Raw genomic sequence first — 55,207 nt, 5'->3', positions numbered from 1 at the left:
CTTACCGGGGCCAGCAGTGCTGCACCGTTCGGTGGTGTCGGCGCCAGCGGTAACCATCGTGCCAGTGCCTATTACGCGGCCGATTACTGCGCCTGGCCGATGGCCTCTCTGGAAGCCGGCAAGAGTGAGCTGCCGGATAGCCTGGCCCCGGGCCTGAACTTTGACTGACAGGAACAGCTGCCATGGTTAAACATGCGGTAGAAGCAAACTTCGATGGCCTGGTGGGTCCGACCCATAACTACGCCGGGCTGTCATGGGGCAATGTGGCCTCAAAATCCAACGTCAATGCGGTGGCCAACCCCAGAGAGGCGGCACTCCAGGGACTCGAGAAGATGAAGCGGCTGGCGGACCGGGGCTATGTGCAGGGCATTCTGCCACCCCACGAGCGCCCGCACATTCCCACCCTCCGTGCGCTGGGCTTTGAGGGCAACGAGCGTCAGATTCTGGAAGCCGTAGCCAAGGCAGATCCCGCCATTCTGGCGGCGGTGTCGTCGGCGTCCTGCATGTGGACAGCGAACGCGGCTACCGTCTCTCCCAGTGCCGACACAGCCGATCACCGGGTGCACTTCACCCCGGCCAATCTCAGTGCCAAGTTCCACCGCTCCATTGAACACCAGGTCACGGGTCGTTCGCTGAAAGCGATTTTTGGTGACGAAAGCTACTTTGCCCATCATCCGGCGCTGCCGTCGGTCAGTCATTTTGGCGATGAGGGGGCGGCTAATCACACCCGCTTGTGCAGTCGCTACGGGGAGCCGGGCGTTGAGCTGTTTGTGTATGGCCAGGTCGCGTTCAATGAATCCGCTCCGGCGCCAGGCAAGTACCCGGCGCGCCAGACCCTCGAAGCGTCACGCGCCATTGCCCGCCTGCATGGCCTGACCGATCGCCGTGCCGTGTTTGCCCAGCAGAATCCGGCGGCTATCGATGCCGGCGTGTTTCACAACGATGTGATTGCGGTCGGTAATGGCAAATGCCTGTTCTATCACGAGCAGGCTTTTCTTGATGAAGCCCGGGTACTGGCAGACATTCAGGAGCGCCTGACCGGTGCCGAGCTGGAAGCCGTGCGTGTTTCATCAGCGCAGGTGCCCATCGAAGATGCGGTGGCTTCCTATCTGTTCAACAGCCAGCTTCTGAATACCGCAGACGGCATGCTGCTGGCGGTACCCGGTGAGTGCCGGGAAGTGGCCTCGGTCAGCCGCTATCTGGATGAACTGGTGAAAGCCGATACGCCCATCACCGCAGTAGAAGTGTTTGATGTAAAACAATCCATGCGCAATGGTGGCGGGCCTGCGTGTCTGCGCTTACGGGTGGTGCTCAACGACGACGAGCTGCACGCTATCAACCGGGGTGTGATCCTGACCGATGCGCTCTATGAGCGACTGACCTCCTGGGTTGAAGCCCACTACCGCGACCAGCTCAGCCAGCAGGATCTGGCCGACCCGATGTTGCTGGAGGAAGTGCGAAAAGCGCTGGATGAGCTGACCGGTATTCTTGGTCTCGGCAGCATCTACGATTTTCAGCTGTAGGGCTTACCGGTTCAGTGTACCGGCTGGCTGGAGATAGAGCGGGTCAGCATATCCATGGTGTGGCGAATCAGTGCTTCGGAAGGAAACTCCTGAGCCTGGGTTGACTCTGCCTGGCACAGCATGATCACTCCATGGAGGGCACCGCGCAGGTAAAGTGCGGTTTGCGCCGGCGACTGTATGCGGTCGCGGCTGATGGTGCCGTCTTCAAGGCCGAGATGAATCGCCGCTTCCATCAGCACCATCAGTTCGTTCTTTGAACACAGCATCTCCCTGGCCTGGTCTTCTTCCGCATCAGCGATGGCGGTGGAAGCCTTGGTCAGGGCAGTGAAGTAGTCCGGAGCTTCCACAAAGAAACGATAGTAAGCCTCACCCATGGCCCGGATTTTCCCCAGCCCGGTATCGGTTGCCTGCATGGCACGCTCAAACCGGGTCACCAGATCCTGCCCCGCCCGTAGCATGATGCCTCGCTGGATGGCGGCCTTATCCTTGAAGTAGACATACAGCAGGGCGCGGCTCAGGCTTGCGGTGCGCGCAATGTCGTCCATGGAGGTACGATCGTAGCCCTTTTCTGAGAACACCCGTTCGGCGGCGTCCAGAATGGCGTCGTACCTGGCCTGTTTTTCCCGTTCCCGTCGTGACTTCAGCGGTTCATTCATTGTGATCCCGAGCTTTCCGGCTTTGGCTGCATGATAACTGAAAACCGATGAAAGCCGATTATTGACAATTTGTCAAAGAGTGACATGATGTCCGAAACAATGGGCAACCTCCGATGGACCGGAGGTCACAATCAACCTGTTCAGGGAAAGGGGCTGGAACACTATGTCTCTCACACTACGTCACTCTCCGTTTGTTCTGGCCAGTGCGCTGCTGGCCGTGCTGTCTGTTGCCGGCTGCCGCGGTGGCGGTACCGAATCCGGCGAAAACGCTGAAAATACTCCGGTCTCCGTGCGGGTATCCGCTGTCACCGGTGGCCAGATGGAAGAAATTCCTATGCGGTTTTCCGGCATTGTACGAGCAGCCCAGCGGGCAACCCTCACATTTCAGGTCAGCGGGACGCTGAAGGAACGCCCGGTTGAGCTGGGGCAGACGGTAAAGCCCGGTGATGTGCTGGCGCGTCTGTACAATCCGGCGCTGGAACCGGCGCGGGATTCCGCAGCTGCCCGCCTGGATGAGCTGAGAACCCAGTTTGAACAGGCCCAGCGGGAGTGGGAACGCTCCAGCCGGTTGCATCAGCGAGGCGTGGTCTCGGAGCAGACGCTGGAACAGATTGCCGCCCGCCGGGATTCGCTGAGGGCAAGCATGGCGACGGCCGAAGCCTCACTGGCCGAAGCCACAAGGCTGCTTGAGGAAAGCGTTTTGAAGGCGCCCTTTGCCGGGCAGGTGGAAGCATTGCTGGTGGAGCGGGATGAGTTCGTGGGGGCGGGGCAGCCGGTCATGCGCTTGTCCTCGCCGCTGGGGCGGGAAGTGGAAGTGCGGGTGCCTGCGCACTTGCTCGGCCATGTCCGGATTGGTCAGGAGTTACCGGTTTGGCTGGTGCAGGACCGGAACCGTGAACCTGCCACTGGCACTGTGGTTGAGATTGCCCAGGGCAGTTCCATCCGCGGGGAATTGCATCCGGTACTGGTCAGCCTGCCACCAAATTCCCTGTCCTCCGGTGAGCCGGTGGAAGTGGGCATTGCCCCGGTGCGGGAATCTGCCATTACCGTGCCCCTGCTGGCGGTCGTTCGCGACAGTACCGGCACCAGTGTGTTCCGGGTGCAAGACCAGGTAGCCCAGCGGGTTCCGGTAGAGGTTGACCGGGTCATCGGTGAGCGCGTGATGGTGCACCCCGGCGCATTGAGCCCGGGAGATCAGGTGGTGTATGCCGGTATGACCCGGCTGGTGGATGGTGACACCGTGGAGGTGCGCTGATGACCCGCCGACTGCTTAATTATCAACGCTTGCTGGGCATGGTGGTGACCATGCTCTGTCTGCTCGGCATTGCCGCCTACAGCACCATGCCCCGTCAGGAAGATCCGAGTTTCCCATACCGGGCCGGCATGATCACCGTGAGTTATCCCGGTGCCAGTGCCGAGGCGGTTGAGCGCCTGGTGCTTCAGCCGCTGACCGATGAGTTACGCCAGGTCGAAGAGCTGGACTGGAGCCAGGGCACCGCCAGAACCGGCGTGGCACTGGCCCGGCTGAAACTCCGGGACCGCATCTACGACACCGATTCGGCCTGGGATCGGGTTCGTCAGGCCATGGAGCGGGCGCGCCAGGATTTTCCTGATGACGTGGGTCTGATGGAGCTGGACGACCGGCTGATCGACATCCCGGCCGTGGTGCTGGCTGTGGGTGGTTCACCCTCCGTGACCGAGCTTTCGGAGGTGGCCGAACGCCTGAAACAGAACCTTCTGGATATCCCCGGCATCTCCCGTATTGAGCTTGAAGGGGATGCCGATGAACAGATTACCCTGGCACTTGACGATGCCGCACTGTATCGCCTGGGGGTGCCGCCCAAGCGGATACTCGATACCCTGGCCCGGCGAAACCAGACTATCCCGGGTGGTTTCGTGGTGGTGGAAGGCAAGCGCCTTTCGGTATTGCCCAACACCGAATTCACCGACATAGACGCGATACGCGCCACACCCATCGAGCTGCCAGATGGCTCCCAGGTGCCCCTGGCCGCGGCCGCAGAAGTCTGGCGTGGGCCGGCCGAGCCCCGGCAGCCAGAGACCTGGTTCGACGGCGAGCGAGTGGTGCTGCTGTCGATCATCATGGAAGAAGGTTCTACCGACGCCATCCGCTTTGGCGAGCGGATCCGGGAACGGCTGGACCAGGTGCGCCCGGACTTCGAGCCCTACCAGCTCCGCGAGATGTTTTTTCAGCCCGACAAGGTCTCTGACCGGCTGGATGACCTGGCCTGGAGCCTGGTGCTGTCGGTACTGATCATCGTGGCGGTGGTATTTACCGGCATGGGTATCCGCATGGGCCTGCTGGTGGCGTCCATCCTGCCCATGGTGGCCCTGATCAGCGTGGGGCTCTATGACCTCGGGGGTGGTGTGTTACATCAGATTGCCGTTATCGGGATGGTCATTTCCCTGGGTATCCTGATCGACAACGCCATTGTGATTGTGGAAAACATACAGGGCCATCTGGATGAGGGCATGCGCCGGCTGGATGCCCTGCGCAAGGCGGTCGGTGAGCTGGCCGGGCCCTTGGGTGCGTCTACCGGTACAACACTGGCCGCTTTTGCACCGCTGTTAATGGCCAAGGGCGGCGCCGCGGATTTCACCCGGGGCGTACCGGTCATGATCATGCTCACCCTCTCTGTGAGCTATCTGCTGGCGATTTCTGCCGTGCCCCTGCTGGCGGCGCGTTTTCTGAAGCCCCGGAAAAACCTTCACAAAGACCGTCTTATTGGTCTGGCCCGCTACCTCGGTGGCCTGGTGTATCGGCACCCGGGCCGGTTGATTACCGCCGGCGCCCTGCTGGTGGTTATCAGCCTGGGCATGACCCCGTTCATGGCCCAGCAATTTTTCCCCAACGCTGACCGCCCCCGTGTCATCGTCGAGATGTACATGCCCGAAGGCACCGATCAGGCTCGAACCGCTGAAGTGGCGGCGGTTCTGGAACAGGCCATTCGGACCCGGCAAGAGGCACTGGAAGTGCACCGCTTTGTCGGCTTTACCGGGCCCTCGTTCTATTACAACCTACAGCGCTCGCCACAGGCGCCTAACCGGGCAAGGCTGGTGGTTCGCACGCCGACGCTGGCCGATACCACCGACCTGGTGAAATGGATCCGCCACGAGGCCGCCCGGTCGCTACCGGAGCTGGATATCACCGCCGGGATTCTGGGGCAGGGACCACCGCGGCCTGCGCCGGTAGAAGTCCGTGTCTTCCATCCGGACGACAATGCCCGCGCCCGGGCCACCGAGCAAGTCTATGCCATTCTCAGGGGTGTTGAGGGCACGGTGGATGTTCGCCACGATCTCGACATTGGTGTGCCCAGCATCGCCATCAATGTGGACGACGCCACCGCCGCCCGCTATGGCCTCACCCGAGCCGATGTTGCCCAGAGCCTGTATGGCCAGAGCTACGGCGCCGTGGCTGAGCGTTATCGACAGGAGGACGACCCGATACCCATCGTGTTGCGCTCCCGCGAAGGCACGTCGCTGTCACTGTCGCGCCTGCTGTCTGTGAATACCTACAACGACCAGGGCGATGCCATTCCGCTATCGGCCGTGGCCACGGTGGAAACCACTTGGGAACCGGCGGCGGTTTACCTGCGCAACGGGGTACGGGTGAATACGGTCAGTGCCAATCTGGAGGAAGACTACAGCTTCAGCCAGGCGCTGGACGGCCTGTATGCGGGCCTGGAACAGAACCCGTTGCCGGCGGGCACGCGACTGGACATGGGAGGAGATGCCGAAGGTTCTGACCGTGCCAACTCCGCACTGCTGACCGCGGCACCGATCGGCATGCTGCTGTTGCTGTTCTTCCTGCTGTTGCAGTTCAACTCCTTCCGGCGGGTGGGCATTATCCTGCTGACCGTACCGCTGGCAACTGTTGGCATTTTCCCGGGGCTGGTTCTGTCCGGTTCGCCCTTCGGTTTTCAGTCGCTGCTGGGGGTGATTGCTCTGGTTGGTATCGTGGTGAACAACGCCATCGTCCTGCTGGACGTAATGGATCGGGAGCTGGAACGGGGCCGAGCCATTGCCGATGCGGTGCGCACCGCTGTGGAACGCCGTACCCGGCCCATCCTGCTGACCACCGCAACCACCGTGGCCGGCCTGCTGCCGCTGGCGTTCTCAAGTTCCACCCTGTGGCCACCCATGGCCTGGGCCATCATCAGTGGTCTGCTGGCTTCGACGGTCCTGACCCTGCTGGTGATACCGTCAGTCTGCACCAAACTGATCAAACTGCCGGTGGGCGAACCCGAAAACGCGCCGGCCTGACCCTGGTGTCATGTACAGGGCGGCTCAGACAGAGCCGGCCCTGTACACCTGGCTCGGATCATCAAACCCACCCGCTGGCCCACAGGCACCGCCCGGTTTGGAAACACCACCGCCTCCGGCGCGGTTCCGACCCGGTAGTCATCCTGATCATCCTCCCAGATCACCGTGCCAGGCTGATACTCCGTGAAGTTCGCCACATCGTCCGGAACATGAAACCGGAAAGACGGCCCGGTATTGAGCACCTCATGCACCACCTCAAACACCGTCAGATGATCAAATGGTGGCCGCACTGCCGGTGCTGCCTCGCCCCGGAAACGACGGCGCAAGGCTCGCTCAATGCCTTGGAACCGTCGCAGATCATTCCGGCCAAACGGCTCCACCTTGCCCAGTTCAATGGTAAAACTCTCCGCCTTCAGCGTGCTGGCAGTGAACGATGAAAACACTGTCGATTCCTTATGCTGGAGCAACAGGGTCTCCACCTCGGCCTCCAGCAGGAACGCACACTGGCCGGCCGGAACCGACCGCCCGTCCACGAACGGGTACAGCGCAAAGCGCTCCCGTTTCGACGGGCGAATAGCGGTATGCAGATCATAATGGCTTAACGCCAGGCCCTGATGCGCCATCGCAAACTGCCGACACATCTCCTCCAGAAACCGAGCCCGCCGGCCCTCCGCAAGCCCGGAATATTCCGGTTTGCCATGGGCGCCATTGAACAACCGGTTCATGTTCACTTCCAGAAACCGCTCACCCGCTACCATGGCAGGAGGGTTGCCCAGGATCAGCAGCAGCGGGCACGCCAGCGACCACTCCCCGGAAAGCAACTCCGACACCAGCGTGTTGAGCACTTCAATCGGCGCCGTTTCATTGCCATGCACACCGGCAGAAATGATCAGGGCTTCTTGGTTCGGGTTAGCCCTGTCAGCCGGTGGCGTCAGCCACAGAACCCCGTTGGCCTTACGGGAGACCTGAGTGCCATCGGGCAGGGCGGTTTTGGTTTCGGGGAGATCAGCGGAAGCGTTGGCGAGGGTATGGCTCAGCCAGTCCGGATGGAAATCAAAAAGACGATTCGAAGCGTTCATCGATACCCCGCAAAAGGTTCGGGGTCAGCCGGCGGGAACGTCTTCCGGGAATGTCGAAGGCCAAGGATGGCCTTCGAGAAGCGCACATGGATGTGCTCGTAGCGGTTCCCGGAAGACGTTCCCGCCGGCTGGCCGTGCACCAGGATTGGATGATGGGTTGTAGGGCGCTGCTCAGGAATTAACTGGCCGCTGGTGCCGCAATAGATGGTTTTCCAGCTTGCGGAAAGCAAACACCAGAATAAACGTCAGCGCCATATAACAAAGCGCCACGAAAATAAACGCATCAAACGGTGCATAAAACCGCGAATAAATATTCCGTGCCGCCCCTGTCAGGTCAACAATGGTGACCACACTGGCAATCGCACTGGCGTGCAGCATGAAAATCACCTCGTTGGAATAAGCCTGAACCGCGCGACGCGCCGCGCTTGGCAGAATGATCCGGCGCATCCGCAGAAACCAGTTCATGCCATAGGCTTTCGCCGCCTCAATCTCACCATGGGGCGTAGACATAATCGCCCCCCGGATAATCTCCGTGGTATAGGCCGCCGTATTCAGCGTGAAGGCCAACAGGGCAGGATACAGAGGTTCCCGGAAGATCTCCCACCAGAAAGTCTCCTGAATCCCCGGAATCTGCGCTACTCCATAATAGATAATGTACAGCTGGATCAGCAGCGGCGTGCCCCGGAACAAATAGGTGTAGATCCAGATTGGCCCGGATACCAGTGGATTCCGGACCGTACGCAGAATCGCCAGCGGCACCGCCACCACCAGACCGATGACCAGCGATAGAAACACCAGGTGCACGGTCGTAACCAGACCGTCCCAGTACTCCATCAGCGTCATAGCCGTGAAAATCTCGTTCTTGTTCAACCACTCGGCAATGAAATCAGGCATCGTTTAATTCCCCTGAACCACGCCGACATTGGCTCGACGATCAAGCCACTTGATAAACAGTTCCGACCCTGCCGTCAGTGCCAGATACACGGCAGCCACTGGTATGAAGAAGTGGAAAGGCATGCGCTCCGCCTTGGCCGCTTCCTCCGCCACCCGAACCATATCGGTCAGGCCAATGATGGACACCAGCGCGGTGGTCTTGAGCAACACCTGCCAGTTATTGCCGATGCCGGGCAGGGCGTGGCGTAACATCTGCGGGATCATCACCCGCCGGAAGGTATGCCAGCGGGAAAAACCATAGGCCTTGGCCGCCTCAATCTGACCGACATCCACGGCCAGAAAGGCGCCGCGAAAGGTTTCGGTCATATAGGCACCGAAAATCAGGCCGATGGTCACCACGCCGGAAATGAAAGGATCAAACTGGAAGAAAAAGTCGATACCGCGGGTTTCCCACAGATAATCCGAAAGCATGTTCACCGCTACCTGGCCGCCGTAATAGAACAGCAGCATCATCACCAGATCCGGAACCCCGCGAATCAGTGTGGTATAGGCGGTTGCGATGCCGGCGGCAACACGACTGCCGGAGAGTTTTGCGCTGGCACCAACCAGGCCAAGCGCCAGGGCCAGGGCCAGAGACAGGAAGGCCAACTCAATGGTGATGACCGCTCCTTCTGCGAGGGCCGGGCCATAGCCTTTCAGATCAAACATGGGAGTATCCGGTCAGCGGGGGCGACGTGGCGCCGCCCCCGTGGTCATTACATCTTGATATCGTAGTTGAAGTACTTCTTCATGATGGTGTCGTAGGTGCCATCTTCCTTCAACGTGCTCAGGGCGGCGTTTACTTCTTCGGCCAGGTCAGCATCACGCTTGCGCATGGCAACGCCCACGCCTTTGCCAAGCTTTACGGGCTTGCCCACTTCCTTGAAGCCTTCTTTGGACAGAACGGTCTGCTCGCCTACCGGATAGTCAACAAAGACCACATCCAGACGCTGGCCTTCGAGGTCCAGCACCATGTCGTCAGCGGTGGTGTAGCGCTTGATTTCAACAATGCCACCCATGTTCTCGGTCACGTAGGTGTCCATGGTGGTACCGCGCTGAACGCCGACAGTCTTGCCTTTCATGGCCTCCATGTCGGTTACATCGGTGTTGAAATCGTTCGGGCCGAACCAGCCACCCGGGGTGTTGTAGTACGGCTCGGAGAAGAGCACGCGCTCGGCACGCTCCGGTGTGATCGACATGGACGACATGATCAGATCAAATTTACGAGCCAGCAGGCCCGGAATCATGCCGTCCCATGCCTGGATGACGAATTCGCAGTTGGCGTTCATCTCTTCACACATGGCGTCGGCCAGTTCCACTTCAAAACCGGTCAGCTCACCGTTTTCGTCTTTGTATTCGAATGGCTCGTAGGGCACATCAAAAGCAATGCGCAGGTTTCTTTCCTGAGCCTGGGCCGTGCCGGCAACCAGGGCCAGGGCGCAACTTGCTGCAACAATCAGTTTTTTCATGTGTCACTTCTCCAGTAATTCGCCACAAAGGCTTTATTTTTTATGGAAGTTTCGGGAGCTTCTCTTTAACTCCAGGTCCAACACCGATTCAAGATAGCACTGGTGTTCAGAACTTGGGAGCAAGAAATTGCTTCATACGCTCGGAATCCGGGTTATCGAAAACCTTGTCCGGGGTTCCCTGCTCCTCAATCACGCCCTGATGCAAAAACAGGACCTGGCTCGACACATCCCTTGCAAACGCCATCTCGTGGGTGACCACGATCATGGTGCGGCCTTCCTCGGCCAGACTCTGCATAACTTTCAGGACCTCGCCCACCAGTTCCGGGTCCAGGGCTGAGGTTGGTTCATCAAACAGCATCACCTCCGGCTCCATGGCCAGCGCCCGGGCAATGGCTGCCCGCTGCTGCTGCCCGCCGGACATCTGGGCCGGGTAGTAGTCCTTGCGTTCGTAGATGCCGACCTTGTTCAGGTAGGCCTCTGCCCGCTCGATGGCTTCTTTCTTCGGAATCTTCAGAACGTGAACTGGCGCTTCAATGATGTTCTCCAGCACCGTCATATGGGACCAGAGATTGAAGCTCTGGAACACCATGGAGAGGCGGGCCCGGATCAGTTCCACTTGGCGGTTATCGGCGGGTACCCGTTCACCTTTTCGGTTTTCGGTGAACCGGATTGGGTCGCCGTGCACAATAATGTCGCCGGAGGTGGGGGTTTCCAGCAGATTGATGCAGCGCAGAAAGGTACTCTTGCCGGAACCGGAACTGCCAATCAGGGAAACCACATCACCCTTACGGGTTTCCAGAGAGATGCCCTTGAGAACTTCCAGCTTGTCAAAGGTCTTGTGGATGTCCCTGCAAATAAGAGGCGCTGGTTCCGCCATGGCTGGCTCCTGAGACTGTCATACAAAGGCGCATGTTTTACGGACTGTTGCCGTGGAAATCAATACCGCTTTGTTGGGTTTTCGTGAATTTCAAGGCGGGTTATTGAAGGTAATATTGGCCTAATTGTTGATCAATGCAAACATTTTGGCGTCTCAGTCGTCTGAGCTGGCGTTAAGTAATTCCTGCAGATCGTCCGGCGCGGGAATACGAAGCAGCTCGTCACCTTCTTTCTCCATGTCCTTCATGGTTTTTCTCACAAAGCACACGTGCGCCATTGCGATTTTACGTGCCTGGTCTGGCTTTGAGGCCATGATGGCTTCATACAGCTGCCTGTGCTGGCGCATAATTTTACGGCGCATGTCTTCCCGGGGGTTCAGGTTGGAGACCGAGGCCTGAACTGTCAGCAGCATCATGTTTTTGAGCCCGTTCAGGATGTGCACAAGAATGGGGTTGTGAGAGGCTTCGACAATGGCCAGGTGGAATCCGTGGTCTGGTCTTGCATTGCTCAACGGGTCGGTGTCTTCCAGCGCCCGGAAAGCCTTGGTTAGTCGGTGGCGATCAAGGTTGTTGGCCCGCTGTGCGGCTAGAAAAGCTGCTTGCCCCTCAAGCTGTTCTCTTACCTCCAGCAGGTCGTAAAGCGTTCTGGAATGGCCTTGATACAGGTACATCAGAGGATTGTCGGCGCCCCGCACGTTCGATTCGGGGACGATGCTGGCCACAAAAGACCCCTTGCCGTGGCGTGTTTCAATCACGCCACGGGCTTGCAATTCATGCAGCGCTTCTCTGATGACAGACCGTGAGACACCCAGCCGCTTAACGAGTTGGCGCTCGGACGGCATCTTTTGTCCGGGTGCAAGGCCCCCATCGAGAATCAGGTGCTCAAGCTTGTAAGAAATCTCTCTGGCTATGCTCATGCTTTCAGCTGGTCTGACCAGTTACGGTTAATGTTAACAATTCTATGTCAGGGCACCAGTCACCAACAAATTTCATTTGTAGCGGCAGGTTAGACCTCAGAGGCTGTGGAAGTACGTGACAAACTGGTCAGACCAGTTGGCAAAATGATGGACGGCTCAGCTGAGTAGGGTGACTATGATATGTCCATCTGTTTTGTAACAAAAAGCACCGGAGCTGAGACATGATAACGATCAAACGACTGGACCTTGATGATGCCCGCACTCTGGTAAAAGGCGCTGCTGACAAAGCTCGGGAGATCGGAGTACCCATGTGCATCGCGGTCGTGGACGAATCCGGAAATCTGATTGCTTTCGAGCGAATGGATGGTGGAAAAACATCCAGCGTGGTTGTTGCGCAGGACAAAGCTTTCACAGCCGCTGCCGCACGCAAAGCAACACACGAATACAATGCTGCCAATGTGCCAGGCAATCTGGCGTTCGGAATTCATACTGAGGTGGGAGGACGCCTTAGTACTGTTGGAGGGGGCCTTCCGGTGATAGTTGATGGTGAGGTTGTCGGCGGTATCGGTCTGAGCTCTGGCACGCCTCAGCAGGATATGGATTGTGCTCAGTGCGGTATCGACTATTTTTTAAGCAACTACAAATAGAAAACTGAGAATGCTATGACAACCAAAGCAAAAGTCAGCAAATCCCGGCTGGCGGAGCAGTTCCGGGCCTTTATTGACCCGGACTTCGTCATCACCGATGACGAAACCCTGAAACCCTATGAGTGCGATGGCCTGGCCATGTACCGGGAAATGCCCATGCTGGTGGTGCTCCCGGAAACCGTGGAACAGGTGCAGCGGGTCATGCGCATTTGCCACGAAAACGGTGTGCCGGTGGTGGCCCGTGGTGCCGGTACCGGTTTGTGTGCCGGTGCCATGCCGCATAAGGAAGGGGTAGTGCTCTCGCTGGCCAAGTTTAACCAAATTCTGAACATTGATCCGATTGGTCGCACCGCACGCCTGCAGCCGGGTGTCCGTAACCTGGCGATCAGCGAAGAGGCTGCACAGTACGGCCTTTATTACGGTCCGGATCCTTCCTCTCAGATCGCCTGCACCATTGGCGGCAACGTGGCCGAAAACTCCGGTGGCGTGCACTGCCTGAAGTACGGCCTGACCGTGCACAACATCCTCAGTGTGGAAATGATCACCGCCGAGGGTGACCGGGTAACGGTCGGCAGTGATGGTCTGGACAGCTGCGGTATGGATCTGCTGGCGCTGCTCACCGGCTCTGAAGGACTGCTGGGCGTGGTCACCGAGGTGAAGGTGAAACTGCTGCCCAAGCCGGAAGTGGCACAGGTGATCATGGCGGGCTTCGACAGCATCGAGAAAGCGGGCGACGCGGTGGGTGGCGTGATTTCCCACGGCATCATCCCCGGTGGCCTGGAAATGATGGATGGTCATGCCATTGTCGCGGCCGATGACTTCTGCGGTGCCGGGTATCCCCGGGATGCCAAGGCCCTGCTGCTGTGTGAAGTGGACGGCACCGAAGAGGAAGTGCACGAACACATCGCAGAGGCCGAAGCGCTGTTCCGTAAGCTGGGCGCGACCTCCATTCGCACCTCACAGAGCGAGGAAGAGCGGGCTCTGCTGTGGAAAGGGCGCAAGTCGGCCTTCCCGGCGGTGGGGCGGATCTCGCCGGATTATTACTGCATGGATGGCACCATTCCGCGTCGCTATCTGGCCAAGGTATTGCTGGAAATGGAAAAGATGTCAGAAGAGTTCGGCCTGCGGGTGGCGAACGTGTTTCATGCGGGCGATGGCAACCTGCACCCGCTGATCCTGTTTGATGCCAACGTGCCAGGCGAGTTTGAGCGCACCGAGGCGTTCGGCAGCAAGATCCTGGAACTCTGTGTTGAGGTGGGTGGCTGCATCACCGGTGAGCATGGCGTGGGCGTGGAGAAAATTCGCCAGATGGCGGTGCAGTTCAATGATGACGAGCTGCAGCAGTTCCACGATGTGAAAGCGGCCTTCGACCCCACCGGAATTCTGAACCCGGGCAAAGGGGTGCCCACCCTGAAATTCTGTCAGGAATACCGCTCCATCGAGCACAAGCAACACAAGCACGAAGAGGCGGACACTGCCCATGGCTGATCAGATCCAACCGATACAGGAGCAGGTGCTCCAGGCCCGCAATAACGGGCAGAAACTCAACATTGTCGGCGGCGGCAGCAAGTCCTTTATGGGGCGCCAGAGCGATGCTGATGCCAGCACTCTGAGCCTGGCCGAGCACACTGGTGTGGTGGAATACCATCCGGTAGAGCTGGTGCTGACGGTACGTGCCGGTACCACTCTGAAAGAAATTGAAGCGGTGCTGGCGGAGCAGGGCCAGTGTCTGCACTTTGAGCCGCCGCATTTTGGCGACGCATCCACCATCGGTGGCACCCTGGCCTGTAACCTGTCCGGCCCCGCCAGGCCCTGGACGGGCTCGGTGAGGGATCAGGTGCTGGGTATTCGCCTGCTGAACGGCAAGGGCGAACACCTGCGTTTTGGTGGCCAGGTGATGAAAAACGTGGCGGGATATGACGTTTCCCGTTTGCAGGCCGGCGCCATGGGAACGCTCGGGGTGATCACCGAAATCAGTCTGAAAGTCATGCCTAAGCCGGCGGCCACCGTTACCCTGGTGCGGGAGATGGCCATGGACGAGGTGGTGGAGTACATGAACCGCCGTGCCGGTGAGCCCAAACCCATCACCGGTGCCTGCTGGGTCGATGGCAAGGTGTACCTGCGCCTGGCCGGTGCAAAATCAGCGGTTGAGGCGACCGCCGAGAAGTGGGGTGGCGAGGTTATGGCTGAGGGTGACCAGTTCTGGCGAGAGGTTCAGGACATGCAGCACGGCTTCTTTGACGATCCGGAAACTCCTCTCTGGCGGTTCTCCCTGGATTCCACCGCCAGAACGCCGAAGCTGGACGGCCCCTGGATGATCGACTGGGTTGGCTCCCAGCGATGGTATCGCGGCCAGGCCTCACTCAGCGATCTGGAGCCACTGGCTCGTGCTGTCGGTGGTCAGGTCAGCCTGTTCCGGGGTGGTGATCGCACTGCCGAAGTGATGCAAAGCCAACCCGAGGCGTTGAAAACCATCCAGCGCCGCGTGAAACACTCGTTCGATCCCGACGGCATTTTCAATCCCGGCCGTCTCTATAGCTGGTTGTAATTATGCAAACGAATCTGGTTCAACAATTTGCCAATGATCCCGAAGGTCAGGAAGCGGAGGAGATACTCAGGGCCTGTGTGCATTGCGGTTTCTGCACCGCAACCTGCCCAACCTACCAGGAACTGAACGACGAGCGGGATGGCCCCCGTGGCCGCATCTATCTGATGAAGATGTTCCTGGAAGGCGGCGAAGTCACCGAGAAGACCCGTGAACATCTCGACCGCTGCCTGACGTGTCGAAGCTGTGAAACCACCTGTCCCTCCGGCGTGAAATATGGCCGCCTGGTGGATATCAGCCGTGGTTTGATGGAAAAAGAGCTGTCGCGCAAGCCGCAGGAAAAATGGTTGCGCTGGGCGCTGACCCGTTTCCTGCCGGACCGCCGGCTGTTCGGGTTGATGCTTCGACTGGGTCAGGCCTTCCGTCCGGTACTGCCGGAGCGGCTGCGCACCAAGGTGCCTCCTCGCCGACACGCAAGCCCCTGGCCCTCGTCGAGCCACAGCCGCGTGGTTCTGGCTCTGGCCGGCTGTGTTCAGCCGTCAGCTGCGCCGAATACCAACGCGGCTGCGGCCCGGGTGCTGGACAAGCTCGGTGTGACCATGGTGGAAGCCCCCGAGGCCGGATGTTGTGGCGCGGTGAACTACCATCTTTCCGAACATGAGCGCGGTCTGGAACAGATGCGCCGCAACATCGATGCCTGGTGGCCCGCCATTGAAGCCGGAGCCGAGGCCATCATCATGACCGCGTCAGGTTGTGGTGCCATGGTCCAGGATTACGGCCATCTGCTGAAAGATGACCCGGTGTACGCCAATAAGGCAAGGAAGGTCAGCGAGCTGTGCACTGATCTTGGGGCGTTCCTGCTGAAGGAAGACCTGGAGCCCCTGAAGGCCAGTGCCCAGGCGGGCAAGGTGGCGTTCCACTGTCCGTGTACCCTGCAGCATGCCATGAAACAGAATGGGGTGGTGGAGCAGGTGCTCACCAAGGCGGGTATCGACCTGGCGGCCACCAAAGACAAGCACCTGTGCTGTGGCTCGGCGGGTACCTATTCCATTACCCAGCCGGAGATGAGCCAGAAGCTGCTGGATAACAAGCTCAAGGCGCTGACGGTGGATAACCCGGTACGGATTGTCACGGCCAACATTGGCTGCCAGTTGCACCTGGAGAGCAAAGCAGACGTACCGGTGAACCACTGGATCGAATTGCTGGACCGCTGATCCGTTCCTGAAAGTGGCGCTGGCTTTCGGTATAGTTACCAGCGCCTGTCCCGCTGCTGTGATGGTGGCGGGGCTCTCCCTCAGACTATTCACAGGATGTGAACCCATGCCAAGGAAACTGGCCCTGAGCCTGCTTTTCGTTACCGCTGCAGCGCCCGCCACTGCTGAAATCTACCGCTGGACCGATGCCAACGGGTCCATACACTTTTCCGATACGCCACCCAGGCAGGTGCGACATTCCAGTGTTTCGGTGAAACCACCGGTGACCGTCCCCATGGGCGAAAATATCCGCCAGGCCGACCGGGTGCGGCAAAGCCGGGCTGAAGTGGAGCGCTTGCTGGCTCCCGGCAGCAAGGATCGCTATGCCCAGGCCAGAGAGGCAAAAAAGCAGGCGCAACAGTGCGAGAAATATCGGAAGCAGTTGGACCGGATTCAGGGCCAGTTGCGAGCCGGTTACAGCAATGATCGAGGCAATGGCCTGCGCCAGAAACGACGCAAACTCAGTCAACTCTATAGCCGGGAGTGCATGCTCGACCAGAACTGATTTCCGCGCTGGCTTCGGAAACCGCGCATTGCGGTCCTTTCCTGAATATTATTAGCTATCTATCTAGTCAGCGGAGGTAGCACTTGTCTCATTTTCAGCTCGCGTTATTACTTGGTATGACCGTCGCCCTGGGGCCTCTGGCTCTGGATGCGTATTTGCCCGCGTTCCCCGATATTGCTGAGGGTTTTGGTATTCCCCATGCGGATGTGGGCCTGACTCTGAGTGCCTATGTCGCCACCCTTGGTCTCGCACAACTGGTGGGCGGGCCTTTGTCGGATCGCTATGGCCGCAAGCTGATACTGTTTGTCGGGCTGACCATTTTCGCCATTGCCGCGATGATGATTGCCGGAGCCGATACCCTGGCGGAGTTGGTGGGCTGGCGAATTGTACAGGGCATCGGCGGTGCCTTCTGTGCGGTCTCGGTGCCTGCGATTGTCCGCGACCAGGTGGGTGGGCAGGAAGCGGCGCGCCTGTTCGGCCTGATTGGCCTGATCATGTTTATTGCCCCGGCCGCGGCACCTTCACTGGGTGCGTTGATGCTTGCGCTCGGCGATTGGCACTGGATTTTCGTATTTCTGGCCGGCTACGCGCTCTTGCTGGCGGTCGTGCTGCAAATCGCCCTGTTTCCCAGGTTGAAACCCAGGCCCCAGGCCTCGACGCCGGTGAAAACTCTGGTAACCAACTACATGCTGGTGCTTCGCCACGGCACAACCATGCGCTTTATCGGGATTCAGGTGATGTGCTTCAGCACCATGCTGCTGTTCATTACCCATTCGTCGTTTATCTACCAGGAGTGGTTCGGCCTGTCCAACGCCAGTTTCTCCATGCTGTTCGCGGCCAATATCGGATTGATGGCGGTGCTGAATCTGGTCAACCGGCCGCTGTTGCGGCGCGTCCCATCAGTCACCCTGTTGCGGGTACAGGTTATGCTGCAGTTCCTGATGCTGGTCGGGTTGGTTACCGTGGTCATTCTGGACGGGCCGTTCTGGGCGGTGGCGTTGTTCATCATTGGCGCCATTGGCTGTCAGGGCGGGATCGTGCCTAACAACATGGCCAATGCGCTGGAGTTCTTTCCGCATCTGGGCGGAACCGCCGCCGCTATGCTGGGCGCCTCTCAATTCACCCTGGCTGGAGGGATCAGTGCGCTGTCATCGGCTTTAGGAGGTGATGCGCTTCTGCCTATTGTGCTGAGCATGCTGGCCTGCTCGGCTGGCGCGGTGGTGTTGGCGGCCGGAGCTCCAGCCGCGATTGCCCGGGAAAAGGCCAGGGCCGAAACCCTGGCCTGAGACCGCTCAGGGATTGCGGCGCACATTGACCAGTAACGGACTACCGGTGGCCGGGTCGTGAATCAGATCGCAGCTGACGCCGTAGAGTTCTTGCACCAGCTCCGGTGAGACAATCTCCGCCGGAGTGCCCTCCTCAATAATGGTTCCGTTTTTCATGGCCACCATATGGTCCGCATAGCGACAGGCACTGGCCAGGTCGTGCACCACCATGGCGATGGTCTTGCCTTGTCCGCTCAGTGCCCGGATTAACTCAAACACTTCAATCTGGTGGCCCAGATCGAGGGCCGATGTAGGTTCGTCCAGCAGTAACAGCGGCGTTTGCTGGGCCACCGCCATGGCAATCCAGGCCCGCTGTCGTTGCCCGCCAGAGAGGGTGTCCAGTGCACGGTCAGCCAGTCCGGCAACATCGGCGGCCTGTATCGCCTGATCGAAGGCCCGTTGGTCTTCTTTCGACCACTGTGCCATCCAGCCCTGATGAGGCTGGCGGCCAAAGCGCACCAGGTCGGCAACGGTGAGACCTTCCGGGGCGGTGTTGTCCTGGGGTAGCAGGGCCAGTTTCCGGGCGACTTCTTTGGACGGCAGGCGATGGATATCCTTGCCGTCCAGAAGCACGGAGCCGCCCTTGGGCGTATGAATCCGGGCCAGGCCATTCAGCAAGGTGGATTTTCCGCAGCCGTTGGGGCCCACGATGGCGGTGACCTGGGCCGTTGGCAGATGAAGGCTCAGATTCTCCGCTACCACAAACTGACGGTGCGCCAGAGTGATGTCGTCGGCGGCAAGGGTCGCGGTTTGGGGGTGGCTCATGTCAGGCTCCGTGGCGAAGGTCTCAGCAGTATCCAGAGCAGGTAAGGGCTGCCGACGATGGCGGTAATGATGCCTACCGGAATTTCCAGCGGCGCAAACAGCGTGCGGCCTAACAGGTCGGCAATCAGCATGAAGCTGGCGCCCGCCAGGGCCGCAGCCGTGAGCGGAACCTTGCCCGGGCGGCACAGGGCCCGGGCAAGCTCCGGCGCCAGCAGGGCAATCAGGCCAACCGGCCCGCAGACCGATACTGCCAGGCCCGTGAGCATCACCGACAAACCCAGGCCGATTATGCGGGTGGCTTTCAGTCGTGTGCCCAGGGCAATGGCCACCGCATCCGTGAACTGCAAGGTATTGAGGGCTCGGCTGAGGCTCATCAGAATCAGGTAGCCGGCCGCAAGGCCCATTCCGAGCACCAGCACACTCTGGCCGGAACGGGCATTCAGGCTGCCCACCGTCCAGGGATAGGCCGCATTGGCGGCATCAATCGCCACCCGACTGAGCATTACCTGGGTGACTGCGCCCGCGATGGCGCCAATACCGATGCCGGCGACGATAAAGCGATAGCCCCGGGTGCCATTGGCGCCCGCCAGACCAAAGGCAATCGCCGTGGCGGCTGCCGCTCCAGCCAATGCCATGGCTGATGGTGCCAGCGATAAACCCACGCCCACCACCGACGCGACCGCAAAGGCGGTAGCCGCGTTATCGATGCCGATAATGCCCGGTGTCGCCAGACGGTTACGGGCCAGGGTCTGCATCAGGCACCCGGCCATGGCCAGCGCTGCCCCACTCAGTAGTCCCGCGATTACCCTGCTCAGACGAAGCTCGTTGATCACGAAATCGGTCATCGGGTCTGCGTGGCCGGCTAATGCCCTGAGGGTATCGAACAGGGAAACCTGCACGGTACCGGTGGCCAGCGAGATGATGGTTGCCAGGACTAACAGCCCGAGCAGGGCGGTATTAACCAGCGTGTTGCGTTTATCCGGCATGGCGAATCCTGCGGTCATAGCGAAGGCATCCGGCCGGCCCGGACAATGGCCAGCAGCACCGGAGCGCCAATCAGCGCGGTAACCACCCCCAGAGGCATTTCGGCGGGCGCGGCAATCAACCGGGAAAGCACGTCGGCACCCAGTACCACGGCAGGGCCAACAGGCACACACAGCCAGAGGGTCTTGCGGATATCGGGGCCGGAAAAGGCCCTGGCAATAAACGGCACCACCAGTCCGAGAAAGATCAGGGGCCCGGCGAGGGCCGTTGCCGAGCCCACCAGCAGAGCAACCGTGAAAGTGATCAGGAAGCGGATTCGCCCCGGGTGATGTCCCAGCCCGACGGCCGCTTTTTCGCCCAGGGCCATGGCTGCCAGTGGTCGTGCCACGATAGCAATCAGGACCAGGGCGAGAGTGATGGAGGGAAGCGTTGCCCAAAGCATGGACAAGGGTTTGCCGGCCACGCTGCCGGTAATCCAGAAGCGAATCTCATCGGCGGCTCGCTGGTCCATCAGCATCAACATGGAGGTCAATGCCAGCAGCAGACCGGTCATGGTGGCCCCGGCCAATACCAGACGCACAGGATCATTGCCCAGGCCCTGCACCCTGGTAGCGGCAATCACCAGGGCACAGCCGGCGAGCGCTCCAAGCTGGGCGGACAGGGTGGTGAGAGTGGCTGTGGTGGCGCCCAAGAGGATGGCCAGGGCTACTGCAAAGCCACTGCCAGCACTGACGCCCAGCAAGCCCGGCTCGGCCAGTGGGTTGCGGGTCATGGACTGGAGCAGGGCACCGGCCAGGCCCAGTGCGAGGCCGGTGATCAGGGCAATGATGGTGCGGGGCAGCCGAAGCTCGGTGACCACAAACCAGGCTTCCTCCGTGCCATTGGCCATCAGCGCCGCCATGGCATCGCTGGCAGACACCGGGCCGGCGCCATAGAGCAGGCTGGCCAGTACCACCAGTAATAATAAAAATCCCGCAGCCAGAAGCGGCGGGAAAAAAGCGCGAGACGCAACCACGCTAGTCGGGGATAGAGCGTTCGACATTGGGCGCTTCAGGGCTGAATGGCAGTGACCGCGGCTTCGATGTCATCAAGAATGGCCAGTACCGCCAGAGGTCCGGTAGCGCTGGTCCAGAGTTGCCCGCTGACGGTGATTACCCGGTCGTGTTCAACCGCATCCAGGCGGGCAAAGGCCGGGGATTGGCGGGCTGCCTCCAGTGCTTTGTCGCCATCTTCATTCAGTGTCGCCAGGAATACCCAGCTTTGATCCATGCTGGACAGGTTCTCCAGGCTCAGTGGTTCGCTGTGGGGGCGGCCTTCTTCAACCAGATCATTGTCATCTATCCGGAAGCCTACTGCCTGAAGAATCGAGGCCGAGAACAGGCCTTCCGCCATTACCAGGGGGCCCTGGGGCATCCAGCGAACCAGGGTGGCATCTCGCTGGGCTTCCGGGATGCGAGCCGCCACAAGGGCGGCCACTTCGCCAATGCGGGATTCGACTTTGGCAATCACCTGCTCAGCGGCCTCTTCTTTCCCCAGGGCTTTGGCGAACAGGCGGGTTTCCCGTTCCCAGCTGTCCGGCTGGAACATGGGAACATCTGACACGATCACCGGCGCAATACGCGACAGCAACTGGTATTGCTGCTCATTGGTGCGCGGTGCAGCCAGAATCAGATCGGGCCGGACGGAGATAACCGCTTCAATATTGGTTTCGGCCGGTGCGCCCACAATAGCGATATCACCTGCCCGGGACTTGATGTAATCGGCAACGTCGCTACCGCCACGGGTAATTACAGCACCCACTGGGTTGGCATCGACGGCCAGTGTCGTGTCCAGGGCGCCCTCGTACAGTGTGACTACTCGCTCTGGCTGGCCGTTGACCGTTACCGGGCCATAGGCCGTTTCCACAGACCGGGTATCCGCGAGACTGGTACCCGCGCCCATGGCGGAGAGTGCCAGTACGGCAATGGATCGGAGAAGCGTCTGTCTGGGGGTGAGAGTGCGGCATGTCATGGTCAGTGCGCTCCGGCAGCGGGGTGTTAGATAGCTTGCAAATTTTAATGGAAAATAATGATAATGGTTCTCGTTAAGGTTTTAAAGTGATAAATTGGAACGGTCAGTTGCAAATAATGGAACCAAATCATGTATGACTTGCAGGAGCTGGAAGCTTTCGTGTCGGTAGTGCGCACCGGCAGCCTGACCGCCAGTACCCGGGATCTGGGACTACCCAAGTCCACTCTCAGCCGCCGGATTCGACAACTGGAGGAGAATGTGGGGCAGCCACTGTTGCTGAGACAATCCCGGAAGATCGTGCCGAACGATGCCGGGCGTGTGTTCTACCGCTATTGCAACGACATTCTCGAGTTGGTGGTGCAGGGGCGGGAGGCACTGGACGAACTCAAAGCCGAGGTAACCGGCAAGCTGGAATTGCGTTGTCACGAATCTTTTGTGCGTGGCTGGTTTTCCGGGGTGGTTGAGTCCTTTATGGCTGACCATGACGACCTTCGTGTTGCGATTCACACCCAGAGGAACCTGCCGGAAGCGGTCGAGGACGGTGTGTGTATCTGGCTGGGCGAGACCGGTGAGACAGCGCTGCGCCAGGAGGTGCTCGGTGTACTCAAGCAGGGTATTTTCGGCAGCCCGGCCTATTTCCGGCAGCACGGCAAGCCGGCCTCACCGGGAGAGCTTGCCCATCACCCCTGGGTGGATCTGCTGGGTATGGCAGACACCGGGGTGATATTGCACCACTCCCGCCAGGGCAATTTTCCGCTGTCGCTACCGGATCGTCGGTTTACCGTGGACCAGTTCAATGTACAGGGTGACGCCATTGCCGCGGGCCGGGGCCTGGGCTTGATGCCGGTCTGGCTGGTGGAACGCCGGCTAACGGCTCATCCCGGCAGTTTTCAGTCCTGTCTACCGGAGTGGTATGGACCCGACCTGCCAGTGACCTTGCTTTATCCTCATGGTGTTCTTCCCCGTCGGGTGCGGGCCTTTATTGCTCATCTACGAAGCTGTATCCCGGAGGAATGGACGGGGGGCGGTGGTACTGCCACACAGGCTGTTCCGAAAAGCGGAACGCATCATTCCAACACCTGAACCCTTGCGCTGTGTTAATGTTCATGCCACTGATAATGATTCGCAAATGCGAAAACTGATACATCGTGAACGTTGCACAACACAAGGAGTTATTCATGCGCCGTCGTTTTCCTTTGCTGGCGTCAGCGGTTGCCCTGGCCAGTGCCAGCACCGCAAGTCTGGCCCAGACTGAGCCCGTTGAGCTGGGTGAAATTGTGGTGACTGCCGCTGGTTTCGAGCAGAACATCTCAGATGCGCCGGCCAGTATTTCGGTGATCTCTGGCGAGGAGCTGGCGAAGAAGTCCTACAAGAGTATTGTCGATGCGGTGAATAACATCCCGGGAGTGTACGTAACCGGTGGCGGTGGTGCGCAGGACATCAGCATTCGGGGGATGGACGACAGTTACACGCTTTATCTGGTCGACGGCCGGCCGGTCTCAGCGGGGCGTTCGGTAAACACCAACGGCCAGGACGGTGGCAAGCAGATTGCTCTGCCGCCCATCTCCATGATCGAGCGGGTTGAAGTCATCCGTGGCCCGATGTCGTCGCTGTACGGTTCTGAAGCCATGGGCGGCGTCATCAACATCATCACCCGCAAAAACCGTGGTGAGTGGGCGGGCACTATCTCATCCGAGTACACCAAATCTCTGAACGATGTCAGCAACGACAGCCGGCAGACCAGCCTGTTTGCCGGCGGCGCATTGGTGGAGGACCTGCTCAGTGCGGAAGTGAATGCTGCCTGGGGAGGGGATGATGAGAGCGATTTTGCCGGTGCCGATGACTCCGCACGCAGTACCCCGGAAAGCAAGCGCAAGCAGGGTGGTGCCAAGCTGATTCTGACTCCGGATAGTCGCAACGAATTTGCCCTGAGTTACGACAGCTCCCGTCTGGAAGAGACCAGCACACCCGGCAAGAGTGTGGCAGAGGATGAAACCGGCTCAAACTACATCTATGACAAAGATGTATACGTGCTGTCTCATGCCGGCAACTATGGCGACTGGTTGACCCGCAGCTTTATCCAGCATGACCTGTCCGAGCGGGTACAGGATCAGACCAAGAAAGAGAAAGTATCGATGCTGGATACCCAGGCTACACGGTTCTGGGGCGACCATGTGCTGACGGTGGGTGGCCAGTACAAGAAGGAAAAGCTGACCGACGAAACCAACGGTTTGCTGACATCCAACATTCCAGGCGCCGTACGCAGTGTTGATCGCTGGATCGCTGCGGTGTACTCGGAAGTGGAGTGGGGGCTTACCGAGAAGTTGTCGGTGACCACAGGGCTGCGCTACAACGACGATGAGCTGTTTGGTGGTGAGTTTTCACCAAGGGTTTACGCACTTTACGATCTGACGCCAGAGCTGACCCTCAAGGGTGGGGTGTCTACCGGATATCGTCAGCCGGGTCTGGCCGATGTGACCGAAGGCTTCGGCCGCGGCACTGGCGGCGGTGGCTCACCTGCGCCGCATCCACGGGCATTGATCATCGGCAACCCGGAACTGGATCCGGAATCCAGTATCAGCTACGAGGCGGGAATGGTGTTTGATAGCCGGGCCATGGGGCTGAACGCCAGCGTGATGCTGTTCCAGACCGATTTCAAAGACAAGATTGCCGAAGACCGGCTTTGTGAGTCTCCCAATGGGGATCGCGATGACCCGGCCACCTGGACCTGCAGCTTTCAGGGCAACGACTACCTGTTCCTGAGTACCCGGGCCAACATCGACGAAGCCGAAATGCGAGGCGTCGAACTGACGCTGGATTACCGGCTCACCGACTCGGTCACTCTGAATTCCAGCTACACCTACACCGACTCTGAACAGAAGACCGGCGAGTACAAAGGCGAACCGCTGAACAAAATTCCTGAGCACATGGCTAACGCCAACCTGGACTGGCAAGCGAATAACCGCCTGAATCTTTGGTTCCAGGCCAACTACCGTGGCGAAACCAGCGATTACCTTGGCCGCCGTAGCATGTCAGATGGCACGCCGGGTTACACGCTGATGGATGCCGGCCTGCTTTACCAACTGACCGATACTGCCCGGGTGACCGCGGGTCTGTACAACCTGGCTGATAAAGAAATCACCAATGATGACTATGGCGTGGTGCTGGATGGCCGTCGCCTGAACCTTGGCCTGGCGGTCGACTTCTGAGGATAGTAACCATGACTTCAATGAAACGAATTATGGCTTTTGCTCTGGCCGGCATAACCCTGACCGGGTGCGCGACCACGACGGAAGTAACCGGCCCCACGGTGATCAGCTACGATCACGGTGCACTGGACACCTTGCTGGAGCTGGGTCTGGAAGAAAAGGTTGTGGCCATTCCACACCAGAGCCTGCCGGATTATCTGGCGGACCTGGGTGCAAGGCTGCCGGACGCAGGCGGTCTGAAGACCCCCGATTTGGCATTGGCCACTGACCTGAAACCAGGATTGGTACTGATGACCGGGCGCCAGGGCGCGGAAGCCCTTACGTCCTTTGCGAAGGAGGCTCCAGTACGTGATGTCACGCTGGAGGGGAATGATCTTCAGGCCGCGGTGAATGACCGGGTGCTCAGCCTGGCTGGCTACTACGGCCTTGAAGAGGTGGCTGGGGTAGAGCTGGACGCGCTCTGGCAGCACGTTGAGGCGCAAAAGGCGACCTTGGCCGACGCAGGTACCGTTACCGTGGTGACCCATAATAACGGGAACTTTTCACTTCGGCAGGAAGCATTGGTCTACGAGCTACTGGCGTTGACACCTGCGGCTGTGCCAGACAGTGTGCAGCCCGTCGTGCGTGGCGAGCGTACCTTCTATCCGGTAACAGCCGATGTTCTGGCGCAAATGGCGCCGGATAACCTGCTGGTGGTTGATCGCAGTGCCGCGATCGGAGATGAACCGCTGGCGCCGGAGACGTTGAAAGCTTCGTTGGCCGAGGCTGGTGTGTCTACCGAAGTTGTGGTGCTTAACCCAGGCCTCTGGTACCTGTCCGGTGGCGGCTTGCAGAGCGTACGGCTGCAAGTGGATGAAGTGGTGAACGCGGTGCGGTAACTCTCGCGCAGCAGAACCTTAAGGCCTGCCGGCAAACGCCGACGGGCCTTTTTTGTTTGCGCCGCTTTGGTCAATAATGCTCGGCTATGAAACTGATCCTCAGCAGAAAAGGCTTCGACAGTTCCGCTGGTGGCTGTCCCAATCCGGTCTTCCCGGACGGCAGTTGCCTGGCACTGCCCATTCCGGACGACCAGTCGCCCATTCGCTATAGCCAGGTCCGGCGCCACGGAGAAAGCATTGGTTCGCTGGTGTCGCAGCTTACCGGGCAGCAGGCGTTTTCCAGACGTGGTGCGCATCTGGATCCCGATGTTATCGAAAGTGCCTATCCCCGGCTGCCAGGCTGGCGCCCGGTGCTTGGCCAGCACAGTTCGGCCCAGGCGCACCTGGCCAATCATGACATTGGGCCTGGTGATCTTTTTCTCTTTTTTGCGCTGTTCCGGCCGGTGGAATGTTATCGGAGACGATGGCGCTTTGTGCCCGGTAGCCGACCGTTTCATGCTGTCTGGGGCTGGTTGCAGGTGGCCGACGTCTGGCCTCTGGGCGACGCGTCGCCGGTACCGGATTGGGCGCGCTATCATCCGCACCTGCATGGCGAGCGATCAGCACAGAACAGTCTCTATGTCAGCGGCGACAGGCTTCAGATTCCAGGCTTGCGTGAGGATTTGCCAGCCGCCGGAGCCGTGGAGGCTTTGTCAGATCAGCACCGGCTGACCGCACCCGGAGCCTCAATGGTCACGGACTGGCGCTTACCGGCTGGCTTCATGCCCCAACCTGGTAAGTCACCCCTCAGTTATCATCACAATCCGGAACGCTGGCGCCTGGAGGATTCCGGGGAATACTGCCGCTTAAAGTGCGCGGCACGTGGTCAGGAGTTTGTCCTGGATCTGGAGCAGTATCCGGGAGTCAGTGAATGGTTGCTGACCCCGGGACTGCTCTCTTAAAAGGTGGTGCTTAGCAGGTAGGCCGTATAGCCCACGAAGATGGCCAGCAGCCCAACACCTTCCACACGATTGATACGCCCGGGCCCGCGAAATCCATAGCCTAGCACAAACAGGGCGAGGGTCAGGCCCACCATCACTGGAATATCCCTGATCAAGACTTCATTGGCCACCGCCATGGGGGCAATGGAGCCGGCAATACCGACCACGGCCAGGGTGTTGAACAGGTTGGAGCCCAGAATATTACCCAAAGCCAGATCATGCTCGCCCTTGCGGGCCGCAATGATAGAAGAGGCCAGTTCCGGCAGAGATGTGCCAATAGCCACAATGGTCAGGCCGATCACGAGGTCACTGACGCCAAAGCGGGTGGCAAGATCGACTGCGCCCCAGACCAGAATACGGGAGCTGATAATCAGCAGAACCAGCCCCACGACCAGCCAGAGCATCGCGTTGCGAATGGGCATGGGATGAGTGGCAAGCTCGGCATCCATTTCGGTGGCGAAGACATCATCAGTTTTTCTCATGCCAGACCAGATACTCCAGCCCAGCACCAGCGCAAACAGCACCAGCAGGCCGGTCGCATCCAGCCGGCTGAGTTCGCCGTCAAACAGCAGCCAGGCCGCCGCCAGGGTAACCAGGGCCAGAATCGGCAATTCCTTGCGCATCACCTGAGAGTGTACGGCAATGGGGGCAATCACGGCGGTGATACCGAGAATCAGGGCGATGTTGGTGATGTTGGAACCATAGGCATTACCCAGCGCCAGGCCGGGGTTGCCCTGAGAGGCAGCCAGCGCGGAAACCACCATCTCCGGTGCCGAGGTGCCAAAGCCAACCACCACCATGCCAATCAGTAAAGGTGGCATTCCGAAATGGCCAGCCGTAGCGGCCGATCCTTCAACAAACCGGTCGGCACTCCAGACCAGAAGGGCAAGGCCGGCAAGAATGGCGAGAGATGCAATCAGCACGTTGTTGGCTCCCAGGTTGATGTCGGAGTATTTGACGGCAATCGCAGTGGCCGCACAATTACACAGAACTACCTATCAGCCAGTGGCAATTCAGGCTCTCTTGAAACTGGCCAGGGCCACCGCTGCGGTCACGAACAGGCCACCAAAAACCCGGTTCATTTGCCGCTGGCGCGCAGGGGTGGTCATGAACCGGAACAGCTGGCTGGCGAGAATGGCATAGCCTACCATCACCAGGATATCGACAAAGATCAGCGTGGCCCCCATGGTGGCCAGTTGAGGGCCATGGGGCGCGCCCGCCACCAGAAACTGAGGGAACAGGGCAATCAGGAAGATGGTGGCCTTCGGGTTGGTGAGGTTTACCAGAGCTCCGTTCCAGAACTGTTGTCTTGGACTGAACGCGGAGAGGTCCGCCCGGGATGCTTCAATAGGTGGCTCCCTCCATTTCTGGATGCCGAGCCAGATAAGGTAAACCACGCCAATCCATTTGATCACTGCCAAAGCAGTATTGGAGGAGGCGACGATTGCGCCCAGCCCGGCGCCTACCAGCACGATCTGTGCGCCGTAACCGAATTGCTGACCGGCAATGGTGGGCAGAGATTTACGCACCCCGTAGCGAAGCCCGCTGCTCATGGAATTCACCGCGCCGGCGCCAGGCGAAATACTGATAAAAACAGCTGCGACCAGAAAGGTCAGCCAGACAGTGAGTGTCATTGCTTACGCTCTTGCTGAATCCGAAGATGTTATACTAACCGCCACAAAACACCGGCCAGAAGAGGAGACTGTGACATGGCCAGAAAACGGACGAAAGCCACGCAGCATAGTGCTGTGCAACGTGAATTGAGAACGCCAAAATACCAGATGCGTGTGGTTGAGGACAAAACCAAATACAAGCGCAGCCGGGACAAGACGGTTCGGTCGGAGGGCTTTCGCAAAGCCGCTTGAAAGTGGTTTTACGAAAGCCTTTCATACCCTCCTATCCCGGACAGTTAGTGCCAGTCGTCGCTTGCTGGTTGTCATAAAAGCTTCATGAATAGCCCCTGGGTCGCTGTTATCCTGTAGTGTTTACTGACATGGAACACGGCAGGAGCCGCACAGGATGAGAATCATCGCCTTCTACAGCCCCAAGGGCGGGGTTGGAAAGACCGCCGCTGCGGTCAACACCGCTTACCTGGCCAGCCGGGACAATCTGAGGACCTTGCTCTGGGATCTGGACCCACAGGGGGCCTCCAGTTTCTACCTTGCCGGAGCAGAGCCCGTGAAGGGCCGGAAACTCTCCAAACTGCTGGAGGGGAAATCGCCTATTGCCCGCTTTATTCACGAAGACGTTTATCCCAACCTGGATTTTATCCCCGCCCATTCCAGCTTTCGAAATTTCGACATCAAGCTCGAACAGGAGCACGATGGCAACGCGTTGAAAGACCTGTTGGCACCTTTGTCGGAAGACACCAGTCTGGTAATTCTGGATTGCCCGCCCACGTTATCCCGGCTTACCGAGCAGGTGCTGGATGTGGCTGACAAGGTGTATGTACCGGTGGTACCCACCTGGTTGTCCCTGAACAGCTGGGATCAGTTGAAAGAGTTTGTGAAGGATAAAAAACTCGGTGTTAAGAAGTTGCGTCCGTTCTTTTCAATGGTGGATAGGCGCAAGAATCTGCATCGGGATGTGTTGGCGCGGGACGCAGAGAAGCTTGGCTTGCCTGCGCTTGCCGCCATCCCCTATGCAAGTGCGGTTGAGCGTATGGGGGAAGAAGGGCAGCCACTTGAAGTGCTGGCCCCGGGTTCACTGGCGGCAGGAGAATTCCGCAAACTGTGGTCGGGTATCAAAACGGATCTTTGGTCTCGATAGCCTGAAAAGTGGTAGAGTCTGGGCACTTATTCGACACGAGTGGAGCCTTGATGACACCCCTTGAAACACTGCAAATCGACACCGGCGACAACCCGCAAACCAGCGTTATCTGGTTGCATGGTCTTGGCGCCAGCGGTCACGACTTCGAGCCGGTGGTTCCGGAGTTCCGGTTCTCGCGGGAGCAGCCCGTCCGTTTCATTTTTCCCCATGCACCGGAGCTGCCAGTTACCATCAATGGCGGAATGGTGATGCCTGCCTGGTACGACATTCTTGCCATGGACGTCGATCGTAAGGTTGATGCCGAACAGCTTCGCGCGTCCGCAGCCATGGTGGCAGAGCTGATCCGGGCCGAGCAGGAGCGGGGCGTTGCCAGTGAAAACATTATCCTGGGTGGATTCTCCCAGGGCGGTGCGGTGGCCTATGAACTGGCTCTCAGCTATCCGGAACGTCTTGGTGGCCTGTTTGCGCTGTCTACTTACTTTGCCACGGTTGATACCATTGAGCTGAGCGAAGCCAACCGCAAGTTGCCGGTATTTATCGGCCATGGTCGCTTCGACCCTATCGTGGCCGAAACACTTGGCCATGCGGCACTTCGGAAACTTCAGGATCTCGGGTACGAGCCGGAGTATCAAAGCTATGGAATGGAACATAGCCTGTGCCTTGAAGAGGTAAGAGACCTGGACGCTTTCCTGTCTCGTTTGACCTCGGGAGACCGCTAACTCGGACGGGGACTCATCTTCCCCGTTCTATTCGCTGGCGGACTGGTCGGAGCTGTCCGATTCCGAACGACCTCTGCATTTGGGCTGAAGCTCTTCCTCAAGCCAGCGGCGTACCTCGTTGCGGTCTCTGCGCCGGTTTAGCTGCTCGCTGTGAATGTTGTGCGGGAATATTTTGGGTCTGCCATCGTGGCGCAAAGTGAAGCTCCGGCGCACACCTACGGGGTAGGTGCTGGGGCCGTGAATCACGGCTGCCCGAAGTTCAAATCCTGTAATGTCCTCGAAAAGATAGTCGCTGTCTTCGTCCTCGCTGTTCTTGCCGAGAATCACATTCCGGAACGAGCCCAGAACCAGGTAGCCACCTGACGGCACCGGGCCTTGCCTGAGAGCATCCTGTACGTTGGAGTCATCCGGTGCGACGCGCTCGTATTCGGTAACGGTCAGGGTTTTCTCGTCTCCGGCCCGGGTATGCAGCACAACCTGTACACACTGCACGTGAACCGTTTCCTGCCCCATATTCACCAGCAAACACAGTGCATCCGGGTTCTCGTTCTGGGCATGGTGGATGACCAGATAGGGGCGGTTATTTCGTTTGTATTGCAGGAAAAACAGCTGGAAATAGACAATCCAGACAACCGCCATTACGGCGCTGCTGATTGGGCTGATGTAGTCCATTGGGGTGGCCTCCGGTTCCTTTTTCGGAACTAACTTAGCAGCCAGCCGGTCCAGGGTTCAAAGAAATGGATTGTGACAGTCTGCTGAACACGATAAAGGTCTTGAGGTGTGTCAACGCAGCGACACAAATCCTGCCTACACTGGCCGTGACGTATCGAAACCGGTCCCTTGCCTGAGTACCTGAAGAGGTTTTGCCATGAACCCACACACGCTCGATATCGCACTTCCCGGAAACCCGGACCTGAAACTTCAAGAAGTCGCTCCTGACAGTGATGATCACAGCACGACCCATGAGAAGAACACCTCCTTCGAAATGATTGCCGAAGATGGCCAGGTGGTTGGTTACGTCAAAACCTGGCATGAATCCGACGGCTATTCCGGCTATGTTCAGTTTGATTCCGAGGGAAATGTTCTGGACTGGAAGGTGCTCCGGGATCGTCAGTAAAACTGAACAATTCCTGCAGAAGCTTGTGTTATCTATCGCCTGGCGCTGAGGCTAGACTGATCAAAGATATATAACGGCGTGAACCGGTTTTGCAGTACGGTTTGCGTTGACGGATCTGTCTCATCAGCAAAAGGAAACCTGCCATGTCTCTCAATTTACAGACAATCATCTGCAGTACTCGCCCCGGCCGTGTCGGCCCAGCCATCGCTGAGTGGTTCAACGGTTTTGCCAACGAACAGGGCGGCTTTAACAGTGAGCTGGTGGACCTGGCGGATTTCAACCTGCCGGTTTATGACGAGCCCAATCACCCGCGTCAGCAGCAGTATCAGTACGAGCACACGAAAAACTGGTCGGAGAGTGTGTCCGGCGCGGATGCCTACGTGTTCGTGCTTCCGGAGTACAATTTCTGCCCGCCGCCTTCCTTCATGAACGCGATCAATTACGTCTACAACGAGTGGAATTACAAGCCGTGTGCTTTTGTCAGCTATGGCGGCGTCTCTGGCGGGCTACGGTCTGCCCAGATGGCAAAACAACTGGTGACCACCGTTAAAATGATGCCGATGGTGGAAGGTGTAATGGTGCAGATGCCCTGGGAACTTCTGGATGAGAATCGCAAGTTCCAGGCGACCGAGCATCATACCGGGTCGGCCTCGACCATGCTGTCGGAGCTGGCCAAGTGGGCTAAGGGAATGAAGGCCATGCGCTAACTCACCGGGCGCTCTGATTTCCGATCATTATTTGCCACAATTCAAGCATAAAGCTTTCGGGATTCTACCTCCGTCGGTCGTTTATGGTGAACGCATACCTAATGACAACGGAGGTGAACCATGAGCACAGTAGAGCTGATTGAGCAGTGGCTGGAGAAGTGCGATCTGGCGCATCAGGCGCAGACACGCTATGACCGGGAACCGACCCCAACCAACTATTCCCGCTTGAAAAGAGCCCAGGAGGAACGTGGGGAGGTGGAGCGGAAGATGTCCCCTCTGCAGGCCCGGGTCGGCTAACAGTCTCTGGCGTCAGCGAGCTCCTAATCGATACCTCGAACCTCGCTGCCCGCTTCAAGTTGTTGTCGTTCATGATCGGAAGGCCCGCTGGGTTGATCAGTACCGGAATTGCGCGATTTGCGTGTGAAGCCCTTCGGCTAGTCTTGCCAGCTCCTCGCTGGCCGCCGATACCTGCTCCGTGGAGGCCGCAGACTGGTCTCCAATATCCCGGATCTGAGTCATATTCTTGTTCATGTCTTCGGCAACCGAAATCTGTTGATCAGCGGCGGTAGCGATCTGGCTGTTGTAACGGCGAATCTCTTCAACAGCTTCCGCAATGGCCTGAATGGCTGTGCCTCCCAGTTCTGCCCGTTCCAGTGTTTGCTTGGCTAATTGGTGCCCGCGCCCCATGTCTGATACGGCCGCTTCGGCGCTGGCGAGAAGGTTGCCGATCAAGGACTCGATTTCCACTGCAGACGTTTGGGTTCGCTTGGCAAGCGATCTTACTTCATCCGCCACTACGGCAAAGCCGCGCCCCTGGTCTCCGGCCCGGGCAGCCTCGATCGCAGCATTCAGCGCCAGAAGGTTGGTCTGCTCAGCAACTGCTTTGATAACGTCCAGCACCGTGCCGATATTGTCGGTTTCGGCTTTCAAGGTATTGAGTTGCTGCATGACCGAGGTGCTTTGCGAGTTCAGCTCGGATACGAAGCTGAGGGTCTCGTTGGTAGCCGCTGTTCCACTTTCTGTCCTGTCGCTGCAGTGATTTGCGGACTGAAAGGCGGCTTCGGCACTTCGAGCAACTTCAGTGACCGTCGCGACCATCTGATTCAGCGCTGTGGCGACCTGATCTGTTTGCGACTTCTGCTCGGCGACTCCCATATTTGTCTGGTGGGTGACCGCAGAGAGTTCCTCTGACGCCGAAGCGATGCTGGCCGCACCCTGATTGATTTCCTGAATCAGTCCCCGGAGGTTGGTGACCATGATGCCAAACGCTGCCAACAGCTGGCCAAACTCGTCACCGCGACTACTTCGGCTATCCACGGTGAGGTCGCCCGATGCAACCTTGTTGGCAATACTCAGGGTTTCATTAATCGGGCGTGTTATTGAGCGAGTGAGGGTCCATGCCACGATCGCCGCCACAAACATGGCCAGTGCGGTTATAGCGATGATTTCGATAACCGTCAGGTCATATCGCTCTTCCATCAGAATCCGCTCGCGCTCTTTCAGTTCCTCGGTCTTGTCAATGGCGTTGTGAGCGGCTTTGAATAGTTGTTCTTCGATAGACGACGTATCAGCAGTGCCTGCGGATAGGCTTGCCGTATAGGTGCTCAGGAGAGACTGATAATCTTCGATATCGGCGCGTATCTGTTCGACCAGTTGCCGGTCGCTTTCGTTTTGGATCAGTGTCATCAATGTGGCCAGAGCGGCTTTGGTTTGCACCAGGTAGTCGGCGGCTCGATCAATGGATTCGGGGGTTTCGTGTATCCGAAAGTTCTTCTCCTCCCGCTCAGCCTCCAGCAACGAGATTTCAGCTTGGTTGGCCTGTTTTAGTATCGATACGCGATGGTTGTAGTCATTGAGTGAGGTGATGCTGACGACCGCGACGATCAGGATGAGCAGCACCAGAATCGCAAAGCTGGAAGCCAGCTTCTTTCCCACCGCAAGGTTTCCCCAAAAAGCACGCATCGATTTTTCCTTTGGTAACCGCCTCCCTGCGAGTCATTTAATGGCCTGTTGAAACGGTATACGGCATTTTTATCTGAATTTTTAGTTGAGTTTGAAAAATATTTGTAAATTTAATTGTGAGAATTGCTAAGGATGGTGTTTTCGCCGGGACCGGCTGAATAATCGCCCGATTGTTAATTTGGCAGAGGGCGGACGCCAGCGACATGGTAGTCTGACCATTGGATATCAACGCCTATGGTCATTACCCGGGCAAATCTGTTTTCATGCGAGTTGGGGCGCTATTGGGGCAGGCAGGTTGAGACAACTTATTCCGGATTTTGGTTTCGCGAATCAAAAGCAACGGACGTTAACGTTGCTGATGGTCTTCTTTTTATCGGTCTTGTTGTCGGCCTGTGCATTGCCAATTGCTGACCGATCGGAGTCCAGCGCCCTGAACCTGGATGATGCCGCCGATACCCGGCTAGGGCAGGCCATTGCGCCGCAGCTGGAGAGCTATCCTGGTAATAGTGGCATCCATAACTTGGCAAACCCTCGGGATGCCTTCGCCGCCCGCGTGCTGCTGGCGCGCGCCGCCGATCGAACGCTGGACGTTCAGTATTACATCTGGCATGGCGATATAACCGGAACACTGCTGTTGGAAGAACTGCATACGGCGGCTGAGCGGGGAGTGCGGGTCCGGTTGCTGCTGGATGATAACGGCACCTCCGGGTTAGACGCCGAACTCGCTGCCTTGGCAAGTCATCCTTCCATTGAAGTACGACTCTTTAACCCGTTTGTGATCCGTAATCCCAAATGGTTGGGGTACCTGACGGACTTCTCGCGGGCTAACCGGCGCATGCACAACAAGTCATTCACGGCGGATAACCAGGCCACCATTGTCGGTGGCCGGAATATCGGCGATGAGTATTTTGGTGCCACCGCCGGCGTTCTTTTTGCGGATCTGGACGTGCTGGCCATCGGCCCGGTAGTGCCTGAGGTATCGAGTGATTTTGATCGCTATTGGGCCAGTGCCTCCGCGTATCCCGTTGAACAGCTGTTGCCCGCCGCTTCCGATGCGGATTTGCGCGAGCTGGAGCGTCGTGCGCTGAAGCTTGAGAACGACCAGGCGGCGACAGACTATGTGAAGGCAGTTTCCGAATCTGATTTTGTGCGTCAGTTGTTGTCTGGGGTACTGGAGTTCGACTGGGCCAGAACTCGAATGGTCAGTGATAGCCCCGCCAAAGGGCTTGGGAAATCTGAAAGGGAAGATCTGCTGGCGTATAAGCTTGGCGAGATTCTTGGAGAACCCGAATCCCGGGTCGCATTGATTTCCCCGTACTTCGTGCCAACCCGGGCCGGTGTTGATGCGTTTGCGGCTTTGGCGAACAAAGGTATTGAGGTAAGCATACTGACCAATTCTCTTGATGCCACCGACGTAGCCGCTGTTCATGCGGGTTATGCCAAACGTCGCAAGGCTCTGCTTGAGGCCGGTATCCATCTGTATGAAATGCGGCGGCTCTCGCCTGATGTTGAACGGAACCAGAGTGCCGGGCCCTTCGGTAGTTCGGGCTCCAGCCTGCATGCAAAGACCTTTGCCGTTGACGGCGAGAGACTGTTCGTTGGCTCCTTCAATTTCGATCCCCGCTCGATCAACCTGAACACCGAGCTGGGCTTTGTGATTGAGAGCCCGGCGCTTTCAGAAAAGATCCACGAGGCCTTTGAAGAAAGCATCCCGTTGCGGGCTTACGAAGTTCGACTAACCGAGAACGGTGAGCTTTATTGGATAGAGCACGTTGATGGCGATGTCATCCGCCATGAGCAGGAACCCAATACAGGGTTTTTGCAACGCACGGGGATTTTCCTGTTGTCGATACTGCCAATTGAGTGGCTGCTTTGAATAAGGAAAAGACAATGAACTCAGCTGTACATCTCGGCTTTGCGCTGTCTCTGGTGCTTGGCGGGACTGCTGTGGCCCAGGAAGCGACACCGCTGTCTGCGCCGGACTCCACTCCAGACGCTCTCGGACTGATGCAGGGTTTTCCTCCGGCGCCCGACAAAACGATTCGCTTCACGGATCCGGACTATTTTGCCTTCCCCAAGCTGCGCTGGACGGTCTGTCATTTTCGGGAGCTGATGCCAACGACGGTGGTTCGTAATGGCAGTGAAGGTGTTAGTGAGCTTTCTGTAGACATGGATGCCGGCATAGAGGGGGTCGAATTCTTGCCCCTGGGAGGTAAGGCCTCAATGACCTGGCGCGATGCCTTTGACGCGAATTACACCGACGGCATCCTGGTTCTGCACCAGGGCAGGGTGGTTTATGAGCGTTACGATGGCTGCCTTGATGAGCGCACTCTGCACGGCGCAATGTCCGTCACCAAGAGCCTGACGGGGCTTCTCGGCGAGGTGCTGGTGGCCGAAGGCAAGCTGGATGAAACCGCTTTGGTGGGAGACATCATTCCCGAACTGGGACGCAGTGCATTCGGTGATGCAACGGTTCGCCAGGCTCTAGATATGACCACCGCGCTGGACTACTCGGAAGACTATTCTGATCCTGATGCCGAAGTCTGGACCTATGCCAGGGCCGGGAGTCCGTATCTGGTGAGCGAACAACGTGAAGGGCCTCGAAGCTACTTCGATTACCTGAAAACGGTCAGAAAAGACGGAGAGCACGGTGAAGCGTTCGGCTACAAAACCATTAATTCAGATGTGGTGGGCTGGCTGATCGCAAGAACGACCGGGGTTTCGGTTGCCGACTACTTTTCCGAGCGTATCTGGTCAAAGATCGGGGCAGAGCGTGAAGCTTTCTATACGGTCGATTCCATAGGTACTCCATTTGCTGGCGGCGGATTCAACGCCACGTTGCGTGATATGGCGCGAATCGGTTTACTCGTGCTGAACGAGGGTAAGTGGGCCGGCGAGCAGATTATCCCCGCTCAGGCGGTTGCCAGTATTCGCAATGGTGGCGACAGGGCGGTGTTTGCTAAAGCCGGATATGAGCTTCTCGATGGCTGGAGCTATCGTGGCATGTGGTGGATCAGCCACGATGACCACGGGGCATTCGCCGCGCGCGGTGTACATGGCCAAACGATCTGGATTGATCCCGCTGCCGATATGGTCATCGTCCGCTTTGCCTCGAACCCGGTTGCCGGCAATGCGGCGAATGATCCGACTTCACTGCCGGCTTACCGGGCTGTGGCGGATTATCTGATGGCTCAACAGTTTGTTGGCTCTGGTACCAAACGTCTGCTGGATGACCTGTAGTTATTTCAGGAGCGGTCCCGAACATTTTGCGAATTGGTTCAGACATTTTCTAAGAGCAGGCTATTCACTCGTTCCGCAACTGGTGACCACAGAGCGAGAGTAGTCGCGTAGCACATCCAAACTAGGGTCATTGAACTCAGACCGGTAGGTTTCGTTGAAAAGGTTCGAGAGATCTTTGTACGAATTATTCTTCGTTCCGTCAGAAAGGGCGATGTGCTCGAATATTTCGGTCATGGTATTTCTGAGGCACTCAGCTTCTGGCTGGGTCGACTCGCGACAGTATTGAGTCAACTCCTGGCGGGCGCCGTTGCGGTCGCTACCATTAGCAATTGCTAGAAATCGAAGGACGCTAATATATCGGGAGATAATAAGTTCTGGATCGTCGGCTGACGCTGGTTTCATCGCACTCAACACGGCATTGGCTTCGTCAAAGTCGTCAACGTTGCCGGTATCAGCACCCCGTAGAATTAGAAACCGCGCCACATTGTTGCCTACTACGTAGTCGTGCTCGTCACCGATCTGACGCACGACGGCGATCGCAGCATCGGCGCCCGACGTGTTGTATTGATACTCTGCCGTGCAAAGAAGTTCGCTTCGGGCATTGTTATCACAGGCGGTGAGAGCGGTCAGAAGGGAAAGTAAGCCGAGTATTTTCCAGTATGGCATGAAGAATTCCGTTTCCAGTGTTGTTGCGAGGCGCCCTTTAGCTGACGGACTGTACACGTGCAGCGCGGAGTTCCTACGTGCGGTGCAAGAGACGGTCAATGCTGTATGAGAGTGGCGAGTGGTCCAGAAACAACAAAGCCCGCACAAGGCGGGCTAAGTCATTGAATTCATGGTGCCCGGAGGCGGAATCGAACCACCGACACGGGGATTTTCAATCCCCTGCTCTACCAACTGAGCTATCCGGGCGTGTTGAGCTGTGTGCTGCAACGGGGCGCTATTAAACCGGTTTAGGGTTTGGGAGTCAAGGCCGGCCGGCAAAAATTTTCGGAAGTTTTTGCCGGTTGTTCAGGCCTTGATCAATCGTCCTATTTTTCAGGCGGTACATAGCCTTCGGCCTGGTCGAACGGCTCGTTGTTGAAGAACCGGTCCATCTGCGCCTGCAGGTATTTCCGGTTGTTCACATCCATCAGGTTCAGGTGTTTTTCGTTGATCAGCATGGTCTGCTGGTTCTGCCATTCTTCCCAGGCCAGTTTGGATACGTTCTCGTAGATGTCCTGGCCTTTGGGGCCGGGCATCGGGGGCATGGCCAGGCCTTCCAGTTCTTTCTGGTACTTGCGGCAGAATACAGTGCGGCTCATGTCGGCTCCTGTGCTGAGGTCAGTATGCCGGCATGATAACAGACCATCCGGCACCTTGGCTTGGTTACAGCAGGGTGGCTTGCTCGGGTTCCGTCAGCAGGGTTCGGATCGGGGCGGGCAGTCCCAGGCTGAGGGCTTCATCCCGGTGCAGCCAGCGCAAGCGGTCGGAATCGCCAACCTGGGTGTTGCCGGCCAAGGGCAGGCGTACCGGTTGTATGTGCAGATGATAATGGCTGAAGGTGTGGCGAAAACCGCTGATGGGTTCCGGGCTGTGGCAGTTCAGCCCCAGCTCCCTGGCACAGGCGTCCTGCAGTTCATCCTTGCCGTAGGCCGGGTCCAGTTCGGGCAGGCTCCACAGGCCGCCCCAGATACCACTGGGTGGCCGGCGTTCCAGTAAAATTCGGCCCTTTGCATCTTCCAGGATCAGCATCCAGGTGGTTTTTTCCGGTTTTTCCTTCTTGGGCTTTGAACCGGGATACAGGCGGATCTCGTCACGGGCGTAGGCCTGGCAGCCATCGTTCAGGGGGCAGGCTTCACACCCGGGTTTGCTGCGGGTACACACCATGGCGCCCAGGTCCATGATCGCTTGGGTGTAGTCTTTGATCCGGGCTTCCGGCGTGTGGCTCTCCGCGTGCGCCCAGAGCTGGTTCAGTACGGCAGTCTGTCCCGGCCATCCGGGAACGGCATGGTAACGAGCGAGCACGCGTTTCACGTTGCCATCCAGGATGGTTGCGCGTTTTTCAAAGGCCTGGGCGACAATGGCGGCGGCGGTAGAGCGGCCAATCCCTGTGAGGCTTTCGAGTTGTTGCTGGTCGGCCGGGAATTCGCCGCCGAACTCATCCACTACCTGTTTTGCGGCCTTGTGCAGGTTGCGTGCCCGAGCGTAATAGCCCAGGCCGGACCAATGGCCGAGCACATCATCGACCAGCGCCGAGGCGAGGGTGTGCACATCGGGAAATCGGGCCATGAAAGCTTCAAAGTAGGGAATCACGGTAGTTACCTGGGTCTGTTGGAGCATGATCTCCGACACCCACACCCGGTAAGCGTTTCGGTTGTGATGCCACGGCAGGTCGTGCCTGCCGTGTTGGTCGTACCAGCGAAGCAGTTTGTCGGCAAAACGGTCCGGCATCAGTTGAACAGTCCCTTCAGGGCGTCCTTCACCTTCTCGCCGGCATCCTCGCCCAGCTTCTCTTTCAGTTTTTCCTGCACCTTCTCTTCTGCTTTTTCTTTGGCGCGATCCACTTCTTCGCGGGCTTTCGCCTTGGCAGCGTTGGCCGCAATGTCTTTCAGGGTATCCCGGAAGCGGGAGCCGTCAAATGAACACAAGCCGGCCGGGTCTTCGGCGAAGTTGCCGCGGCATTCCACGGGAATGACCACGTTTTCCACATACTCGGTCACGCGGCAGGCTTCGTCCCGGTGAATTTCACCAACAATGCGCAGGCCGAGTTCGTAGTCCAGGTCAGTTTGCTCAAGATCAACGGTGCCGTTCCCCTCCAGGCGCATGCCCGCAAGCGCCGCGACCAGATCGGTATTGTTCAGGGTGTTGCCGTCGATTTTCAGTGTGCCCCGCATGTCGTTGAACGGGGTAGTCGTGCCCCAGTCGGTGGTCGTCAGGGATTCCTGGTTGGCAAGGGCGATACCCTGGCAGGCCATACGGGTCAGGTTCATCTGCCGGAACTCGCCTTCGGCCAGGTTAAAGCTGATCTCGCCGTTGGCGTTTTCACGCAGGGCAGAAATCCGGTTGCCAGTGGTATCGACAGCCACTTTCAGATTGGCACCACCAGAGAGCATGTCTACCTCGGCCAGATCGGTTAACAACGGCAGGGTCTGTACGTTGGTCACGTCCGAGCGGATTCGCCATTTCGGGTTGTCGGTACGGGCGTCGATGGTGGCGTTGGCGCCAAAGCTGCCGTAATAGAGCTTGCCGCTGAATTCGTCTACTTGCAGCAGTCCATCTTTGGCGGTGGTGCTGGCGGCGATGTCGTTGATGGTGAGGTTGCTGACAATCAGCTCGCCCAGGCCGAAATCAATGTCCAGCAGCAGGGTGCGCAGGGTCTCCAGTGGCAGCAGGTCGGTTTCAGGCTGTGATGCCCCAGCTGTTTGAGTGTTGCTGTCGGTCTGTGTGTCCCCGTTGCCTACTCCTTGCGAATCGCCTTCGGCCGAGGGCGGCAGGTAACGATCAGCATTCAGCTTGTCACCCTCTAGGTCGAACACCAGCCCACCTATGGCGAGGTTATAGCTGCCGCCACCGTTGAAGCGGGTATCATCCAGGGTAATGACAAGGTCAGACAGCGCGACAACGCCGGGCTCGCCACCCAGGTTGGTCGATAGCGCGATCGCTTTCAGTACCTCAGGGTCCGTGGTTTCAATGGCGGGTTGCCCCAGATTGTTGAGAAGCTCCTTCAGGGAAAACTCGGAAATCTCAATGCGACCGTCCAGAGCCGGTTTGTCGCCAAAGCCTTTTACATTCAGGTTGGTATTGAGGCTAAGATTGGCCAGGCTGGCGGAGAAGTCGCTCAGGGACGCGGTTTCGTTTTCCAGGTTGGCGGCCAGGGAACCGGCCAGTTCTGCGGTCACCGATTCGCCACCAAACGGCTCGCCCGACATATCAAATACCGCGTTCAGGCCAGATACCGCAAATTCGTTGAGCGCCTGGTTTGCCTGGATGCGGGCCTTGATGCTGCCGTCTACCGCAAACTGCGGCTGGCTGGTTTCAACGCGGAAGCGGATATCCAGGGGGAATTCGGAACCGAGGGTGATATCACTGGCGGTCACCGTGAAGTCTTCCAGCGTAACAGACTGCCCGGTGCTCAGATCGTTGTAGTGAACGCTGGCGTTACTGATTTCAACGTTCTCGACATTAAAGTTGAGAGCCTCACCGCTGGCGGATTGTGTCTCAGGCTCGGCTGTTTCCTGGGCGGGTTGTTGTTCGGCAGCAGCGGTGCCAGCCTCAGCGGTGGCGGTTTGCTCCCGCATTATCCGGGTCCAGTTGCCTTCGCCCTGCTCGTTAACTTCCAGGTGTGCATCCAGGCCACTCAGCAGGAAGGTGTTTACCTGTGGAGACATGGCAATCAGAGACCAGAAATCAATCTGGGCAATCAGTTGCTCCAGTGCGACAAACCGTTCGCCGTCCAGGTTGGCCTCAACCTGATTCAGCTCCAGGCCCAGGGGGATGAAAGACCAGCCAATGTCGCCCTCCAGCATCAGGTCCAGATTGGTCTGCTTCTCAACAGCCGCTTCAATCTGGGGTTTGTAATCGTTGGGGTTGATCACCGCAACCGCAATGGCGACGGCGGCCACTGCCAGTAACAGCAGCGCAATAACGGCGTAGATCGCATAGCGGATAGCTTTCATGGCTGGGTTCCTTTTCCTGTCGGCAGGCTGGTAGCCGGCGTTTTATTGCGTGAATAAAGCAAAGGATAACGCAGGGTTAGCAAATTAACAGTGCAGGAATATGACAATGCGGTAGTCTTGGGTCAAAATACACCCCCAACTTATCCGCCGGGGCAGCCAGCCCCGAGGCACAAATAAACATAAGAAGGAGTCGGCTGTGGCCATTACCGTATCGATTGAGCTGAACCGGGATCTGGAAATTCCGGCGAGCTATGATGAAGTCTTCGATCTGTTGGCAGACGTTCCCAAATCTGCCAGCCACTTCCCAAAAGTCGATAAACTGGTGGACCTGGGCGATAACGCCTACCGCTGGGAAATGGAAAAAGTGGGCGTCGACAAACACGCTATTCAATCGGTTTACGCCTGCACCTACCACGCTGACAAAGAGGCCGGCAAGATCACCTGGTCGCCCATCAAAGGCGAGGGCAACGGGGTTGTCAGTGGTTCCTGGACCCTGAGTGCCAAGGGCGACAACGCTACCGCAGTAAGATTCCAGACCAGCGCAGAGCTGACCGTTCCCCTGCCGAGCCTGCTCAAGCTGGCCATCAGCCCGGTGATCAAGCACGAGTTCAACAGCCTCGTGGACACCTACATGGCCAACCTGAAAAAAGCGTTCTGAGCTATCAGGGTGATTGATCCGGTTGCGGGACTCCAGTTGAGTTAACAGGTATAATCCGCAAACAAAGTTTACGGTAGCAAGCCAGTTTTCAACGGAGTCTCCATGGCCGAACGCAAGGCTCGGGTAGAACGCAATACCCTCGAAACCCAGATTACCGTCGAGATCAATCTCGATGGCACCGGCAAAGCCAATTTCGACACTGGTGTGCCTTTCCTTGAACACATGATGGACCAGATTGCCCGCCACGGCCTGGTGGATCTGGATATTACCTGCAAGGGCGACCTGCACATCGATGACCACCACACCGTGGAGGACATCGGCATCACTCTGGGCCAGGCCTTCAAGCAGGCTGTGGGCGACAAAAAAGGCATTCGCCGCTATGGCCACTCTTATGTGCCCCTGGATGAAGCTTTGTCACGCGTGGTCATCGACCTGTCCGGCCGCCCCGGTTTGCTCATGGACGTACCCTACACCCGCGCCAGCGTGGGCGGGTTTGACGTCGATCTGTTCGCAGAGTTCTTCCAGGGCTTTGTGAATCACTCCATGGTGACCCTGCACATCGACAACCTGAAGGGCAAGAACACCCATCACCAGATCGAAACCGTGTTCAAAGCCTTCGGTCGCGCACTGCGCATGGCGATTGAAATGGACGAGCGCATGGCGGGCATCACCCCGTCCACCAAAGGCGCCCTGTAACCGGTCACCGATAGGAATAGAACCACCATGAAGACCGTCGCCATCATCGACTACGGCATGGGCAACCTGCATTCCGCCCGCAAAGCCGTGGAGCACGTGGCCCCGGACTGCACCGTACTGGTTACAGACGATGCCGCCAAAATCCGTGAAGCTGACCGGGTGATTCTGCCCGGTGTAGGCGCCATCCGTGACTGCATGGCCGAAATGCACCGTTTGGGCGTGGTTGAGCTCGTCAAAGAAGTCTCCCAGGACCGCCCATTCCTCGGCATCTGCGTTGGGATGCAGGCCCTGATGGCCCGCAGCGAAGAAAACGGCGGTGTGGAAGGTATCGGCCTGTTCCCGTCTGAAGTTCGTTACTTCGGCGACAACCTCACCGAAAACGGCGAACGCCTGAAAGTGCCCCACATGGGCTGGAACCAGGTGTACCACACGCTGGACCACCCGCTCTGGCACAACATTCCGGACGGTGATCGCTTCTACTTTGTGCACAGCTACTACGCCGAAGCCGAAGGCAACGCCGATATGGCTGGCCGCACCCATTATGGTGTCGACCTGGCGGCAGCGGTGGCGAGAGACAACATCTTTGCAGTGCAGTTCCACCCTGAGAAAAGTGCCCGGGCGGGACTGCAGTTGCTGGAAAACTTTACGAACTGGACCGGAACATGCTGATTATCCCCGCTATCGATCTGAAAGACGGCAAATGCGTAAGACTGCGCCAGGGCCGCATGGAAGACTCTACCGTATTCGGTGACGACCCCGTCGACATGGCCACCAAGTGGGTCGACGCCGGTGCCCGCCGCCTGCACCTGGTTGACCTTAATGGCGCCTTCGCCGGCGAACCGGTAAACGGTGAAATCGTAAAGGCAATTGCAGTGAAGTACCCGAATCTGCCTATTCAGATTGGTGGTGGCATCCGCTCGGCGGAAACCATTGAGGCCTATCTGAAGGCTGGTGTTCAGTGGGTCATCATCGGCACCAAGGCGGTTAAAGAGCCTGAGTTTGTCACCGAAATGTGCAAGGAATTCCCCGGCCACATTATTGTGGGTCTGGACGCGAAAGACGGTCGCGTCGCCACCGACGGCTGGGCCGAAGTCTCTGAAGTCATGGCGGTAGATCTTGCCAAGCGCTTCGCCAACGACGGCGTATCCTCAATCGTTTACACCGACATCGCCCGTGACGGCATGATGCAGGGCGTGAACGTCGAAGCCACCGCCAAGCTGGCAGAGGAAGGTGGCATCCCGGTGATTGCGTCTGGCGGCGTTACCAACATGGACGACCTCAAGCGCCTGGCCACCGTTGCCGACACAGGTGTCATCGGTGCTATCACCGGCCGCGCCATCTACGAAGGCACTCTGGATGTGGCGGAAGCGCAAGCCTATTGCGACAGCCTGAAAAACTGAGGACTGACAATGGCATTGGCAAAACGCATCATCCCCTGTCTGGACGTCGACAAAGGCCGTGTGGTTAAAGGCGTGAATTTTGTCGATATCCGCGACGCCGGCGACCCGGTGGAAGTGGCCCGTCGCTACAATGAGCAGGGCGCGGACGAGATCACTTTCCTGGACATCACGGCCAGCAGCGAAAGCCGCGACACCACCTACGAAACGGTAGAGCGCATGGCGGCGGAAGTGTTCATCCCGCTGACCGTGGGCGGTGGCGTGCGCACCGTCGATGATATCCGCAAACTGCTCAATGCCGGAGCCGACAAGGTCTCCATCAATACGGCCGCAGTCTTCAATCCTGAGTTTGTGCGGGAGGCAGCGGAGCGTTTTGGCCGGCAATGCATTGTCGTCGCCATCGATGCCAAGCGCGTGAGCGCAGCAGGCGAGGAGCCGCGCTGGGAGATCTTTACCCACGGTGGTCGCAAGCCAACCGGGCTGGATGCCGTAGAGTGGGCGAAGAAAATGGTTGAGCTGGGGGCAGGGGAGTTGCTGCTGACCAGCATGGATCGTGATGGCACCAAGATCGGCTTTGATCTTGGCCTGACCCGTGCCATCAGCGATGCGGTAGTCGTACCGGTGATTGCTTCAGGTGGTGTCGGTGAGCTACAGCATCTGGCGGATGGCGTTACCCAGGGTGGCGCAGACGCGGTGCTGGCGGCATCCATCTTCCACTTCGGTCAGCACACCATCCCTGAAGCCAAAGCCTTTATGAAGGCTCAGGGCATCGAAGTCCGCGATTAATTGCTGCGTGCATAGGCAGGCCGAATGGCCTGCTTCTCACCTTCCGCAAACATCTCCCGATTACCGTTGCGCATGGCCCAGAGACCACTGACCGTGGCGATGGCAATGCCCTGTTCATCCAGCATCGGCAGGTGCTTCTCCAGATAATCCACGGTGACCTTGTGGGGGTGTCCGATACCAATGGCCGTGCCTTTTTCCCTGGCGGTCTGAATCAGCAGTTTGAACTGTTTGTCGACAAACTCTTCCGTCTGTTCGTGATCGAGAAACACATCGCGCGTCAGGCTCGGGATGTTGTAGGCATCGGCCACACTGCCGGCGATGGAATTGGCAATGGTGCGGCTGTCGACGAAATACACCGGGTAGCGGTCCAGCTCTTTCATGACCCAGTCCATGGGTTCCAGTTGCTGAGTAAGCAGGCTGCCCATGTGATTGTTCACACCGCTGACAAAGGGAATGGACTGCAGTGCCCGGCGCAGGGTGGTGGTGATGGTCGGCTCGTCCATATCCGGTGTCAGTCCGCCCGGGCCGAGACCGAAGTTGCGGGTGTTGGCCATCGGGGCGTGCAACATGATTTCCTTGGATTGGGCGTGGGCCAGCTTCGCCAGGGGAACTGTGTGGCGCCGGTAGGGCAGGAAGGCCAGTGTCAGGGGCTGGTCAAGCTTTGCCAGTCGCTCGCCCTCGTAACGATTGTGGCCCATGTCATCAATAATGATGGCAATGGTGGGCTGCTGGGGTTCACCCGGCCCTGACGCAAACGCAGCGACAGGGCTGATGGCCAGAAGGGCCAGCAGCGTGAGGGTAGAGCGTAAAGTCACTGGGCGTTTTCCTGCGGCTTGCTGTCGTTCTTCCGGTTAAGGATGTGCAAGCCTTTCAGCAGGTTCAGGGCCGACCGCAGCTGATAGTCCCGGTCGGCAGCAGAAGCCTGTGCTTCCGCAGCCTGTTCTCTGGCCTTACGGGCTTCCTCCTCATTCTCCCCCTCAAGATGACCGCTCAGGTCGGCTTCGGTGAAGAATGGCCTGCTGTCGAGCTCTTTCAATTCTGCCGGGCGCACCTCGATGTCCGGCTTGATGCCGGTGGCCTGGATGGAGCGACCATCCGGCGTGAAATAACGGGCTGTGGTCATTTTGATGGCGTGGGTCTCGTCCAGCGGTATGACCGTCTGGACACTGCCCTTGCCGAAGGACTGGGTGCCCATCACCACGGCGCGTTCATGGTCCTGGAGCGCGCCGGCAAGGATTTCCGACGCGGAAGCAGAGCCACCGTTGATTAGCACGACAATAGGTGTGCCAGCCATGACGTCGCCGGGCTTGGCACTGAAGCGCAGGCGTGAACTCTGGATACGGCCTTCGGTGTAAACAATCAGGCCTTCGTCCAACAGGGCATCCGCGGTCTCTACGGCAGCTTGCAACACACCGCCGGGGTTGTTGCGAAGGTCAATGATCAGGCCGTCCAGATCGTTGCCGTGTTCGTCTTCCAGATCGCTGAGGGCTTTCAGGAACTGCCGGCCAGTCTCGGCCTGGAATTGCGTAATGCGGACATAGCCGTATCCGTTATCGATCATCCGGGATTTAACGCTGGTGACTTTGATCACATCCCTGGTGACATCAATCTCGATAGGCGCACTTTCGCCCTCGCGCATGATGGTCAGAGTAAGCACCGTGCCGGGCTTGCCGCGCATCAGGTTGACGGCTTCTTCCAGCGACATTCCCTTCACCGGCTTTTCGTCCAGCTTGATGATCAGGTCGCCAGCTTGAACGCCCGCTTTCTGGGCCGGGGTGTCGTCGATGGGGGAGATGACTTTGACAAAGCCGTTCTCCATGCCCACTTCAATGCCAAGCCCGCCAAATTCGCCGGAGGTACTTTCTTCCAGTTCCTCGTAATCTTTGGGGGCCAGATAGGTAGAGTGAGGGTCCAGGTCGGACAGCATGCCCTTGATGGCGCTCTCGAGCAGTTGGGTGTCGGAGACATCTTCCACGTAGGCGTCTTTGATGCGGCTGAACACTTCGGTGAACTTGCGCAGGTCTTCCAGCGGCAGTTGTTCTTCCGGGTCAGGAAGTTTCAGTTCAACCCGCTCGCCACTCTGAATGGAGTCCAGAATCTGCTGGGTCTGAGCGTCCTGGTCCTGTGCCAGGGCCAGTCCGGAGGCTGTGAAACAACAGGTGGCAAGAATCATGGTGCGCAATGGCGAGGTCTTGAGTGTACTTCTGGCCCGTTTCATTCACATATCCTGTTTTGTTTCCAATAGTTGGACTGGTTCCTGACCCGGACAGTATGGCGCCCGCAACGCCGTTTGTCAGCCCTGTTATGGCTTGCCCAGCCAGCTCCTTGGGTTCACGGGTTTGCCGTTGCTACGTACCTCGAAATACACGGCCGGGTCTTCGGTGCCGCCGGTGCGTCCGGCCAGGGCAATGGTCTCGCCCGGGCGCACCCAGTCACCGGGGGTTGTGAACAAGCTGCTGCTGTGGCCGTAGAGGGTCATGTAGCCATCGCCGTGATCAATGATGGTGATCAGCCCGAATCCACGCAGCCAGTTGGCAAATACCACCCGGCCATAGTGCACGGCCTTGATCTCTGCCTCTTCGGCGGTATTCATCAGAATGCCGTTACGGCGTAGTTTGCCATCTGCGTACATGGCGCCGTAATTGCTGACTATCCGCCCTTTTGCGGGCCAGGGCAGCTTGTCGCGGCGGGATTTGAACGGACTGGATTCGTTCGGGGCCGGAATGCTGGCAATGGCCTGCTGCACCTCTTTCAGCAATTGCTCCAGGCGCTGGCGATCGGCTTCCAGGGATTGGCGCTCGCTACGGCGGTTCTGGATGTCGTCATTCAGGGCGGCCAGTGTTCTGGCCCGATCCTGCCGGCTCTGGGTCAGTTGCTGCTGGCGCTGTTCCAGATCGGCTTCGGTCTTGGCCAGTTCGGTGCGGGTGGCCTGAACGGCGGCGCGGGCGGCTTTCAGTTCCTGAAGGCTGCGCTGGAACGCTTCCAGGCGGGAGACGGTATTCTTGCTCAGGTATTCGTAGTAGGTGAGGGTGCGGGCAACTTCGCCGGGCTCAATCTCGTTCAACAATACTTTCAGAGCCGGCGCGTCGCCTTCCATCCAGGCTGCCCGGATCTGTAGTTTCAGGTTTTCCCGTTGCTGTTCGAGGGTATTGGCCAGCTCGCTTTCCTGGGCGCGAAGCTCGGCAAGGCGCTCCTGCTGTTCCCGGGCCTGCTGCCGAAGGGTACGGCGTTCCCGGGTCAGGGTGCTGATTTTGCGCTCGGTGGCCGCCAGTTGCTGTTCAAGGGTTGACCGGTCTTCTTCGGCATCGGCCAGCCAGCGGTCGATGTCGGCGATACGCTCCTTCAGCGCCTCGACCTGTTCGGGGGTCACATCCTGCTGGGCGCCCAAAGGTGCAGCCCCCAATGTGAGGGCCAGCACCAGGACGGTCAGTTTACGCAACACCTTTACCGGCGGAGCGATCAGTCGAACTCGACCAGGCTGTGCCCGGTCATTTCCGCAGGCTTTTCGGTATCCATCAGGGCCAGCAGCGTCGGTGCGATATCGCACAGGCTGCCGTCGTCCCGGAGGTTCACCTTGCGGTGGCCGGTGTAAACCAGAGGCACAGGGCCAATGGTGTGGGAGGTGTGTACCTGGCCGGAGTTGGGGTCGGTCATCTGCTCACAGTTGCCGTGGTCGGCGGTAATCAAGGCTTCGCCACCCACTTCATCCAGGGCCTCCACCACACGCTGCACACACTGGTCCAGGCACTCGGCGGCCTTGATGGCGGCGTCCAGCTTGCCGGTGTGGCCAACCATATCGCCGTTGGCGTAGTTGCAGACGATCAGGTCGTACTTGCCGCTCTTGATGGCTTCAACCAGTTTGTCGGTAACCTCAGGTGCGCTCATTTCCGGCTGCAGGTCGTAGGTGGCCACCTTGGGAGACGGCACCAGAATGCGATCTTCACCTTCAAAGGGAGTTTCCAGGCCGCCATTGAAGAAGAAGGTCACGTGGGCGTATTTCTCGGTCTCTGCAATGCGCAGCTGGGTTTTACCTTGCTTCGCCATGTACTCGCCCAGGCCGTTGGCCAGTTGCTCGGGCGGGTAGGCGCAGGAGGTTTTGATGTCAGCGGCATATTCGGTGAGCATCACGAAATCTGCCAGTTCCGGGTGCTTGCGTCGGTCGAAACCGTCGAAGTCTTGCTCTACGAAGGTGCGGGTCATTTCCCGGGCGCGGTCGGCACGGAAGTTCATGAACAGCACGGCGTCGCCGTCATTGATGATGCCCTCGGGCTCGCCATCGGCCCGGATGTGGGTCGGCTTCACGAATTCGTCGTTCTCGCCACGCTCATAGGCCTGTTCCAGTGCCGCCACCGGGTCGTCGCTGATGAACTCGGCTTCGCCCAGGGTCATGGCGTTATAGGCCGCTTCCACGCGATCCCAGCGGTTGTCCCGGTCCATGGCAAAATACCGGCCAACGATGGTGGCTACCCGGCCAACGCCCAGGCTTTTCATTTTCGCGGCGGCTTTTTCCAGAGAAGGGCGGGCACTGCGTGGTGGCATGTCACGGCCATCCAGGAAGGCATGGATGTAAACTTCTTTGGCGCCACGGGCTGCAGCCAGCTCAGCGGCCGCCAGAATATGATCTTCATGGCTGTGGACGCCGCCCGGAGACAGCAGGCCCATCAGGTGTACGGCCTTGTCATTGGCAACAGCCTTGTCGATGGCGTTGCAAAGGGCCTCATTCTTCTGGAAATCGCCATCTTCGAGATCTTTGTCGATGCGCGTCAGGCTCTGATACACCACGCGGCCGGCGCCGAGATTCATATGGCCCACTTCGGAGTTACCCATCTGGCCCTGGGGCAGGCCAACAAACATCCCTGAGGTGTTGATCAGGGTTTTCGGCTGGTTATGCCAGATCCTGTCCCAGAACGGGGTGTTGGCGTTGGAAATGGCATTGTCTTCCGCCGGGTCACGGTGGCCCCAGCCGTCGAGAATTATCAGTGCAGTGGGCTTGCGCGTCTCGGTCATCGTGTCGTCCGCTTGGTTGCAAAAAGAACAGAATTTGAGTGGGGCAGATTGTAACCGTTTTCATTTACTCAGACCACGCGCGTTCGCTGAAGCATTGCTCATGATCACGATGTGCTGGCGCTATCATGGCGGGGCGACTGCCTTCTGTGAGCCGGTGTGGGTGTGTATAATCCGGCCAAACCAATTGTCAGGGTAGTTTCATGGACCGCTTGTTTGAATTTGTTGTTAATCACTACATTCTGGTGTCGCTGTTTGTGGCGTTCCTGCTGGCCATCATCGTGCTGGAATCGCGCCGGGGTGGTGCCAAGATCTCGGCCCAGGGCGCGGTTACGCTGATCAACAAGGATGAAGCGGTGGTGTTGGACATCCGCGATCGCAAAGACTTCAACGAAGGCCGCATTACCGGCTCGGTGAATATTCCGCTTAATAGTCTTAAAAGCCGCGTTAATGAACTGAGCAAGCACAAAGACAAGCAGATCATCGTTGTCGACAAGATGGGCCAGCACGCCGCCATGGCGGTCAAGCAGCTCAATGCCGAGGGCTTCAGTAATGTGGTGCGCCTGAACGGTGGTATTACCGACTGGAAGGCCAGCAATCTGCCCCTGGTGAAAAAGTAACAGGGCTTGATCTGAGTGGCGATCTGACGCACTGTTTCACATTACCATTCGGAACCTCGCATTAGACTGTTCCGGCAGACGACGACATAACAACGGGCCTGGCCCCATAATACGGAAACGAAAGGACTGATCATGGCTGAGAATCAGCAAGCCGCAGGCAACGACAACCAGAACCAACCACAGTTTGCCCTTCAGCGCATCTATGTGAAGGACCTGTCTTTTGAATCGCCCAACTCTCCGCTGGTTTTTCAGGAGCAGTGGAAGCCCCAGGTAAACCTGGATCTGAACACCTCCCATAACAAGATCAGCGACAACCAGTATGAAGTGGTTCTGTCCCTGACAGTGACTGCCAAGGTGGGTGAGAAGGTGGCGTACATCGTCGAAATCCAGCAGGGCGGCGTATTCATGATCTCCGGCATTGAAGGCCCGCAGCTTGGCCAGATGCTCGGCGCCTACTGCCCGACCATCCTGTTCCCCTATGCCCGCGAAGCAATTGACGGCATTGTGAACAAGGGCAGCTTCCCGGCCCTGATGCTGGCTCCGGTTAACTTCGACGCGATCTATGCCCAGGCGCTCAAGCGCAAGCAGGAAGAAGCGGCGGGTGAAGCCAAGGAAGAGCAGACTCACTAAGCGCTGCTGCTCAACGAAAAAAAACCGGCTTCGGCCGGTTTTTTTGTGGGTGATTACCCGGGATCGGTCAGATCGAGCCCTCAAACCCAAGTTGCCGCCAGGCCTCATAAACCACCAGGGCGGCGGTATTGGAAAGGTTGAGGCTGCGACTTTCCGGACGCATGGGTACCCGAAGACGGTGTTCGGCGGGTAGCCCGTTACGCACGTCTTCCGGCAGGCCCCGGGTCTCCGGCCCGAACATCAGGTAGTCACCGTCCCGAAACACTACCTCGTGGTAATGGCGACTTCCCTTGGTGGTGAGCCCGAACAGCCGCGAAGGCTGCTCGGTTGCCAGAAAGCTGGCGTAATCCGCATGGATCTTTACCGTAGCGTATTCGCTGTAATCCAGACCGGCCCGTCGCATCTGCTTGTCCTCCAGAGAGAATCCCAGAGGTTGAATCAGGTGCAGCTGACAGCCGGTGTTGGCGCAGAGCCGGATGATATTGCCGGTGTTTGGCGGTATCTCCGGCTCGTACAGGACCACGTGCAGCATCAGCGCTCAACGGCCAGGGCCACACCCATGCCACCGCCAATACAAAGCGTGGCCAGACCTTTCTTGGCATCGCGGCGGGTCATTTCGTGCAGCAGGCTGACCAGAATACGGCAGCCGGAAGCGCCAATCGGGTGGCCCAGGGCAATGGCGCCACCATTCACGTTCACTTTGCTGGTATCCCAACCCAGATCCCGGTTCACAGAAATCGCCTGGGCGGCAAAGGCTTCGTTGGCTTCAATCAGGTCCAGGTCGTCAACAGTCCAGCCTGCACGCTCCAGGCAGCGCTGGCTGGCGGGGATCGGGCCGGTGCCCATGATGGTAGGGTCCACGCCGGCATTGGCGTGGGCTTTGATGGTTGCCAGTGGGGTCAGGCCCAGCTCTTTCGCCTTGTCTGCGCTGCACACCATCACCACGGCAGCGCCGTCGTTCAGGGAGGAAGCGTTGCCGGCGGTTACCGAGCCGTCTTTCTTGAAGGCCGGGCGCAGTTTGCCCAGGCTGTCGCCGGTGACGCCGTCGCGGGGGCACTCATCCTTGTCCACCACCAGTGGGTCGCCTTTGCGCTGGGGAATGGTGACAGGAACAATCTGGCCGTCAAAGTAGCCGGCCTTTTGCGCAGCGACGGCTTTTTGCTGGGATGCGGCGGCAAAGGCATCCTGCTCGTCCCGGGTGATGCCGTATTTCTCGACGATGTTTTCAGCGGTGATACCCATGTGATAGTCGTTGAAGGCATCCCACAGGCCGTCGGTGATCATGGTGTCGATCATGCTCCAGTTGCCCATGCGTTGACCGTTGCGGCTGTTGGGCAGTACGTGGGGCGCCAGGCTCATGCTTTCCTGACCGCCGGCCAGGATCATCTCGGCATCGCCGCACTGGATGGCCTGAACCGCCATGTGCACGGCTTTCAGGCCGGAGCCACAGACCTTGTTGATGGTGATGGCGGGCACGGAAGCTGGCAGGCCAGCATTGATGGCAGACTGTCGGGCCGGGTTCTGGCCGCAGCCGGCGGTGAGTACCTGGCCGAGGATAACCTCATTGATCTGGTCGCCGGCGACACCGGTTTCTTCCATCACGGCCTTGATCACGGCCGTACCCAGCTGGTCTGCACGCAGGCTGGACAGACCACCACCGAAGCTGCCGATGGCGGTGCGTTTGGCGGCAACAATAACAACATCACGCATGAGAACTCTCCGTTAATCTGGGCACCTGGTTGGGTGGCGCCCGTTTATAAGAATGGCAGGCATTGTAGCGGTAAAGCGCTTGCCGGCCAAAACAACGAAGGTCGGGGTTGTTCTGGTGCGGGTGATCACATATTCAGGCTGCGGCCGCCATCCACCGACAGTATCTGGCCGGTGATAAACGGCGCGTCGCATACCAGGTAGGCAATGGCACCGGCAATGTCGGCGGGGTTGCCGGTGCGGGCCAGGGGCGTTTTATCGAGAATGGCCTGCTGGTGGGCTGCGTCCGCGGCTGATTCGCCTTCCGGCCAGAGGATGGCGCCTGGCGACACGCCATTTACCCGAACATCCGGCGCCAGATCTTTGGCCCAGGAGCGGGTTAGTGCTGCCAGCCCCGCCTTACTGGCGCAGTAAAGGGGGTGGTCCTTCAGTGGTTTCTCACTGTAGATGTCGATCATGTTGACCACACTGCCGGAGGCCGCTTTTAGCGCAGGCAAACACTGCTGAAGCAGGAAGAAGGGGGCTTTCAGGTTGGCGCCCAGTATCGTGTCCCAGTCCTGTTCGGAGGCATCTTCGGTGGGGTTGGGGTAAAACACGGAAGCGTTATTGACCAGAGCATTCAACTGCCCCCACTGCGCGCAGGCCTGTTCCGCCAGTTGCCGGAGCTGGTTCATGTCGGTGAGATCGGCGTGGTAACACACGGCGGATTCCGGGCGCTGCTGGTTCAGCTTGTCGGCCAGTGCGCGGGCCTGTTGTTGACGGCCACGGTAATGAATCACAACATTCCAGCCGCGAGCGTGCAGGGTTTCTGCTGTGTGGGCGCCCAGGCGATGGGCTGCACCGGTGATCAGGGCGACGGGGTGGGGCATGGGATATTTTTCCTTATTCCGGTAAATGCAGTGCCTCAGTAATACGGGCTACGCGCTCTTTCCGGATTGCTTCGCCCAGAGCTTTGCCCTGAATGCCTTTTTGCAGGAACGGGTGAGGGGTTACGCTCTGGGCTCGATGTGCGGCCAGTTCCAGTTGCTGAACTAAATGGGCGGGTTCGCTCTGAAGGGTGCAGGCGAGGGTACCCAGCAAAACGCCGAAACGATCGGGCCGGCGCCAGAAATCGGCTGTGTCCAGAAGCTCCATTGCTAGTTCCGGTGTCAGCCGGGTTTCAGGCGAGGCTCCGTTCAACTGAGCCATGAACAGGCAGACCAGGTGGGTCAGTTCCCGACAGTCGTTGGGGCTTTTCATGGCTTTAGCCCTGGCAACGGCGTCTGGCTCGGGCACGCCACTGAGCAGGGCCGCGTAATGCTGGGCGGTAGACCCCTGTTTGCGGTGGATGCACTGCAGGGCGCTGAGACCCTGACGGAAAGCCTGTTCATCGGTCAATTCAGGGATCAGCACCGTCAGGGCGCCGAGCTCCCGGAGCACATCAAAGAACACGCCCGGAGCCTGTTCATGCAGTGCCCTTTGAACTTCCTGCCACACCCGCTCCGGTACCAGGTCCCTGAGTTCGCCACTGGCGACCATCCCCCGCATCAGTGCCATGGTCTCGCGGCAAATGCTGAACCCCAGTGGCTGGAGGCGCGCGGCGAAGCGGGCGGTGCGAAGGATGCGCAGGGGATCTTCGGCGAAGGCTTCAGACACATGCCGAAGCTTTTTCTGTTCCAGGTCGGCATGGCCGTTGAACGGGTCTACCAGGTCGCCGTTCTCGG

Annotated in this window: 56 protein-coding genes and 1 tRNA gene (2 of these 57 cut by a window edge); 29 read left to right on the top strand and 28 right to left on the bottom strand. The window is 58.6% G+C overall.

What is annotated here, in order from left to right:
- Both astD and astB read left to right on the top strand, forming a co-directional pair.
- A protein-coding gene (gene astD, locus ACSSVV_RS04305; protein ID WP_153740577.1) for a succinylglutamate-semialdehyde dehydrogenase crosses the window boundary here: on the top strand, positions 1-168 show its 3' end. It extends 1,308 nt beyond the left edge of the window; 168 of the gene's 1,476 nt are visible here — the last part of the coding sequence; its start codon lies beyond the left edge, outside the window; the stop codon is at positions 166-168.
- 14 nt (positions 169-182) lie between these two features.
- Positions 183-1,523, top strand: a complete 1,341-nt coding sequence (gene astB, locus ACSSVV_RS04300) for an N-succinylarginine dihydrolase (RefSeq protein ID WP_454105628.1) — start codon at positions 183-185, stop codon at positions 1,521-1,523.
- Positions 1,524-1,534: 11 nt separating this feature from the next.
- Here the strand turns inward: astB and ACSSVV_RS04295 are convergent, their stop codons facing one another.
- Positions 1,535-2,179, bottom strand: a complete 645-nt coding sequence (locus ACSSVV_RS04295) for a TetR/AcrR family transcriptional regulator (protein WP_023011623.1) — start codon at positions 2,177-2,179, stop codon at positions 1,535-1,537.
- 163 nt (positions 2,180-2,342) lie between these two features.
- Here ACSSVV_RS04295 and ACSSVV_RS04290 point away from each other — a divergent pair, with 163 nt between their 5' ends.
- Both ACSSVV_RS04290 and ACSSVV_RS04285 read left to right on the top strand, forming a co-directional pair.
- Positions 2,343-3,434 carry an efflux RND transporter periplasmic adaptor subunit gene (locus tag ACSSVV_RS04290; RefSeq protein ID WP_454105627.1) on the top strand — a complete coding sequence of 364 codons (1,092 nt, stop codon included), beginning with the start codon at positions 2,343-2,345 and terminating at the stop codon, positions 3,432-3,434.
- Positions 3,434-6,460 (top strand): efflux RND transporter permease subunit, encoded by a 3,027-nt coding sequence (locus ACSSVV_RS04285; RefSeq protein ID WP_454105626.1) that lies wholly within the window; start codon positions 3,434-3,436, stop codon positions 6,458-6,460. Before ACSSVV_RS04290 ends, ACSSVV_RS04285 begins: the two co-directional genes overlap by 1 nt.
- 8 nt (positions 6,461-6,468) lie before the next feature.
- Here ACSSVV_RS04285 and ACSSVV_RS04280 read toward each other — a convergent pair whose 3' ends face one another.
- From ACSSVV_RS04280 to ACSSVV_RS04255, 6 genes are all read right to left on the bottom strand, one after another.
- On the bottom strand, positions 6,469-7,539 hold the full coding sequence (locus ACSSVV_RS04280; RefSeq protein ID WP_454105625.1) for a succinylglutamate desuccinylase: 1,071 nt from the start codon (positions 7,537-7,539) through the stop codon (positions 6,469-6,471).
- 171 nt (positions 7,540-7,710) lie between these two features.
- A complete protein-coding gene (locus ACSSVV_RS04275; RefSeq protein WP_014422561.1) occupies positions 7,711-8,433 on the bottom strand; it encodes an ABC transporter permease in 723 nt (240 codons plus the stop codon).
- Between the two features lie 3 nt (positions 8,434-8,436).
- On the bottom strand, positions 8,437-9,141 hold the full coding sequence (locus ACSSVV_RS04270) for an ABC transporter permease (RefSeq protein WP_153740583.1): 705 nt from the start codon (positions 9,139-9,141) through the stop codon (positions 8,437-8,439).
- Between the two features lie 47 nt (positions 9,142-9,188).
- A complete protein-coding gene (locus tag ACSSVV_RS04265) occupies positions 9,189-9,941 on the bottom strand; it encodes a transporter substrate-binding domain-containing protein (protein ID WP_454105623.1) in 753 nt (250 codons plus the stop codon).
- A 106-nt stretch (positions 9,942-10,047) separates the two neighbouring features.
- A complete protein-coding gene (locus ACSSVV_RS04260; RefSeq protein ID WP_222448723.1) occupies positions 10,048-10,818 on the bottom strand; it encodes an ABC transporter ATP-binding protein in 771 nt (256 codons plus the stop codon).
- A gap of 153 nt (positions 10,819-10,971) precedes the next feature.
- Positions 10,972-11,733, bottom strand: coding sequence for an FCD domain-containing protein (locus ACSSVV_RS04255; protein WP_113879253.1), 762 nt, complete (start codon positions 11,731-11,733; stop codon positions 10,972-10,974).
- Positions 11,734-11,954: 221 nt separating this feature from the next.
- Between ACSSVV_RS04255 and ACSSVV_RS04250 the strand changes: the two genes are divergently transcribed.
- The 6 genes from ACSSVV_RS04250 to ACSSVV_RS04225 all read left to right on the top strand — a co-directional run bounded on the left by ACSSVV_RS04250 (position 11,955) and on the right by ACSSVV_RS04225 (position 17,969).
- Positions 11,955-12,380: a GlcG/HbpS family heme-binding protein gene (locus tag ACSSVV_RS04250; RefSeq protein WP_113879254.1), complete on the top strand. Its 426-nt coding sequence runs from the start codon at positions 11,955-11,957 to the stop codon at positions 12,378-12,380.
- A 15-nt stretch (positions 12,381-12,395) separates the two neighbouring features.
- Positions 12,396-13,868 (top strand): FAD-linked oxidase C-terminal domain-containing protein, encoded by a 1,473-nt coding sequence (locus ACSSVV_RS04245; RefSeq protein ID WP_222448725.1) that lies wholly within the window; start codon positions 12,396-12,398, stop codon positions 13,866-13,868.
- The gene (gene glcE, locus ACSSVV_RS04240) at positions 13,861-14,928 is read left to right on the top strand and encodes a glycolate oxidase subunit GlcE (protein ID WP_022990759.1); all 1,068 of its coding nucleotides are present in this window, start codon (positions 13,861-13,863) and stop codon (positions 14,926-14,928) included. Before ACSSVV_RS04245 ends, glcE begins: the two co-directional genes overlap by 8 nt.
- A 2-nt stretch (positions 14,929-14,930) precedes the next feature.
- Entirely contained in the window at positions 14,931-16,139 is a 1,209-nt protein-coding gene (glcF, locus tag ACSSVV_RS04235; protein WP_022990760.1) for a glycolate oxidase subunit GlcF, read from the top strand.
- Positions 16,140-16,245: 106 nt separating this feature from the next.
- Complete coding sequence (locus ACSSVV_RS04230) at positions 16,246-16,683, top strand: DUF4124 domain-containing protein (RefSeq protein WP_022990761.1); 438 nt, start codon at positions 16,246-16,248, stop codon at positions 16,681-16,683.
- A gap of 83 nt (positions 16,684-16,766) precedes the next feature.
- On the top strand, positions 16,767-17,969 hold the full coding sequence (locus ACSSVV_RS04225) for a multidrug effflux MFS transporter (protein ID WP_022990762.1): 1,203 nt from the start codon (positions 16,767-16,769) through the stop codon (positions 17,967-17,969).
- A 6-nt stretch (positions 17,970-17,975) separates the two neighbouring features.
- Here ACSSVV_RS04225 and ACSSVV_RS04220 read toward each other — a convergent pair whose 3' ends face one another.
- The 4 genes from ACSSVV_RS04220 to ACSSVV_RS04205 are packed head-to-tail and all read right to left on the bottom strand — an operon-like array spanning position 17,976 to position 21,767.
- Positions 17,976-18,773 carry an ABC transporter ATP-binding protein gene (locus tag ACSSVV_RS04220; protein WP_022990763.1) on the bottom strand — a complete coding sequence of 266 codons (798 nt, stop codon included), beginning with the start codon at positions 18,771-18,773 and terminating at the stop codon, positions 17,976-17,978.
- The gene (locus tag ACSSVV_RS04215; RefSeq protein WP_022990764.1) at positions 18,770-19,777 is read right to left on the bottom strand and encodes a FecCD family ABC transporter permease; all 1,008 of its coding nucleotides are present in this window, start codon (positions 19,775-19,777) and stop codon (positions 18,770-18,772) included. Before ACSSVV_RS04215 ends, ACSSVV_RS04220 begins: the two co-directional genes overlap by 4 nt.
- The gene (locus tag ACSSVV_RS04210; RefSeq protein WP_454105621.1) at positions 19,774-20,799 is read right to left on the bottom strand and encodes a FecCD family ABC transporter permease; all 1,026 of its coding nucleotides are present in this window, start codon (positions 20,797-20,799) and stop codon (positions 19,774-19,776) included. Before ACSSVV_RS04210 ends, ACSSVV_RS04215 begins: the two co-directional genes overlap by 4 nt.
- Before the next feature lie 8 nt (positions 20,800-20,807).
- Positions 20,808-21,767, bottom strand: coding sequence for an ABC transporter substrate-binding protein (locus ACSSVV_RS04205; RefSeq protein ID WP_022990766.1), 960 nt, complete (start codon positions 21,765-21,767; stop codon positions 20,808-20,810).
- Positions 21,768-21,896: 129 nt separating this feature from the next.
- Here ACSSVV_RS04205 and ACSSVV_RS04200 point away from each other — a divergent pair, with 129 nt between their 5' ends.
- From ACSSVV_RS04200 to ACSSVV_RS04185, 4 genes are all read left to right on the top strand, one after another.
- The gene (locus ACSSVV_RS04200; protein WP_445482214.1) at positions 21,897-22,850 is read left to right on the top strand and encodes a LysR family transcriptional regulator; all 954 of its coding nucleotides are present in this window, start codon (positions 21,897-21,899) and stop codon (positions 22,848-22,850) included.
- 95 nt (positions 22,851-22,945) lie between these two features.
- A complete protein-coding gene (locus tag ACSSVV_RS04195) occupies positions 22,946-24,976 on the top strand; it encodes a TonB-dependent receptor domain-containing protein (protein WP_454105620.1) in 2,031 nt (676 codons plus the stop codon).
- A gap of 11 nt (positions 24,977-24,987) precedes the next feature.
- On the top strand, positions 24,988-25,854 hold the full coding sequence (locus ACSSVV_RS04190; RefSeq protein WP_014422543.1) for a substrate-binding domain-containing protein: 867 nt from the start codon (positions 24,988-24,990) through the stop codon (positions 25,852-25,854).
- A gap of 86 nt (positions 25,855-25,940) precedes the next feature.
- Positions 25,941-26,795, top strand: a complete 855-nt coding sequence (locus ACSSVV_RS04185; protein WP_454105619.1) for an Nmad3 family putative nucleotide modification protein — start codon at positions 25,941-25,943, stop codon at positions 26,793-26,795.
- Here ACSSVV_RS04185 and ACSSVV_RS04180 read toward each other — a convergent pair.
- Entirely contained in the window at positions 26,792-27,757 is a 966-nt protein-coding gene (locus ACSSVV_RS04180; protein WP_278802207.1) for a calcium/sodium antiporter, read from the bottom strand. The genes ACSSVV_RS04185 and ACSSVV_RS04180 overlap by 4 nt on opposite strands.
- A gap of 90 nt (positions 27,758-27,847) precedes the next feature.
- A complete protein-coding gene (rhtB, locus tag ACSSVV_RS04175) occupies positions 27,848-28,468 on the bottom strand; it encodes a homoserine/homoserine lactone efflux protein (protein WP_113879266.1) in 621 nt (206 codons plus the stop codon).
- A 75-nt stretch (positions 28,469-28,543) separates the two neighbouring features.
- Between rhtB and ACSSVV_RS04170 the strand changes: the two genes are divergently transcribed.
- From ACSSVV_RS04170 to ACSSVV_RS04160, 3 genes are all read left to right on the top strand, one after another.
- Positions 28,544-28,699: a hypothetical protein gene (locus tag ACSSVV_RS04170; protein WP_454105618.1), complete on the top strand. Its 156-nt coding sequence runs from the start codon at positions 28,544-28,546 to the stop codon at positions 28,697-28,699.
- Positions 28,700-28,853: 154 nt separating this feature from the next.
- Complete coding sequence (locus tag ACSSVV_RS04165) at positions 28,854-29,603, top strand: ParA family protein (RefSeq protein ID WP_023010658.1); 750 nt, start codon at positions 28,854-28,856, stop codon at positions 29,601-29,603.
- A 50-nt stretch (positions 29,604-29,653) separates the two neighbouring features.
- Positions 29,654-30,322 (top strand): alpha/beta hydrolase, encoded by a 669-nt coding sequence (locus ACSSVV_RS04160; protein WP_454105617.1) that lies wholly within the window; start codon positions 29,654-29,656, stop codon positions 30,320-30,322.
- Positions 30,323-30,349: 27 nt separating this feature from the next.
- On the opposite strand, the gene ACSSVV_RS04155 is transcribed toward ACSSVV_RS04160, so the two are convergent.
- Positions 30,350-30,994: a hypothetical protein gene (locus tag ACSSVV_RS04155; RefSeq protein ID WP_454105616.1), complete on the bottom strand. Its 645-nt coding sequence runs from the start codon at positions 30,992-30,994 to the stop codon at positions 30,350-30,352.
- 196 nt (positions 30,995-31,190) lie between these two features.
- On the opposite strand from ACSSVV_RS04155, the gene ACSSVV_RS04150 reads away from it, so the two are divergent.
- The 3 genes from ACSSVV_RS04150 (at position 31,191) to ACSSVV_RS04140 (ending at position 32,443) form a co-directional block, all read left to right on the top strand.
- Positions 31,191-31,439, top strand: a complete 249-nt coding sequence (locus tag ACSSVV_RS04150; RefSeq protein ID WP_454105614.1) for a hypothetical protein — start codon at positions 31,191-31,193, stop codon at positions 31,437-31,439.
- Between the two features lie 143 nt (positions 31,440-31,582).
- Positions 31,583-32,146, top strand: coding sequence for an NADPH-dependent FMN reductase (locus tag ACSSVV_RS04145; RefSeq protein ID WP_454105613.1), 564 nt, complete (start codon positions 31,583-31,585; stop codon positions 32,144-32,146).
- A 120-nt stretch (positions 32,147-32,266) separates the two neighbouring features.
- Complete coding sequence (locus tag ACSSVV_RS04140) at positions 32,267-32,443, top strand: hypothetical protein (RefSeq protein ID WP_153740605.1); 177 nt, start codon at positions 32,267-32,269, stop codon at positions 32,441-32,443.
- Between the two features lie 96 nt (positions 32,444-32,539).
- Here the strand turns inward: ACSSVV_RS04140 and ACSSVV_RS04135 are convergent, their stop codons facing one another.
- Positions 32,540-34,108, bottom strand: coding sequence for a methyl-accepting chemotaxis protein (locus ACSSVV_RS04135; RefSeq protein WP_454105612.1), 1,569 nt, complete (start codon positions 34,106-34,108; stop codon positions 32,540-32,542).
- Positions 34,109-34,466: 358 nt separating this feature from the next.
- Between ACSSVV_RS04135 and ACSSVV_RS04130 the strand changes: the two genes are divergently transcribed.
- Positions 34,467-35,984, top strand: a complete 1,518-nt coding sequence (locus ACSSVV_RS04130; protein WP_454105611.1) for a phospholipase D family protein — start codon at positions 34,467-34,469, stop codon at positions 35,982-35,984.
- A 14-nt stretch (positions 35,985-35,998) separates the two neighbouring features.
- Complete coding sequence (locus ACSSVV_RS04125) at positions 35,999-37,348, top strand: serine hydrolase domain-containing protein (protein WP_454105610.1); 1,350 nt, start codon at positions 35,999-36,001, stop codon at positions 37,346-37,348.
- A gap of 60 nt (positions 37,349-37,408) precedes the next feature.
- Here ACSSVV_RS04125 and ACSSVV_RS04120 read toward each other — a convergent pair whose 3' ends face one another.
- From ACSSVV_RS04120 to ACSSVV_RS04100, 5 genes are all read right to left on the bottom strand, one after another.
- Positions 37,409-38,014, bottom strand: a complete 606-nt coding sequence (locus tag ACSSVV_RS04120) for a hypothetical protein (RefSeq protein WP_454105609.1) — start codon at positions 38,012-38,014, stop codon at positions 37,409-37,411.
- A 170-nt stretch (positions 38,015-38,184) separates the two neighbouring features.
- A tRNA-Phe gene (locus ACSSVV_RS04115) sits at positions 38,185-38,260 on the bottom strand.
- 119 nt (positions 38,261-38,379) lie between these two features.
- A complete protein-coding gene (locus tag ACSSVV_RS04110) occupies positions 38,380-38,652 on the bottom strand; it encodes an oxidative damage protection protein (RefSeq protein ID WP_014422534.1) in 273 nt (90 codons plus the stop codon).
- Positions 38,653-38,716: 64 nt separating this feature from the next.
- The gene (gene mutY / locus ACSSVV_RS04105) at positions 38,717-39,781 is read right to left on the bottom strand and encodes an A/G-specific adenine glycosylase (RefSeq protein ID WP_454105608.1); all 1,065 of its coding nucleotides are present in this window, start codon (positions 39,779-39,781) and stop codon (positions 38,717-38,719) included.
- Entirely contained in the window at positions 39,781-42,006 is a 2,226-nt protein-coding gene (locus tag ACSSVV_RS04100) for an AsmA family protein (RefSeq protein WP_454105607.1), read from the bottom strand. Before ACSSVV_RS04100 ends, mutY begins: the two co-directional genes overlap by 1 nt.
- A gap of 196 nt (positions 42,007-42,202) precedes the next feature.
- On the opposite strand from ACSSVV_RS04100, the gene ACSSVV_RS04095 reads away from it, so the two are divergent.
- The 5 genes from ACSSVV_RS04095 to hisF all read left to right on the top strand — a co-directional run bounded on the left by ACSSVV_RS04095 (position 42,203) and on the right by hisF (position 45,543).
- Positions 42,203-42,664, top strand: coding sequence for an SRPBCC family protein (locus ACSSVV_RS04095; RefSeq protein ID WP_022990795.1), 462 nt, complete (start codon positions 42,203-42,205; stop codon positions 42,662-42,664).
- Positions 42,665-42,766: 102 nt separating this feature from the next.
- Positions 42,767-43,360 carry an imidazoleglycerol-phosphate dehydratase HisB gene (gene hisB / locus ACSSVV_RS04090; RefSeq protein ID WP_022990796.1) on the top strand — a complete coding sequence of 198 codons (594 nt, stop codon included), beginning with the start codon at positions 42,767-42,769 and terminating at the stop codon, positions 43,358-43,360.
- A 27-nt stretch (positions 43,361-43,387) separates the two neighbouring features.
- Positions 43,388-44,029, top strand: a complete 642-nt coding sequence (gene hisH / locus ACSSVV_RS04085) for an imidazole glycerol phosphate synthase subunit HisH (protein ID WP_022990797.1) — start codon at positions 43,388-43,390, stop codon at positions 44,027-44,029.
- Positions 44,023-44,760: a 1-(5-phosphoribosyl)-5-[(5-phosphoribosylamino)methylideneamino]imidazole-4-carboxamide isomerase gene (gene hisA / locus ACSSVV_RS04080; protein WP_011786613.1), complete on the top strand. Its 738-nt coding sequence runs from the start codon at positions 44,023-44,025 to the stop codon at positions 44,758-44,760. The genes hisH and hisA overlap by 7 nt, the downstream gene beginning before the upstream one ends.
- 9 nt (positions 44,761-44,769) lie before the next feature.
- Positions 44,770-45,543, top strand: coding sequence for an imidazole glycerol phosphate synthase subunit HisF (hisF, locus tag ACSSVV_RS04075; protein WP_011786612.1), 774 nt, complete (start codon positions 44,770-44,772; stop codon positions 45,541-45,543).
- Here hisF and ACSSVV_RS04070 read toward each other — a convergent pair.
- The 4 genes from ACSSVV_RS04070 to gpmM all read right to left on the bottom strand — a co-directional run bounded on the left by ACSSVV_RS04070 (position 45,540) and on the right by gpmM (position 50,550).
- Complete coding sequence (locus tag ACSSVV_RS04070) at positions 45,540-46,358, bottom strand: divergent polysaccharide deacetylase family protein (RefSeq protein WP_022990798.1); 819 nt, start codon at positions 46,356-46,358, stop codon at positions 45,540-45,542. The two genes, hisF and ACSSVV_RS04070, sit on opposite strands and share 4 nt — an antisense overlap.
- Positions 46,355-47,761, bottom strand: a complete 1,407-nt coding sequence (locus ACSSVV_RS04065) for a S41 family peptidase (RefSeq protein ID WP_022990799.1) — start codon at positions 47,759-47,761, stop codon at positions 46,355-46,357. The genes ACSSVV_RS04070 and ACSSVV_RS04065 overlap by 4 nt, the downstream gene beginning before the upstream one ends.
- Positions 47,762-47,845: 84 nt before the next feature.
- Positions 47,846-48,946: a murein hydrolase activator EnvC family protein gene (locus ACSSVV_RS04060; RefSeq protein WP_081698891.1), complete on the bottom strand. Its 1,101-nt coding sequence runs from the start codon at positions 48,944-48,946 to the stop codon at positions 47,846-47,848.
- A gap of 56 nt (positions 48,947-49,002) precedes the next feature.
- Complete coding sequence (gpmM, locus tag ACSSVV_RS04055; protein WP_022990801.1) at positions 49,003-50,550, bottom strand: 2,3-bisphosphoglycerate-independent phosphoglycerate mutase; 1,548 nt, start codon at positions 50,548-50,550, stop codon at positions 49,003-49,005.
- Positions 50,551-50,750: 200 nt separating this feature from the next.
- Between gpmM and ACSSVV_RS04050 the strand changes: the two genes are divergently transcribed.
- Both ACSSVV_RS04050 and secB read left to right on the top strand, forming a co-directional pair.
- Positions 50,751-51,167, top strand: coding sequence for a rhodanese-like domain-containing protein (locus tag ACSSVV_RS04050; protein WP_014422524.1), 417 nt, complete (start codon positions 50,751-50,753; stop codon positions 51,165-51,167).
- A 132-nt stretch (positions 51,168-51,299) separates the two neighbouring features.
- A complete protein-coding gene (gene secB / locus ACSSVV_RS04045) occupies positions 51,300-51,797 on the top strand; it encodes a protein-export chaperone SecB (RefSeq protein WP_014422523.1) in 498 nt (165 codons plus the stop codon).
- Between the two features lie 67 nt (positions 51,798-51,864).
- On the opposite strand, the gene trmL is transcribed toward secB, so the two are convergent.
- The 4 genes from trmL to ACSSVV_RS04025 all read right to left on the bottom strand — a co-directional run.
- Complete coding sequence (gene trmL, locus ACSSVV_RS04040; RefSeq protein ID WP_023012296.1) at positions 51,865-52,329, bottom strand: tRNA (uridine(34)/cytosine(34)/5-carboxymethylaminomethyluridine(34)-2'-O)-methyltransferase TrmL; 465 nt, start codon at positions 52,327-52,329, stop codon at positions 51,865-51,867.
- Positions 52,329-53,507, bottom strand: coding sequence for an acetyl-CoA C-acetyltransferase (locus ACSSVV_RS04035; RefSeq protein ID WP_023012295.1), 1,179 nt, complete (start codon positions 53,505-53,507; stop codon positions 52,329-52,331). The genes trmL and ACSSVV_RS04035 overlap by 1 nt, the downstream gene beginning before the upstream one ends.
- 125 nt (positions 53,508-53,632) lie before the next feature.
- Positions 53,633-54,373: a pteridine reductase gene (locus ACSSVV_RS04030; RefSeq protein ID WP_011786603.1), complete on the bottom strand. Its 741-nt coding sequence runs from the start codon at positions 54,371-54,373 to the stop codon at positions 53,633-53,635.
- A 13-nt stretch (positions 54,374-54,386) separates the two neighbouring features.
- Positions 54,387-55,207 carry the 3' portion of a multifunctional CCA tRNA nucleotidyl transferase/2'3'-cyclic phosphodiesterase/2'nucleotidase/phosphatase gene (locus tag ACSSVV_RS04025; RefSeq protein ID WP_454105606.1) on the bottom strand. Its footprint extends 301 nt past the window's final position, so 821 of the gene's 1,122 nt are visible here — the last part of the coding sequence; its start codon lies off the right edge, out of view; its stop codon occupies positions 54,387-54,389.

Source organism: Marinobacter sp. MBR-105 (assembly GCF_053628895.1).
Note: the sequence above shows the minus strand (reverse complement) of the source record. Positions and strands in the feature narration are given on the sequence as shown.

What these genes read in the sequence shown, in the direction of transcription:
- ACSSVV_RS04170 (WP_454105618.1), top strand. Translation starts at nt 28,544, where the DNA reads ATGGCCAGAAAACGGACGAAAGCCACGCAGCATAGTGCTGTGCAACGT.
- ACSSVV_RS04185 (WP_454105619.1), top strand. Translation starts at nt 25,941, where the DNA reads ATGAAACTGATCCTCAGCAGAAAAGGCTTCGACAGTTCCGCTGGTGGC.
- ACSSVV_RS04265 (WP_454105623.1), bottom strand. Translation starts at nt 9,941, where the DNA reads ATGAAAAAACTGATTGTTGCAGCAAGTTGCGCCCTGGCCCTGGTTGCC.
- ACSSVV_RS04120 (WP_454105609.1), bottom strand. Translation starts at nt 38,014, where the DNA reads ATGCCATACTGGAAAATACTCGGCTTACTTTCCCTTCTGACCGCTCTC.
- ACSSVV_RS04100 (WP_454105607.1), bottom strand. Translation starts at nt 42,006, where the DNA reads ATGAAAGCTATCCGCTATGCGATCTACGCCGTTATTGCGCTGCTGTTA.
- glcE (WP_022990759.1), top strand. Translation starts at nt 13,861, where the DNA reads ATGGCTGATCAGATCCAACCGATACAGGAGCAGGTGCTCCAGGCCCGC.
- glcF (WP_022990760.1), top strand. Translation starts at nt 14,931, where the DNA reads ATGCAAACGAATCTGGTTCAACAATTTGCCAATGATCCCGAAGGTCAG.
- ACSSVV_RS04155 (WP_454105616.1), bottom strand. Translation starts at nt 30,994, where the DNA reads ATGGACTACATCAGCCCAATCAGCAGCGCCGTAATGGCGGTTGTCTGG.
- secB (WP_014422523.1), top strand. Translation starts at nt 51,300, where the DNA reads ATGGCTGAGAATCAGCAAGCCGCAGGCAACGACAACCAGAACCAACCA.
- ACSSVV_RS04275 (WP_014422561.1), bottom strand. Translation starts at nt 8,433, where the DNA reads ATGCCTGATTTCATTGCCGAGTGGTTGAACAAGAACGAGATTTTCACG.
- ACSSVV_RS04030 (WP_011786603.1), bottom strand. Translation starts at nt 54,373, where the DNA reads ATGCCCCACCCCGTCGCCCTGATCACCGGTGCAGCCCATCGCCTGGGC.
- ACSSVV_RS04250 (WP_113879254.1), top strand. Translation starts at nt 11,955, where the DNA reads ATGATAACGATCAAACGACTGGACCTTGATGATGCCCGCACTCTGGTA.
- ACSSVV_RS04255 (WP_113879253.1), bottom strand. Translation starts at nt 11,733, where the DNA reads ATGAGCATAGCCAGAGAGATTTCTTACAAGCTTGAGCACCTGATTCTC.
- ACSSVV_RS04145 (WP_454105613.1), top strand. Translation starts at nt 31,583, where the DNA reads ATGTCTCTCAATTTACAGACAATCATCTGCAGTACTCGCCCCGGCCGT.
- gpmM (WP_022990801.1), bottom strand. Translation starts at nt 50,550, where the DNA reads ATGACCGAGACGCGCAAGCCCACTGCACTGATAATTCTCGACGGCTGG.
- ACSSVV_RS04165 (WP_023010658.1), top strand. Translation starts at nt 28,854, where the DNA reads ATGAGAATCATCGCCTTCTACAGCCCCAAGGGCGGGGTTGGAAAGACC.
- ACSSVV_RS04065 (WP_022990799.1), bottom strand. Translation starts at nt 47,761, where the DNA reads ATGAAACGGGCCAGAAGTACACTCAAGACCTCGCCATTGCGCACCATG.
- ACSSVV_RS04245 (WP_222448725.1), top strand. Translation starts at nt 12,396, where the DNA reads ATGACAACCAAAGCAAAAGTCAGCAAATCCCGGCTGGCGGAGCAGTTC.
- mutY (WP_454105608.1), bottom strand. Translation starts at nt 39,781, where the DNA reads ATGCCGGACCGTTTTGCCGACAAACTGCTTCGCTGGTACGACCAACAC.
- hisB (WP_022990796.1), top strand. Translation starts at nt 42,767, where the DNA reads ATGGCCGAACGCAAGGCTCGGGTAGAACGCAATACCCTCGAAACCCAG.
- ACSSVV_RS04195 (WP_454105620.1), top strand. Translation starts at nt 22,946, where the DNA reads ATGCGCCGTCGTTTTCCTTTGCTGGCGTCAGCGGTTGCCCTGGCCAGT.
- ACSSVV_RS04210 (WP_454105621.1), bottom strand. Translation starts at nt 20,799, where the DNA reads ATGTCGAACGCTCTATCCCCGACTAGCGTGGTTGCGTCTCGCGCTTTT.
- hisA (WP_011786613.1), top strand. Translation starts at nt 44,023, where the DNA reads ATGCTGATTATCCCCGCTATCGATCTGAAAGACGGCAAATGCGTAAGA.
- ACSSVV_RS04280 (WP_454105625.1), bottom strand. Translation starts at nt 7,539, where the DNA reads ATGAACGCTTCGAATCGTCTTTTTGATTTCCATCCGGACTGGCTGAGC.
- hisF (WP_011786612.1), top strand. Translation starts at nt 44,770, where the DNA reads ATGGCATTGGCAAAACGCATCATCCCCTGTCTGGACGTCGACAAAGGC.
- ACSSVV_RS04135 (WP_454105612.1), bottom strand. Translation starts at nt 34,108, where the DNA reads ATGCGTGCTTTTTGGGGAAACCTTGCGGTGGGAAAGAAGCTGGCTTCC.
- ACSSVV_RS04130 (WP_454105611.1), top strand. Translation starts at nt 34,467, where the DNA reads ATGGTCTTCTTTTTATCGGTCTTGTTGTCGGCCTGTGCATTGCCAATT.
- ACSSVV_RS04215 (WP_022990764.1), bottom strand. Translation starts at nt 19,777, where the DNA reads ATGACCGCAGGATTCGCCATGCCGGATAAACGCAACACGCTGGTTAAT.
- ACSSVV_RS04125 (WP_454105610.1), top strand. Translation starts at nt 35,999, where the DNA reads ATGAACTCAGCTGTACATCTCGGCTTTGCGCTGTCTCTGGTGCTTGGC.
- ACSSVV_RS04270 (WP_153740583.1), bottom strand. Translation starts at nt 9,141, where the DNA reads ATGTTTGATCTGAAAGGCTATGGCCCGGCCCTCGCAGAAGGAGCGGTC.
- hisH (WP_022990797.1), top strand. Translation starts at nt 43,388, where the DNA reads ATGAAGACCGTCGCCATCATCGACTACGGCATGGGCAACCTGCATTCC.
- ACSSVV_RS04220 (WP_022990763.1), bottom strand. Translation starts at nt 18,773, where the DNA reads ATGAGCCACCCCCAAACCGCGACCCTTGCCGCCGACGACATCACTCTG.
- ACSSVV_RS04290 (WP_454105627.1), top strand. Translation starts at nt 2,343, where the DNA reads ATGTCTCTCACACTACGTCACTCTCCGTTTGTTCTGGCCAGTGCGCTG.
- trmL (WP_023012296.1), bottom strand. Translation starts at nt 52,329, where the DNA reads ATGCTGCACGTGGTCCTGTACGAGCCGGAGATACCGCCAAACACCGGC.
- ACSSVV_RS04200 (WP_445482214.1), top strand. Translation starts at nt 21,897, where the DNA reads ATGTATGACTTGCAGGAGCTGGAAGCTTTCGTGTCGGTAGTGCGCACC.
- astB (WP_454105628.1), top strand. Translation starts at nt 183, where the DNA reads ATGGTTAAACATGCGGTAGAAGCAAACTTCGATGGCCTGGTGGGTCCG.
- ACSSVV_RS04205 (WP_022990766.1), bottom strand. Translation starts at nt 21,767, where the DNA reads ATGACATGCCGCACTCTCACCCCCAGACAGACGCTTCTCCGATCCATT.
- ACSSVV_RS04260 (WP_222448723.1), bottom strand. Translation starts at nt 10,818, where the DNA reads ATGGCGGAACCAGCGCCTCTTATTTGCAGGGACATCCACAAGACCTTT.
- ACSSVV_RS04035 (WP_023012295.1), bottom strand. Translation starts at nt 53,507, where the DNA reads ATGCGTGATGTTGTTATTGTTGCCGCCAAACGCACCGCCATCGGCAGC.
- ACSSVV_RS04140 (WP_153740605.1), top strand. Translation starts at nt 32,267, where the DNA reads ATGAGCACAGTAGAGCTGATTGAGCAGTGGCTGGAGAAGTGCGATCTG.
- rhtB (WP_113879266.1), bottom strand. Translation starts at nt 28,468, where the DNA reads ATGACACTCACTGTCTGGCTGACCTTTCTGGTCGCAGCTGTTTTTATC.
- ACSSVV_RS04295 (WP_023011623.1), bottom strand. Translation starts at nt 2,179, where the DNA reads ATGAATGAACCGCTGAAGTCACGACGGGAACGGGAAAAACAGGCCAGG.
- ACSSVV_RS04160 (WP_454105617.1), top strand. Translation starts at nt 29,654, where the DNA reads ATGACACCCCTTGAAACACTGCAAATCGACACCGGCGACAACCCGCAA.
- ACSSVV_RS04230 (WP_022990761.1), top strand. Translation starts at nt 16,246, where the DNA reads ATGCCAAGGAAACTGGCCCTGAGCCTGCTTTTCGTTACCGCTGCAGCG.
- ACSSVV_RS04150 (WP_454105614.1), top strand. Translation starts at nt 31,191, where the DNA reads ATGAACCCACACACGCTCGATATCGCACTTCCCGGAAACCCGGACCTG.
- ACSSVV_RS04285 (WP_454105626.1), top strand. Translation starts at nt 3,434, where the DNA reads ATGACCCGCCGACTGCTTAATTATCAACGCTTGCTGGGCATGGTGGTG.
- ACSSVV_RS04110 (WP_014422534.1), bottom strand. Translation starts at nt 38,652, where the DNA reads ATGAGCCGCACTGTATTCTGCCGCAAGTACCAGAAAGAACTGGAAGGC.
- ACSSVV_RS04050 (WP_014422524.1), top strand. Translation starts at nt 50,751, where the DNA reads ATGGACCGCTTGTTTGAATTTGTTGTTAATCACTACATTCTGGTGTCG.
- ACSSVV_RS04190 (WP_014422543.1), top strand. Translation starts at nt 24,988, where the DNA reads ATGACTTCAATGAAACGAATTATGGCTTTTGCTCTGGCCGGCATAACC.